The sequence below is a fragment of the Parapedobacter soli genome, from assembly GCF_025460835.1.
GTDB classification, from domain to species: domain Bacteria; phylum Bacteroidota; class Bacteroidia; order Sphingobacteriales; family Sphingobacteriaceae; genus Parapedobacter; species Parapedobacter soli.
On sequence record NZ_JAMXAY010000031.1, the window covers coordinates 1 to 57671 of the forward strand.

General features: G+C 51.1%; 41 protein-coding genes (1 of these 41 running past the window's edge). 17 read left to right on the top strand and 24 right to left on the bottom strand.

Annotated features, from left to right (window positions below; genetic code table 11):
* Positions 1-44 precede the first annotated feature (44 nt).
* Entirely contained in the window at positions 45-935 is an 891-nt protein-coding gene (locus tag NGM62_RS13640) for a hydroxypyruvate isomerase family protein (RefSeq protein WP_262248736.1), read from the bottom strand.
* 417 nt (positions 936-1352) lie between these two features.
* Between NGM62_RS13640 and NGM62_RS13645 the strand changes: the two genes are divergently transcribed.
* Entirely contained in the window at positions 1353-1646 is a 294-nt protein-coding gene (locus NGM62_RS13645) for a hypothetical protein (protein WP_262248737.1), read from the top strand.
* Here the strand turns inward: NGM62_RS13645 and NGM62_RS13650 are convergent.
* Positions 1643-1813 (bottom strand): hypothetical protein, encoded by a 171-nt coding sequence (locus NGM62_RS13650; RefSeq protein ID WP_262248739.1) that lies wholly within the window; start codon positions 1811-1813, stop codon positions 1643-1645. The two genes, NGM62_RS13645 and NGM62_RS13650, sit on opposite strands and share 4 nt — an antisense overlap.
* A gap of 124 nt (positions 1814-1937) precedes the next feature.
* Between NGM62_RS13650 and NGM62_RS13655 the strand changes: the two genes are divergently transcribed.
* The 8 genes from NGM62_RS13655 (at position 1938) to pgl (ending at position 14179) form a co-directional block, all read left to right on the top strand.
* Positions 1938-5243 (top strand): UvrD-helicase domain-containing protein, encoded by a 3306-nt coding sequence (locus NGM62_RS13655; RefSeq protein ID WP_262248740.1) that lies wholly within the window; start codon positions 1938-1940, stop codon positions 5241-5243.
* A 72-nt stretch (positions 5244-5315) separates the two neighbouring features.
* Positions 5316-6533 carry a hypothetical protein gene (locus NGM62_RS13660; protein ID WP_262248742.1) on the top strand — a complete coding sequence of 406 codons (1218 nt, stop codon included), beginning with the start codon at positions 5316-5318 and terminating at the stop codon, positions 6531-6533.
* Positions 6534-6591: 58 nt separating this feature from the next.
* Positions 6592-9486 carry a PD-(D/E)XK nuclease family protein gene (locus NGM62_RS13665; RefSeq protein ID WP_262248744.1) on the top strand — a complete coding sequence of 965 codons (2895 nt, stop codon included), beginning with the start codon at positions 6592-6594 and terminating at the stop codon, positions 9484-9486.
* An 82-nt stretch (positions 9487-9568) separates the two neighbouring features.
* The gene (locus NGM62_RS13670) at positions 9569-10561 is read left to right on the top strand and encodes a sugar kinase (protein ID WP_262248746.1); all 993 of its coding nucleotides are present in this window, start codon (positions 9569-9571) and stop codon (positions 10559-10561) included.
* Between the two features lie 36 nt (positions 10562-10597).
* Positions 10598-11239: a bifunctional 4-hydroxy-2-oxoglutarate aldolase/2-dehydro-3-deoxy-phosphogluconate aldolase gene (locus tag NGM62_RS13675; RefSeq protein WP_262248747.1), complete on the top strand. Its 642-nt coding sequence runs from the start codon at positions 10598-10600 to the stop codon at positions 11237-11239.
* Between the two features lie 152 nt (positions 11240-11391).
* Positions 11392-11874, top strand: coding sequence for an RpiB/LacA/LacB family sugar-phosphate isomerase (locus tag NGM62_RS13680; RefSeq protein ID WP_262248749.1), 483 nt, complete (start codon positions 11392-11394; stop codon positions 11872-11874).
* A 26-nt stretch (positions 11875-11900) separates the two neighbouring features.
* Positions 11901-13403 (top strand): glucose-6-phosphate dehydrogenase, encoded by a 1503-nt coding sequence (gene zwf, locus NGM62_RS13685; RefSeq protein WP_262248750.1) that lies wholly within the window; start codon positions 11901-11903, stop codon positions 13401-13403.
* Between the two features lie 59 nt (positions 13404-13462).
* Entirely contained in the window at positions 13463-14179 is a 717-nt protein-coding gene (gene pgl, locus NGM62_RS13690; RefSeq protein WP_262248752.1) for a 6-phosphogluconolactonase, read from the top strand.
* Between the two features lie 8 nt (positions 14180-14187).
* Here the strand turns inward: pgl and NGM62_RS13695 are convergent, their stop codons facing one another.
* Positions 14188-17571, bottom strand: a complete 3384-nt coding sequence (locus tag NGM62_RS13695; RefSeq protein ID WP_262248753.1) for a HEAT repeat domain-containing protein — start codon at positions 17569-17571, stop codon at positions 14188-14190.
* Between the two features lie 172 nt (positions 17572-17743).
* Between NGM62_RS13695 and NGM62_RS13700 the strand changes: the two genes are divergently transcribed.
* Entirely contained in the window at positions 17744-20176 is a 2433-nt protein-coding gene (locus NGM62_RS13700; RefSeq protein WP_262248755.1) for a phosphocholine-specific phospholipase C, read from the top strand.
* Here NGM62_RS13700 and NGM62_RS13705 read toward each other — a convergent pair.
* The gene (locus NGM62_RS13705; protein ID WP_262248756.1) at positions 20173-20520 is read right to left on the bottom strand and encodes a DUF488 domain-containing protein; all 348 of its coding nucleotides are present in this window, start codon (positions 20518-20520) and stop codon (positions 20173-20175) included. The genes NGM62_RS13700 and NGM62_RS13705 overlap by 4 nt on opposite strands.
* A 21-nt stretch (positions 20521-20541) precedes the next feature.
* Entirely contained in the window at positions 20542-20937 is a 396-nt protein-coding gene (locus tag NGM62_RS13710; protein ID WP_262248758.1) for a group III truncated hemoglobin, read from the bottom strand.
* A gap of 221 nt (positions 20938-21158) precedes the next feature.
* On the opposite strand from NGM62_RS13710, the gene hflX reads away from it, so the two are divergent.
* Positions 21159-22364 (top strand): GTPase HflX, encoded by a 1206-nt coding sequence (gene hflX / locus NGM62_RS13715; protein ID WP_262248760.1) that lies wholly within the window; start codon positions 21159-21161, stop codon positions 22362-22364.
* Positions 22365-22400: 36 nt separating this feature from the next.
* Complete coding sequence (gene lipB, locus NGM62_RS13720; RefSeq protein WP_262248761.1) at positions 22401-23099, top strand: lipoyl(octanoyl) transferase LipB; 699 nt, start codon at positions 22401-22403, stop codon at positions 23097-23099.
* Here the strand turns inward: lipB and NGM62_RS13725 are convergent.
* From NGM62_RS13725 to NGM62_RS13735, 3 genes are all read right to left on the bottom strand, one after another.
* Positions 23089-24585 (bottom strand): S41 family peptidase, encoded by a 1497-nt coding sequence (locus NGM62_RS13725; protein ID WP_262248763.1) that lies wholly within the window; start codon positions 24583-24585, stop codon positions 23089-23091. The two genes, lipB and NGM62_RS13725, sit on opposite strands and share 11 nt — an antisense overlap.
* A gap of 76 nt (positions 24586-24661) precedes the next feature.
* A complete protein-coding gene (locus NGM62_RS13730) occupies positions 24662-25501 on the bottom strand; it encodes an MBL fold metallo-hydrolase (RefSeq protein ID WP_262248765.1) in 840 nt (279 codons plus the stop codon).
* Between the two features lie 67 nt (positions 25502-25568).
* On the bottom strand, positions 25569-26996 hold the full coding sequence (locus NGM62_RS13735) for an L-serine ammonia-lyase (RefSeq protein ID WP_262248809.1): 1428 nt from the start codon (positions 26994-26996) through the stop codon (positions 25569-25571).
* A gap of 111 nt (positions 26997-27107) precedes the next feature.
* Here NGM62_RS13735 and NGM62_RS13740 point away from each other — a divergent pair, with 111 nt between their 5' ends.
* Complete coding sequence (locus NGM62_RS13740) at positions 27108-28667, top strand: glycoside hydrolase family 10 protein (protein WP_262248767.1); 1560 nt, start codon at positions 27108-27110, stop codon at positions 28665-28667.
* Between the two features lie 5 nt (positions 28668-28672).
* Here the strand turns inward: NGM62_RS13740 and NGM62_RS13745 are convergent, their stop codons facing one another.
* Positions 28673-30382 (bottom strand): glycoside hydrolase family 3 protein, encoded by a 1710-nt coding sequence (locus NGM62_RS13745; protein WP_262248768.1) that lies wholly within the window; start codon positions 30380-30382, stop codon positions 28673-28675.
* Positions 30383-30500: 118 nt separating this feature from the next.
* Positions 30501-31049, bottom strand: coding sequence for a TetR/AcrR family transcriptional regulator (locus NGM62_RS13750; RefSeq protein WP_262248769.1), 549 nt, complete (start codon positions 31047-31049; stop codon positions 30501-30503).
* A 194-nt stretch (positions 31050-31243) separates the two neighbouring features.
* On the opposite strand from NGM62_RS13750, the gene NGM62_RS13755 reads away from it, so the two are divergent.
* Positions 31244-34069, top strand: coding sequence for a TonB-dependent receptor (locus tag NGM62_RS13755; RefSeq protein WP_262248770.1), 2826 nt, complete (start codon positions 31244-31246; stop codon positions 34067-34069).
* Here the strand turns inward: NGM62_RS13755 and pncA are convergent.
* Together pncA and NGM62_RS13765 are read right to left on the bottom strand one after the other, a co-directional pair.
* Positions 34066-34662 carry a bifunctional nicotinamidase/pyrazinamidase gene (pncA, locus tag NGM62_RS13760; protein ID WP_262248772.1) on the bottom strand — a complete coding sequence of 199 codons (597 nt, stop codon included), beginning with the start codon at positions 34660-34662 and terminating at the stop codon, positions 34066-34068. The two genes, NGM62_RS13755 and pncA, sit on opposite strands and share 4 nt — an antisense overlap.
* Positions 34663-34698: 36 nt before the next feature.
* Positions 34699-35688: an aspartate-semialdehyde dehydrogenase gene (locus tag NGM62_RS13765; RefSeq protein WP_262248773.1), complete on the bottom strand. Its 990-nt coding sequence runs from the start codon at positions 35686-35688 to the stop codon at positions 34699-34701.
* 150 nt (positions 35689-35838) lie between these two features.
* Between NGM62_RS13765 and NGM62_RS13770 the strand changes: the two genes are divergently transcribed.
* The 3 genes from NGM62_RS13770 (at position 35839) to NGM62_RS13780 (ending at position 39113) form a co-directional block, all read left to right on the top strand.
* On the top strand, positions 35839-37449 hold the full coding sequence (locus NGM62_RS13770; protein WP_262248775.1) for a T9SS type B sorting domain-containing protein: 1611 nt from the start codon (positions 35839-35841) through the stop codon (positions 37447-37449).
* Between the two features lie 198 nt (positions 37450-37647).
* Complete coding sequence (locus tag NGM62_RS13775; RefSeq protein WP_262248776.1) at positions 37648-38373, top strand: YebC/PmpR family DNA-binding transcriptional regulator; 726 nt, start codon at positions 37648-37650, stop codon at positions 38371-38373.
* Complete coding sequence (locus NGM62_RS13780) at positions 38373-39113, top strand: hypothetical protein (RefSeq protein ID WP_262248778.1); 741 nt, start codon at positions 38373-38375, stop codon at positions 39111-39113. The genes NGM62_RS13775 and NGM62_RS13780 overlap by 1 nt, the downstream gene beginning before the upstream one ends.
* Here the strand turns inward: NGM62_RS13780 and NGM62_RS13785 are convergent.
* The 12 genes in view from NGM62_RS13785 to vgrG are tightly spaced (at most 29 nt apart) and all read right to left on the bottom strand, a layout consistent with a single transcriptional unit that may run on beyond the window.
* Positions 39106-40443 (bottom strand): ATP-binding protein, encoded by a 1338-nt coding sequence (locus NGM62_RS13785; protein WP_262248779.1) that lies wholly within the window; start codon positions 40441-40443, stop codon positions 39106-39108. The two genes, NGM62_RS13780 and NGM62_RS13785, sit on opposite strands and share 8 nt — an antisense overlap.
* A gap of 8 nt (positions 40444-40451) precedes the next feature.
* On the bottom strand, positions 40452-41705 hold the full coding sequence (locus NGM62_RS13790) for an eCIS core domain-containing protein (protein WP_262248781.1): 1254 nt from the start codon (positions 41703-41705) through the stop codon (positions 40452-40454).
* Complete coding sequence (locus tag NGM62_RS13795; RefSeq protein ID WP_262248782.1) at positions 41702-42337, bottom strand: hypothetical protein; 636 nt, start codon at positions 42335-42337, stop codon at positions 41702-41704. Before NGM62_RS13795 ends, NGM62_RS13790 begins: the two co-directional genes overlap by 4 nt.
* Positions 42338-42349: 12 nt before the next feature.
* Entirely contained in the window at positions 42350-43675 is a 1326-nt protein-coding gene (locus tag NGM62_RS13800; RefSeq protein WP_262248784.1) for an eCIS core domain-containing protein, read from the bottom strand.
* A 29-nt stretch (positions 43676-43704) separates the two neighbouring features.
* Positions 43705-45318, bottom strand: coding sequence for an N-acetylmuramidase domain-containing protein (locus tag NGM62_RS13805; protein WP_262248786.1), 1614 nt, complete (start codon positions 45316-45318; stop codon positions 43705-43707).
* A 19-nt stretch (positions 45319-45337) separates the two neighbouring features.
* A complete protein-coding gene (locus tag NGM62_RS13810; protein WP_262248788.1) occupies positions 45338-46741 on the bottom strand; it encodes a contractile injection system tape measure protein in 1404 nt (467 codons plus the stop codon).
* 15 nt (positions 46742-46756) lie between these two features.
* A complete protein-coding gene (locus NGM62_RS13815; RefSeq protein WP_262248790.1) occupies positions 46757-50344 on the bottom strand; it encodes a hypothetical protein in 3588 nt (1195 codons plus the stop codon).
* 2 nt (positions 50345-50346) lie between these two features.
* On the bottom strand, positions 50347-53283 hold the full coding sequence (locus tag NGM62_RS13820; protein WP_262248791.1) for a hypothetical protein: 2937 nt from the start codon (positions 53281-53283) through the stop codon (positions 50347-50349).
* Complete coding sequence (locus NGM62_RS13825; RefSeq protein WP_262248792.1) at positions 53280-56813, bottom strand: hypothetical protein; 3534 nt, start codon at positions 56811-56813, stop codon at positions 53280-53282. The genes NGM62_RS13820 and NGM62_RS13825 overlap by 4 nt, the downstream gene beginning before the upstream one ends.
* A 3-nt stretch (positions 56814-56816) precedes the next feature.
* On the bottom strand, positions 56817-57236 hold the full coding sequence (locus tag NGM62_RS13830) for a GPW/gp25 family protein (RefSeq protein WP_262248793.1): 420 nt from the start codon (positions 57234-57236) through the stop codon (positions 56817-56819).
* A gap of 6 nt (positions 57237-57242) precedes the next feature.
* Positions 57243-57527 carry a PAAR domain-containing protein gene (locus tag NGM62_RS13835; RefSeq protein ID WP_315975871.1) on the bottom strand — a complete coding sequence of 95 codons (285 nt, stop codon included), beginning with the start codon at positions 57525-57527 and terminating at the stop codon, positions 57243-57245.
* A gap of 6 nt (positions 57528-57533) precedes the next feature.
* A protein-coding gene (gene vgrG, locus NGM62_RS13840; RefSeq protein WP_262248797.1) for a type VI secretion system tip protein VgrG crosses the window boundary here: on the bottom strand, positions 57534-57671 show its final stretch. 1611 nt of this gene lie beyond the right edge of the window; the window shows 138 of its 1749 coding nt (coding positions 1612-1749); the start codon falls outside the window, past its right edge; it ends in the stop codon at positions 57534-57536.

Genomic DNA, 57671 nt, shown 5'->3' on the forward strand with positions numbered 1-57671 from the left:
CTTCAAAAAAGAAATATTGGGCTTTTTAAGGGTTGACTATTTACTTATACATCACAGATACGGATGGCTTGTTCCAGTGACTCGAGTGGCTCCGAGCGTTTCGGGATAAACTCCTGGGCTACGTATCCCTTGAATCCAGTTTCGGCAATAGCGCGCATAATGGCAGGGTAATGGAGTTCTTGGGTCTCGTCTATTTCATTGCGTCCCGGTACGCCGCCGGTATGGTAATGGGCTATGTATGGGTGGTATTTGCGGATGGTGGCGATGACGTCGCCTTCCATGATCTGCATGTGGTAGATGTCGTAGAGTAGCTTGAACCGATTGGATCCGACGGCATCGCACAGTGCGGCGCCCCATTCGGTATGGTCGCACTGGTAGTCGGGGTGGTCTACCTTGCTGTTAAGCAGTTCCATCACAAGCGTTACCCCATACTTTTCGGCAGTGCCCATGAGGCGTTTCAGTCCGTCGGCACAGTGACGGATGCCCTGCTCGTCGTCTAGCCCCCGTCGGTTGCCCGAGAAACAGATAAGCTGGTCGTAACCTGCCTCGGCCACCTGTGGGATGACGGTTTCATAACTGGCTACCAATTCGTCATGCAGTGCGGGGTCGTTGAACCCCTCCTCAATCCCCTTGCCTGCACCATGGGGCATCGCCGCGTGCAGTCCATATTGTTTCAGTATGGGCCATTCTTTGGGTCCCACGAGGTCGATACCGGTGATTCCTATTTCCTTGGCTGCTGCGCAGAGCTCCGCCAGCGGGATGCCGGGATAGCACCAGCGGCAAACGGAATGGTTAATGCGTCCTTTCAACTGCGGAAATTTTTTTTCAGCTGCGGCTGCACGTTGGAACAGATCGGTCGCTATCACGGCGGTGGTAGTGGCAGCCATGGCTTTCAAGGCACTTCTTCTGGAGAAAAGTTGCGGAGAGGGTTTCATAATGGGTAAATATCTAGGGTCGTGTCATTTACTATCGGCGTAAACCTACGGAAAATCAGGCAAACAACAAGGCGCCGGATCCCACTGTTTATGCATGCTTATAAAAAAAGTAAAAAAAGTTTGCATAGTGTGAGAAATACACTATCTTTGTGCCATCATAATTTAGGTTTATAATTGGTTAGTAAAGGTCTCCATTCTCCCCGTTTGGAGATCTTTTTTTTGGGGTCTCGTTCCGCTGCACGGATGTTTTTCGTTACATACCGCTGATCAGTTCGCCGACAAATTCACTAACCTTTCCGTATAGCGTATCGATANTTTTTGGGGTCTCGTTCCGCTGCACGGATGTTTTTCGTTACATACCGCTGATCAGTTCGCCGACAAATTCACTAACCTTTCCGTATAGCGTATCGATACGGCATGGAACAGGGGGAAGGCGGTTTCTTCCATCCATTCGTCCTCCGCTACGCTGTAATCTTCGTAACCGAAAAACAGCTTGCTTTCGTCGATCAATCGAGTTATCAGTGTTCATTTAGAGTGTTTTCCATTTCTGTCAGCAGCTTTTGGAGCCGTTGGCGTACCGTACAGCTATTCCACGCCTTCGATTTCGTAGCGGAATCCGGGCACGGGTTTGCGGCCCTGCTGCGACCAGATCCGCTACCGCAGGAAGACCTCCGTGCCTGCTACTTCTGGAAATGGGCCAAAAAGCCCTAACGGCTGTACAACTGCTCCCTAACTGCTGCCAGACTGCTGCGGGTGGCTTGGCTGCCCGCCTGCTTTTGCCGTGCTGTCCGGCTGCTGTACACAGCAGCATGGCAGCAGGAAGACCGCAGTTTGGTACGCTGCAGGTGCGTCCGTGATCCACAGCGTTCGGGGAACATTCGGGGAACAGGTGACAGCCGTGTCAACAAAAGCTGACCAAGTCGCGATTGTTTACCAACATGAACACGACAAATTCTTTTTTCAGCTTCGATTTCGTTATCTTCACCTCGGAAAATACGAGTTATGCCTGCCGTTCCACCGTTAAAAATCCTCAAAGCATCCGCCGGGTCTGGCAAGACCTTCAGCCTCACGGCACAGTACCTTACGCTTCTGTTTGCCGATGAGCATAAGTACCGCGAGATACTGGCCATCACCTTCACCAATAAAGCGACGGCCGAGATGAAAGGCCGGATATTGGGCGTGCTGGAAGCATTGGCCATGGGCGATGGCAACAAGGGCGATGCGGCCGATGGCTACCGCGAAATACTGCTGCAGGCCTACCCGCAATGGGATGCCGGTGCATTGCAGCAACGGGCGATTGCAGCTTACCGCAAGATTTTACACGACTACAGCCGCTTTGCCATCAGCACCATCGACGGGTTTACACAAAAGGTGATCCGTGGGTTTACGTTTGAGCTGGGTATCGATGCCGGATATAAACTGGAGATGAATATCCGCAAGGTGAAGGGCGACCTGGTGCTGCGGCTCAACCGGACGCTCGACGAACGGCCCGACCTGCTGCAATGGATCATGGACTATGCGCAGGCAAAAATCGATCGCGATGAAAACTGGAATTACCGATGGGCATTGAATGAACTGGCCGCTGAGATCTTTAAGGAAGACTTTCAGGATTTTGACAAGGCGGTGTCTGCTATCCCCGGGCAGGAGCTCTTCGTAAACCTTGATCGGTATTGCAAGGAAGTCATTAAGCAGTTTGAAGAGGCATTTGAGCAATTGCTGAAAACCGCAGCCGGCGCATTCGCAGCATCTGGTGTGGATGTGACGGATCTACTGGGGAAATCACGGAACTACCTGGGTAAACTCGACCGTTTTTCGGCAGAAGACCCCGCCGATGCGGTCAAAAAGCTTGAGAAATATATCCATAATCCCGCCGAGTGGCAAAAAGGGGGGGTAAATGGCAACATGGCTGCACTGTACGACGTACTGAATCCCTTACTGGAACAAATACACGTGCTGTATGCTGAGCAATCGCCCGACTATTACCTCGCCAAAGCGATGGACGAAAACCTATACTACTTACGGCTGCTCAAAGAGATGAGCGTACTGCTGGCCGAATGGCGGCACGACAATGCGGCACAACTCATCAGCGACGCGCAGATCTTATTGAGCAATATCGGTACAGACCAGGCGGGCGACCCCACGTTTATCTGGGAGAAAATAGGCAACCGGTTCCGCCATTTCCTTTTCGATGAGTTTCAGGATACCTCAAAAAGGCAATGGGATAACCTGCGGCCGCTGCTCATCAACGCCATGGGGAATGCTACGGGTAAACGGCATGAGCACCTCATCGTGGGTGATGTGAAGCAGAGCATATACCGCTGGCGCAATGGCGACTGGCGTATCCTGCTGGACCGGGCGGAGCAGCAGATCGGCAAGGCTTTCAACACGGCAGATACGTCTCCGCTCATCGAGCATGCGGCGCTGGAAATCAACTACCGCAGCCATGAACATATCGTGGCTTTCAATAACCTGGTGTTTGCACACGCGCCGCAGTGGTTGCAGCAGCGGCTGAACGACCGCGTTTTAAGGGAGCTTGGCGAGGCGGAATATGAGCACTGGTGGCAGCCGTCGGGCAGCCACGACATGCTCATCCGCGCCTATGCCGACAGCCGCCAGCAACTGCCCGCATCCGCACGGCGAGGCGGTACGGTACACGTGGAGTTTATCGATGTGGAGAATAACAACCACCGCGCCAGTGCAGTTAAAGACGAGGCGCTGGCCCGGCTGGCCGATACGCTCATCGGGTGGCTGTCGTCGGGTACATACCGCCCCAATCAGGTCGGCATACTTGTGCGTACCAACAATGAGGCGCGCGAGATCATCCAGTACCTGCTGGATAAGCAACGGGAATCGGGAACGGCATTTGACGTGGTCTCGGGCGATGCACTGGCTCTGGTAAACCACCCTGCCATCCGGCTGCTGGTCGACACGCTGCGTGCACTCGCAGGCAAGCTTCCCGATACCGCGCTGTACCTGGCCAACTGCATTTATCTGCATAACCAGCTGGCAGGCCGCGCGGCAGCGGTAGCAGCCCACGATTGGATACAGGTGGGTAAGTGCCACCCCGTCCAGCTGGGTGGCATGCTGCCCGAGCTGCTTTGCAATAACTGGGATATGTGGGCCCAACTGCCCCTCGCCGAACTCGTGGAATCGCTGATTGTGGCGTATGGGCTCCAAACCAATGAAGAAAGCTTGCCGTACCTCTTGGCCTTCCGCGATCTTGTGGCCGCCTTCACCGCCAACGGCGAACGTGGTATCCCGGCATTCCTCACGTATTGGGAGGAAGAAGGCATCGACCGCGCGTTGCCTGCCGCAGGCGAGACGGCTGCCGTTGAGGTCCTAACAATCCACAAATCAAAAGGATTGGCATTTGACGTGGTGATGATCCCGTTCTGCAGCTGGCCTATCGACGGGCGCATCAACGGTAACTTCTGGGTGAACACCGAAGACACTCCCTATGCGCTCTTGAGCAAAACCCCTGTGAAATACAAGGGCGACCTCGGCAAGTCGAGGCTTTACCAAGCGTATTTCGAAGAGATGCTGCTCAACTATATGGATGCGCTCAATACACTCTACGTGGCCACCACCCGCACGCGCAAGCACCTGTACATTACGGCACCGGGCAAGAAGGGCGATGGCGAAATCAGCGCCCTGCTGGCTAGCGACTTGCTCCTGGAAGTATTGCCCGGCATTGCGGGAGAGTTGGATGTCGAATTCAGCGACGGCATACGGCTGGGAACGGCCACGGAAACGGATACCCCGCGGGGGCAGGAGCCACCGCAGACAGGCTGGTCGTTCAGCCACTATCCGGCATCCACCCGTATGAAAGAGGAGTTGGCCCGTCCCGAAATACAAACGGAGCTTGATGTGGCACGGCTGGATGTGGCCAAACGCCAGGGCCAGCTGCTGCATAAGCTGATGGCAGAGACTGCGGCAACTGCCGAGCTGGAAGCATACGCGGATGTGCTGCAAGCCGAAGGGTGGCTCCGCAGCGAGGAGCGATCCGAGGTCCTGGCCCTTGCACAGGCTACCTGGAACCACCCGCAGCTCGCACAGTGGTTCAGCGGTGAATACGAGCACTGGAATGAGCGAGACGTCATTCTGCCCGATGGCCGCACACTGCGTCCCGATAAAATACTGGTACGCCCGGATGAGACCATTGTGCTAGACTTCAAGTTCACCCAGCATGAAAACAAGGCCCACCTTAAGCAGGTAGCAGACTATCAACGGGTTCTCCACGAAATGGGCATGCCGCATGTCAAGGGATATGTCTATTACGGCATGTTGGAGAAGTTGGTGGAAGTTTAATGACCGCCCCGGTTGATGACTTTTTACGATTGCAGCGATAGTGGGGTAGTATATCATGTAAACAGCATTTCAATGAATAAGCTACCCATACCATTGGCGATTGTACTGTTGCTATCGTCTGGCGCCTGCCAGCCATCCACCGATCGGAGTGAAAGCAAAAGCGGGCACAAAGAGGGGCAGGCGGAACAAACCTTTGAGGCGGGCCGGGATTATACGGAATTCACACGGGTAAAGGTGATGGACCGCCAGGGGTTTGCCACGCCTGTAGAGGCATTGAGCATATTGATCCCCAGAGGCTGGCAGGATGTAGGTGAGGTCATCTGGGTTGCTCCAGGACAGGCTTGTGCCGGCACTACCCTGTTTTTCAAAGCACACACCCCCGATGGAGCCTCCGGGTTCGAAATAATGCCCAACTATATCTGGTCATGGAGCGCCGACCCGCAGGTCAATGCGTTCAACCAACAGCATGGTAACGGCCAATTCTGCGGGGTGGGGCAACCGATGGACGCCGCCCAATTCGTTCAGCAGGTGTGGGCCCAGGAGCTGGGGAATCCGACTATTACGGCGATAAAAACTAATCCCGATGCCATTGCCACCATGGGCGAAAACGATGCTGAGCACCGGGCCGAGATGATGCGCTACGGCAGCGCCGGCGTGGAATTCAATCATTCGGCAGTCACCGCCATGGCCAAGTGGCCCGACGGGAAGTCGGGGATATTGTTCTGCAAGGTGACCAACGCCGCAAATTACATCCCCAATATTTATAATGGAACCACATCGGTATCTTATACAAGCTCGGCAACACGGATGGTTTACTTATTCCCCGAACCGGAAAAGGAGCATGCGGAGCAGATGATGACGGTAATCCTTACCAGCATACGCACCAACCCGGCGTGGAAAGAAGCCGCCGAGGGCTACTGGCGCGATATACGTGAGCAACGGCATGTGGAGCATGTGGGCCGGATACAGATGATGGACGAGCAAACCCGACGGATGGGTGAGCAGGCCATACAGCGGGGCAACCGGCGACTGGCAGAAATGGATAACCAGCTGCGTAGCTGGGAGGCCCGCCAGAGTGCAAACGATAAAATACACAATGACTTCATCAAGACGATACGGGAAGTGGAAAATTACCGGGATGTAGCCGGTAAAGTGGAGCTCAGCGCGGGATACGACCACGTGTGGAGCCGCAGTGACGGACAGACTTACATCATGACCAATAATCCGAATTTTAATCCGGCGGCCGTTTTCCAAGATCAAAATTGGCAGGAAATGGAGAAGGTTGATTGAAAAATTATAATCGTTTCGCTATGTTTGCTCGGAGAACGTTAAATCCCAGATTTCTTGTATGCCCCCGTTCCTCCGACAAGTTGCAGTTGATTTATTGTCCCGGTTTGGCGACGACCTGAAAGACGTGGCCGTGGTGCTGACCAACAAGCGCCCCATCGTTTTCCTGCGGAAGTACCTGGCGGATTTGGTGGGCAAACCGCTCTGGAGTCCTTCTTTTTTTACCATCCAGGAATTTTTACGGCAGTCGGCCGCTTCGCCCGAGGCCAGCCCTTTGGCCCAGTTCTTTATCTTGCACAGGGTGCACAATGCATTGCTCCGCGAAGAAGGGCGGCCGGAGGAAACGCCGGATGAATTCTACCCGTTGGCCGAAACCATCTTGAACGACTTCGAACAGCTGGACTACGACCTCGTGGCGCCCGGTGCGGTGTATGCCGAGCTGCGAGACATCGCCTTGCTCCAGCAGCGATTCCCCCACTTGTCGGCCGAGCAGCAACACTTCATGCGGCAGTTCTGGGAATCCTTTTCCGTAGGTAAGCAAACGGCAATCCAGCAGAAATTCCTCCAACTGTGGGGGCGCATGCCAACACTTTACCAACGCTTTAAGGCAGCATTGCAGGAGCAGAAGCTTACCACCACGGCCGGTAGCTACCGCAACCTGGCAGAAGGCCGTGCAGACCACCCGGATTTTATTGCGGCATATAAACGGGTAGCCTTCGTGGGGTTCAACGCCCTCAACCGCTGCGAGATAACGCTGTTTACCCAATGGCAGGAAGCCGGGAAAGCACTATTCTACTTTGACGCAGACAATTATTACCTCGACGACGACCTGCAAGAGGCCGGCCTTTTCCTCCGGAAAAATATTGGCCAGTATGGGTTGCGCAATGCGCTCGGCGAATTCCCCGATGTACTGGGTCCGAAAGCCGCTCGCATTGAGCTGGTAGCGACCTCAGGTAAGGTGGCGCAAGCCAAGCTGTTGTCGACCCTCTTGGAAAGGCGGCCGGACCACCGGGAGGCTCCCACAAGCACGGCCATCATCCTGGCCGATGAAAGCTTGTTGGTGCCAGTGTTGCACAGCCTGCCCGATGGTATCGACTTCAACGTGACAATGGGTTATCCATTAGCCCAATCCACACTATTTGGATACCTGGACGGATGGCTGGAAATCCAACAGCAGTTGGCCGCCAATGGGGAGCGTTCTGTTCACCACCTTGATGTGGAAGCCATACTGACCCATCCACTCAGCGGCATATCGGCAAAAGAGCGCGACAGGCTGCTGGGTGATATCAATGCCAATGAGTGGCTGGAGGTGCCTATCGGCGAGCTATCGTTGACATCGGGTGCTTATCCCGGATTTTTCACACCCCGCAAGGGTAACGTCGCCGTAATCCAGGGGCTGCATGCCTTGCTCGATGGCGTATTGGAACATCGGCAACATACCAAAGACCTCCGCCACATCGAGGCGGTGCTTATTCTCGCCATCAAAAAGGCACTCAACCTGTTGCAGGAAGGGCTGGACCATTATCCCGACCTGTCGATGCCTTTTCTTTGCTCACTGGTACGCAAGTCCCTCCAAGGAATATCGGCACCCATCGAGGGGGAGCCGTTGAAGGGGGTGCAGATCATGGGGCTACTGGAAAGCCGCTGCCTCGACTTTGAGGAGGTTTACCTGATCGGTGCGAATGAAGGGAAATTACCCGGCATTACCACGGCCCCCACCTTCATTCCCGATTCTATCCGGCGTGCCCATGGCCTCCCCGTACTGGAAAACCAGGATGCCCTGTCGGCCTACCTGTTTTATCGCCTGTTGCAATACCCCCGGCACGTTACCGTAGTATACAATGGTGTGGTAGACGATAGCAACAGCGGCGAAGTGAGCCGGTTTGTCCGCCAGTTGGCCTTCGAAAGCCGGTTTGAATTCCAGTATCGCCGCCAGCAGCAGCCCATCAAGACGATTGCGGCACCGCCTGCATTGAGCCTGCCCAAAACCGAAGCGGTATGGGATAAGCTGAGCAGTTACCTGGATGATACCGGACCGGATCGTCCGAAGCTGTCGGCGTCGGCGTTGACCACCTACCTGCAGTCGCCCATCTTGTTTTTCCTCAAATACGTGGCTGGTATAAAGGAGCCGCCCAGGCTGGCCGAGGAGTTTGAGATGAACCGGCTGGGTACGGTTGTACATGGTGTGATGCAGGAAGTGTATGAGCAGTTGGCGGCAGAAAACGACCCCATTACACCGCAGATCATCCGTCAGAAGATCAAGGTTCTGCCCCAGATCTGTTTGGCAGCATTGTCGAAAGAGCTGCACGGCGAAACCGGAAAGATACTGGTGCCCAACAGTATGCAGCGTATCCTTCTCCGGGTAGCCGAAGAGTATGCCGCCGTGTTCTTGCATTACGATGCCGAGCAGGTTGCCCCGCTACGCATTGTGGAACTGGAAAATGCACGTGACTATTCCACGGCATTCCCGATTACGGTACAGGGCGAGCCGCGGACGGTGGTGCTTTACGGCATTATCGACCGGGTGGACGAAGTAAACGGCAAAACCCGTATCGTGGACTATAAGACGGGGCGCGATGAGGTGAAATTCCATGGGCTCGACACCCTGTTTGCACCGGCATCGGCCAAAAGCAATAAGGCGATGATACAAACCCTGTTTTATACCTACGTGTATGAGCAGGTAACGGGCAAGCGCGGCGTAGAACCCAACCTGTATATCGCACGGAAGCTCCGCAACGAGGGACCGCTATTTTATATGGGTGGCCGTAGCGGGTATGTGGCCACCGGGGCCGAACTGGAAGACATCAAGATGAGGTTTATCGATTTCCTGCGGCAGACATTGGAAGAGCTGTTCGATCCGGATGTGCCCTTCAGGGATAATCCCGATGCCGTACGGTATCCAGGAGACCCCTACGCGGAGTTTATCGGCCAATACCAGGCCGACGACGGAACGTAACGAAAACGTGTGCGTAGATTGTGTGCCGTATTTATTGTGCGGCGTTTCATGTTTCCTACTTTAAATGCTATTTTAGCACCCCATGAGTAAACACCGTATACTTTCTTTTGGCGAGCTGATGTTGCGGCTGAGCTCGACCGGACCATCCTTTCTGGACAGGGACAGTACAGTAGCCGTTTTTCCGGCCGGGTCGGAGGCCAACGTTGTTGCGTCGCTTGCGCAATGGGGTGTGCCCTGCAGCTACCTGAGCCGGATGCCCGACAACGACCTGGCGGAGCAGGCACTATCTGTATTGAAAGGGCTCGGCGTGGATGTATCGCCGGTGCTGCTGGAAGGGGATAGGCTGGGCCTATACTTCCTGCTGTCGGCAAACGGGCTTACTAAAGGCGAAGTGGTGTATGACCGGAAATACTCGGCATTCAGCCAGATACAGCCGGGTACCATCGATTGGGGTCGGGTGCTTGAAGGCTATACGTGGTTCCATTGGAGTGCCCTCACACCGGCACTCAACGAATCGCTCGCAACGGTATGCGAAGAAGCCCTGGAAGCGGCACGTCGTAAAGGGCTGGTCGTGTCGGTTGACCTCAACTACCGCAATAAATTATGGAACTACGGTAAGCAGCCGATAGACGTGATGCCCGGGCTGCTACCCTATTGCGATGTGGTGATGGGCAACATCTGGGCAGCAAACAAGATGCTGGGAACGGCGGTGGATGAAACGCTGGACCGTGATACGCCCGCCGATACATACTTCGAGCAGGCCAAAGCATCGGCGCGCGACGTCTTCGAGCGGTTGCCGCAGTGCAAGCACCTGGCTTACACGTTCCGCTTCATGGACTCGCCTACCCACAACCTGCTGTATGGCACATACCATACGCGGAATGGTGACTTTATTTCCGAAATCCGGGAAACCAACGCAGTGGTAGACCGCATCGGAAGTGGTGATGCGTTCATGGCCGGGCTGATTTACGCCTTGGCAGCAGAAAAAGATGGACAAGGCATTGTGGATACAGCAACGGCAGCCGGATTCAAAAAGCTGTTTGTAAAAGGGGACTTCGGCAACGGGGATTTATAGGAATAGACAATAGATAATAGACAATAGCTATCAAAAATGAAAAATACACTTGACCATATATTGAAATACCCGGTATTGCCGGTCTATTATAACGATGATATCCAGACCTGCATCGAAGTGGTAAATGCCTGCTATGCGGGGGGCATCCGCGTGTTCGAATTTGTAAACCGCGGGGAACGTGCTTTGGGAAATTTTTCCCAGCTGCTGGCTTACCAACGTGAAAATTGGCCCGACCTGCTGCTGGGCATCGGTACAGTCAAAACCGCGGCGGTGGCAGCAGCTTACATCGAGACGGGCGCTGAGTTTATCGTTAGCCCTGTGGTGAAGCCGGAGATTGCTGAATTGACCCTTAAGCGTGGTATCCTTTGGGTACCGGGCTGCATGACACCTACGGAAATAAGCATCGCCGAAGATCTGGGGGCGCCGTTGGTGAAACTCTTCCCGGGCGACACGCTGGGTGCGGGGTTCCTCAAATCCATCAGGCCACTGTTCCCGGGCATGCGGTTTATGCCCACAGGTGGAGTAAACCCTACGGAAGAAAGCATCGCCGGTTGGTTTGATGCGGGCGTAAGTGCGGTAGGGCTCGGATCAAAACTGTTCGCGAAGCCCGACGGGGTTACGGGGTTCGATTGGCTCGCCGAACGCAGTAAATTGCTGATGGGCTGGGTGAACAGCTGATTATAACGAAATCCCTGTCAAAGGACGATACCTTACAATCATTTTCAAAATAAAACCCCATATTTGTTATCGAAAATTGATTTTTTAGCTATCTTCATCGCCTGTTTTGCAAGAAGCAGGGTGCCGATAGCAGGTTGACATTTTACCCATTAATGATGACAGTAGGTATTGCAGCAGATCATGCCGGTTTCGAACAGAAGGAACAGCTGATGGCTAAGTTGGCGGAAGCTGGCTATGATGTACGCGATTACGGTGCAAAAACGTATGACCCCGCAGATGATTATCCCGACATCATTGTGCCCCTGGCGCAGGCCGTGGCACGCAGGGAGGTAGCCCGTGGCATCGCCGTATGCGGCAGCGGTGTGGGCGTATCGGTAGCAGCCAATAAGATATTGGGGGTGCGTGCGGCCTTGATTACGGAGACTTATTCAGCCCGCCAGGGCGTGGAGCACGATGATATGAACCTGCTTTGCCTCGGCGGACGTGTAATCGGACCGATGTTGATCTGGGAGCTGGCAACCGCATTTTTGCAAGCGGAATACGATGGCGGTGAGCGCTTCGAACGCCGGCTGCAAAAGGTTATCGCTTTAGAAAAACAGCTCACGAAGCCGCACACCAGCCAAACGGATAACTAGTGAAAACAACGCGAATTTAAATCAGCATGAAGTCAAATAAAAAATTGTCCCCCACGATTATTGTCATCTTCGGTGGCACGGGAGACCTTACCAAAAGAAAATTAATACCCGCATTTTATAACCTGTATATCGATGGGTGGATGCCCGAGAAGTTTGCTATCATCGGTCTTGGGCGGACCAAGCTCGACGACAACAACTACCGGGAGCACCTGCATGACGGATTGGTGCAATTTTCGAGGAAAGGCAAACCGGATGAAAAGCTATGGGAGCAATTCAAAGCCACCGTCTCATACTTCGAGTCGAATATCAATGATCCGGCGGCCTATGAAGGGCTCGCTGCTAAGCTCGATGCACTTGATAAGAAATGGGGAACACGGGCCAACCGGTTGTTTTACCTCTCCATAGCACCGCAGTTCATCGAGTCGGCCACGAAGAATATCAACAAATATAAGCTTGCCAATGTGCCCGAGTCTGACCGGATTGTGGTTGAAAAGCCATTCGGTTACAATAAGGAAACGGCGGTGGCGCTCAATGAACTGCTGGGACGGACATTCCAAGAGGAGCAGATTTACCGCATTGACCATTACCTCGGTAAGGAAACCGTGCAGAATATCCTCGCGTTCCGCTTTGCCAATGCATTGTTTGAGCCACTGTGGAACCGCAATTACATTGATTACATCCAGATTACGGTGGCTGAACAGGTGGGAGTGGAAGACCGCGGCAGTTATTTCGAGAACTCCGGGGCCCTGCGCGATATGATACAGAACCACCTCCTGCAGGTGCTGTGCATGGTGGCCATGGAGCCACCCATCTCATTCCAAGCGGAAGAGATACGGAACCGCAAGGTTGATGTAATGCGGGCCATCCGGCGGCTGAAGCCGGAAGAGGTACATAAGTATGCGGTGCGGGGACAATACGGACCCGGATGGATAGCCGGTAAGAAAGTGCCGGGCTACCGCGAGGAGAATGGCGTAGACCCTAATTCGAATGTCGAAACTTATGCGGCCGTGCAATTGTTTATAGACAACTGGCGGTGGCAGGGCGTACCGTTTTACCTACGCACAGGCAAGCGTATGCAAGAGAAAACGTCGTCCATCACCATCCAATTCCGTCCGGTGCCGCACTCCACATTTTCGTCGTCGCAAGCGGGTAACCTGATGCCCAACCGGCTGACCATCAATATCCAGCCCACGATGGATATCAGGCTACGGTTTACGGCCAAGAAACAAGGCTTGGAGATGAGCCTTAACCCCGCAGAGATGGTCTTCGATTACGACAGCTGCTCTACCCAGACGCCCGAGGCGTACGAGACGCTCTTGCTCGATGCCATGCGCGGGGATACGACATTGTATATGCGGTCTGACCAAGTGGAAGAGGCGTGGGACGTGATTACGCCGATACTGGAAACGTGGGAAAGCCGTGACTCGCTCGATTTCCCCAATTATTCGGCGGGTAGCTGGGGGCCGGAAAGTGCCGAAGCGCTGATTGCACGGCAGGGGCACATCTGGGCAATGAGTTTGCATAAATAATAGGTAGAAGTAGAATATAAAGTAGCGAGAAAACAACGATATAAAAAAGGAAGAGAGCAATGTTAAAGAAATTCAACGCCTTGGCACAGCTCAACGAAGAAGCTGCACAGCTGTTTGTCCAAACCGCACAAGAAGCAATTGAGAAAAACGGACGCTTTACCGTGGCACTTACCGGTGGCTCATCGCCCGTGGAACTGTATAAGTTGCTGACGAAGGCACCTTATCGCGATGCGGTGGATTGGGCGAAGGTATTCGTGTTCTGGGGCGACGAACGGTGGGTGCCGCTTACCGATGACCTGAGCAATGCGCGGATGGCATTTGAGACATTGCTGGACCACGTGCCGGTTCCGAAAGAACAGATCTTCCCGATGTGGGCTGATAATACCTCGCCCGCAGACTTTGCACGTACTTACGAACAGCTATTGCATGAGTACGTCCCTAGTGGCCATTTTGATTTGGTGCTCTTGGGTATGGGGGCCGATGGACATACCGCATCGTGGTTTCCAAAAACAGGCGTACTACACGAGTACGATAGGTGGGTGGCGGCATATTTCCTCGATGCCCAAGATATGTACCGCATTACGCTCACCGTACCGCTGATTAACCAGGCCGCCAAGGTGGCGGTGATTGCCTATGGGGCCAACAAAGCGGAAGCGCTGTATGAGGTACTGCGCGGTGAGCGCAACATCGAGCAATATCCGGCACAGTTGATTGATACAACGAAAGAGGGACGTGTGACGTGGTTTGTGGACGACGCTGCAGCGGCAAAGATTTAAACCACCGATTAGCTTTCCTTTAGTGTCGCCAGAAATGCGACCACATCCCGTATCTCGCGTTTGGATAAAATACCTTTCATATCCAACATGCTGGATGGTGAGAACGTCTTGTTTTTGATGCTGCCATGCGGGATGACCCGGTCGGGCTCTTGCCCTTTCCGTATTTTTACACCGCGTTCATCCTCCCCTTGGAAAATACCTGAAAGCTGCTCACCATCGTTCAGTTCGAGCATGACGATACCGTAACCCGGTGCGATGCGTTTACTGGGCTCGATAATCGATTCGAGCAATTGCTCCCGCGACAGGCGGTTGGCTACCCCGTTGAGTTGGGGGCCGGCGTTGCCACCCCGGTCGTCGAGCGCGTGGCATCGCATGCATTGTGCCTGCTGGTGCTGGAAGAAGACCCGCCTCCCCCGTCTAGCATCACCACCTTGGAGGCTGCTGGCATAAGAGGCCATGAGTTCGTCGGAAGAAAAATGCTGACTTGCGGCTTCATAACGTGCTGCCAGCGGCTCGGCATGGGTACTATCGATAGCTTCACCCAGCTCCAGATATACGTCGGGGCTGAGCCGCCCGGACTCCATATCGTCGAGCAGTTTGTTGAAGAGCGTAGCTGAATGCTCAAGGGGTATTTTGCCCAATGTGATGATAGCTGCTTGTTTTTCTTCGGTGGTTTTCGTGTCGATGACATTTGCCAGCAGGTCAACCATAACCGGTTTGGGGATGGCCATGTTTTCCAATAGATCGAGTGCGGCAACCCGTACCGATTTTTCGCGGTCGGCCAAGGAAAACTTGATCGCTTCTTCCTGCTGCGGTGCTCCAAGGGCTACCAGTGCCGACAGGCATTCCACCCGCATAGCAGGGTCCTTATCGCTTTTCAAGCAGGCCAATAGCGCCGGGGCAGCTTGTAGTATGCTGAGCTTATCGATTGCCTTGGCGGTAGTTAGCCGCACGATGGGTTCCCGGTCGGTGAGGAGCTCGATATAGGCGCTTGCTGTCTGGCTTTTGAGTAACTCCGCATCGCGCGTGATGACACCACGGTAGCGCCCATCTACGCGGTCTACTACAGACGGGCTGGCCCAGGTGCTCAAAGCAGCTAGTGCTTCGGCCCGCATGGGGCCGGGCTGGCCGTCGTCTTGGGCATATTGGAGGAGCTGCTGCAGGTTGTCTTCGCTACCCACGCGCAGGTTGGCATTGATGACGCGGCGTACGAGTGCTTCGTTCGAAAATAGCGTCTTGTTAAGGAGATCCGCCAAAGCGGGCAGTGCCCCTTCGATAGACAGGTCATCGTTGATGGCCCGGGCAGCTTCGGTGACAATAAATTCGTCGTCGTCATCGAGGAAGCGTGCGATACCGGGTTCACCCATCCGGCGCAATGCAACCACCGCCGCGATACGCAGCGCACGTGAGGGACTATCGACCAATGCGAGTACAGGCTCGGCATTGCCGATGCGGGCTAATGCCAACGTGCCGGCATGCCGTAGGTAGGCATCCTTATCGTCGTTGGCTTCCAGCATGGCGATGATGGGGGCCACGGCGTCGCCGTACTGGATGCGGCCGAGTGCCTCAGCCGCAAAAAAGCGGGGACGGCTCTGTGGGTCGTTCAACAGTGGGATAAGGGCGCTGCCCGCATCTTTGTACCGGATGTCGCCAAGCCACTTGGCTGCTTGTGCCCGTATTTCAGGGTCGGAGTCCTGGAGTAGCGGAACGAGTGTGGCGGCGTATTGCTGGTTTTGCCGCGCCAGCTGGCTGGTTCCCCAGATGGCATGTACCCGTGCCAATTGGTTGTCGGTTTGTGCAAGTGCTTCTTTGAAAATTTCAAGCCCCTTTGCGCCGCGCTTGGCCAGGGCAAATTGGGCCCTCTGCCGGATACGCATGTCTTCATGGCGGAGAAGACTACCCAATTCCGTGTCGTTTTTGCGGTGGAAATCTGCCGCCAAAAGGGCTTTGACCTCCGAGCGGATGGATTGGCTAGCACCATCGGTATCATCCATTTTCCAAATACGGCCATAGTCGTGGGTGCCCCACCCGTCAATCCAGTCGGCCACATACAAGGCCCCGTCGGGGCCGAAGTCGAGTCCTGTGGCCAAGATACCCCCGAGCACTTTTTTATGCTCACCCAGCTCGAATGTGGCGCCCTTTGGGTTTAGCTTGAAACTGTGCACACCCGAGCTCGCCGGGTTGCCGACAAATTCTGCGACGAAAAATGTCTGTTTGTACCGTGGGCCCAAGGCCGTGCCGGGATTATAGACCACGCCGGCAGGACCACTTACGAAATTGCTTATGCAGGGCGTGATGTATGCCGCTTGGCCTTCGAAACGAGGGAGGTACATCTTTTCGTCCATCCATACCTTATAGCTATTGTTATCGGGATCGCTGTATTTGCCGTATTGCCAGTTGCTTCTCCAGCCGGCATCGGAGCCATTGACAATGTATACCAGGCGCTCCTTTTCACCGGGGTGGTCGCCGTCGTTGTCTTCGCTGATGATGTTGCCGTACTCGTCGAACACAAACTGGTGGGTGTTACGGAGGCCATGGGCGAAGATTTCGAAATCGCTGCCATCGGGGTTGGAACGGGCGATGACACCTGAGTTGGGGTGCTCCCATTTGGTGCCGTCGGGCCCCTCACCATTGAAGCCGATGTCGCCGATTTGCCAGTAAAGGCGGCCATCGGGGCCCATCTTTACACCAGACATGCCATGGCCACTGAAACCGATGTGCACACCATAGCCGTGAGAAATGGACGTTTTTTTATCGGGAATCCCGTCGCCATCCGTATCTGTGAGCTTCCAAAGGTCAGGGGCTAACGCAAGGTACAGGTCGTCGCCATCAGCAAAAATACCACCTGCAACGTCGGTTATTTCCTCATGGAAGTCGTCAACGATTAGTTGGGAACGGTCGGCAACACCATCGCCGGATAGGTCTTCCACGCGGTACACTTTCTCTTTCTCGATAGTGAGGTCGCGCCAGTCGTGCGAGCCATCGCCGTTGAGGTCGGCGAGCCACGTGTTGCGTGCGCTGTTCTCGGGCGACAGCTCCTTGCGCAGGAATGCCCGTCGGTCTTCGACGGTTTGGAAACTGATAGACGGTATTTCCCAAGTGCGGTGGCCCCGGATATCAAATTCGGAATTCTTCTGCCTGTCTGTTGTGGTATAAAATAACCGCCCGTGATCATCGATATCGATAGCGATAGGCGAAATGACCAGTGAGTCGATACCCCAGAGTTTCAGCGTGAGACCGCTGTCCAGTTCTGCACTTACCTGGTTTTCGATAGTGGTAGCCAATTCGGCTGTCTTGGTGGGGTTCATTTCCTTCACCGGTAAATCGGCCTTTTTTTGCTGGCAACCCAATACGAGGGAGACAGCAGCTATCGCGATGATTGTTTTGTTCATTTATGTAGTCTTTCAGTGTGTTTGGTAACCCAGGTACTGTAATCGTAAATTCAACATTTATTGGGTTAGCCGCGCTAAATATAAGAAGTATTGTGAAGTTTTATGGTTAGAAATGGTTTTATCCATACGTTTCTATGCGAATTTTCGTTAATTCGTTTGCATATTAGCAATTATGGAATCCAGACGATCATTCTTAAAAAAAGCGGCATTATTGGCCGGAGCCTCAGCAGCAGTCAATACCCTGCCTCAGTCCATCCGGCAGGCACTTGCCATTGAGGCGCCTGCGGGAAGTACTTATCTTGATGCCGAGCACGTTGTGTTTCTCATGCAGGAGAACCGGTCGTTCGATCATTGTTTTGGCAGCTTACGGGGTGTGCGTGGCTTCAACGATCCGCGTGCAATCACCTTACCGGATGGACTGCCTGTATGGGCGCAGACCAATGCGAAGGGCGAAACGTATGCACCCTTCCGGTTGGATATAAAAAACACAAAAGCCACATGGATGGGCTCCCTGCCGCACGGCTGGAAAGATATGGTATATGCACGCAATGGCGGTAAAATGGATACCTGGCTGGAGGCAAAAAAAGCGGGTAATCCCGAATACCGGACCATGCCGCTCACTATGGGCTATTATGACCGGGAGGATATTCCTTTTTATTATGCTTTTGCAGATGCCTTTACGGTGTGTGACCAGCATTTCTGTTCATCGCTTACGGGGACGAGCCCCAATCGGTCCTATTTTTGGTCGGGCACGGTACGTGAGGAACCGCGTAACGGGGAGTCGGTGGCCCATGTGGAAAACGGACAGATGGTTTATAAAGATCTTGGCTGGAAAACATATCCAGAACGGCTGCAGGAGGCCGGTATTTCGTGGCGCGTTTACCAGAATGAGTTAAGCTTACCCGTTGGGTTTGAGGGGGAGGAAGAAGACTGGTTGGCTAACTTCACAAACAATAACCTCGAATTCCATAAGCAGTACCATGTTCGGTTCCACCCGGCACATCGGCATTACATGGAACGGCTGGCGGCGCAGCTCGAGGACGAAATAGCTGTAGGCGGGGATAGCGACGAGGTGCTGGAAAAGAAAAAAGAGCAGCTTGCGCAGTTGAAAGTGGACTTGGAAAAATATACCGCAGCGAATTTTGAAGCACTGCCGGAAGTGCTGCAGGAAATCCATCGACGCGCGTTGGCTACCAATACGGAAGATCCTGATTATCACCGTTTAGAAACAATACATTACACCGATGACGAAGGCGATAAACAGGTGCAGGTGCCAAAAGGGGATATTTTCTATCAGTTCAGGAAAGATGTGGCCAGTGGTAATCTGCCCACGGTATCGTGGCTGACAGCACCGTGTAACTTTTCGGACCATCCGGGGGCTCCTTGGTACGGGGCGTGGTATGTTTCCGAGACGTTGGATATTTTGACGAAAAATCCCGAGGTGTGGAAAAAGACCATCTTTATTTTGACGTATGATGAGAACGACGGCTATTTCGACCATGTACCGCCATTCGTGCCACCGCACCCCGATGGCCGAGACGGCAGGGTTGCGAGCGGGATAGATACGGCCGATGAATATGTGACGGTAGAACAGGAACGGGTGCGTTCGGGCAACCCCAAGTCGACGTTGGAAAGCCCTATCGGCCTCGGGTTCCGTGTCCCGATGGTGGTGGCATCGCCTTGGTCTAAAGGGGGATGGGTCAATTCGGAGGTGTTCGACCTGACGTCACCGCTACAATTTTTGGAACATTTCCTCGAGAAAAAGACAGGAAAGCGGGTCATAGAAACGAATATCAGTGAGTGGCGCCGACTGGTATGTGGCGATATAACTTCGGTATTCCGGCCCGCCGCGGGTGTGGAAGTACCAGCGGTTGGGGCCTTGGGCCGCAATGCCTATGTGGAGCGTATTTTTTCGGCAAAGTCGAAAGGACTCCCCGGCAACTATACCTTGGTGGATAAAGCCGATCCGCAGTGGCCGGAACAAGAGCCGGGTACTAAACCGGCCTGTGCGCTGCCGTATAACCCGGGGGTTGCAGGTCGGATGGATAATGATAGGAAGAACTTCGTTGTGCGGTTTGAAGCGGCGGGAGATATGTCGGCAACAAAGCCGGTGGGCATACCTTTCCGTGTACATGCGCTGGTTCCCTATTTGCCGGATAGCGCCCCGGGGCGGACGTGGAATTTTGCAGTCCGTGAGGGGGAGCCGCTCAGCTACCGCTGGCCGCTGGCTGGGTTTGCAGGAGAGGCCTACCATCTGCAGGTACACGGACCCAACGGGTTTTTCCGAGAATTCAAGGGCGGGGTGGACGACCCCGGTTTGCAGGTGGAAGTGGTGGCGGACCCCAAGACGGGTGGGGTAAACGTGGTTTGTACCACTGATAGCAACCTCAATGTGCTGATACGGGATGTTTCTTACCATGGAGGCATACACCGGCGAAGTGGAACTGCCGAACCATTACGGATCGATCTAACAAGTACCGGGGGATGGTATGATATTGCTGTTGAGGTGGAGGGATATCCGGGCTTTTACCAACGTTTTGCCGGCCATGTGGAGACAGGGAAGTCCAGTATAACTGACCCGCTGATGGGGAAGGTGCGGTCTTAAGATTCGAGAACTTGTTTCAGCACCACTGCTTGATTCATGTTTTCGTCTTTTGCGCCATATAGCAATGTAACGGTTTGTGTTTTCGCAAGACCCCGCAGTCGGTCGATATCCGTTGCTTTTGATGCGAGCTCCGTCCGGTACTTTGCTGCGAACGCTTCAAACCGCTCCGGCTGGTGGTTGAACCATTTCCGTAAAGCGGGCGAAGGAGCGATATCCTTGTCCCACTCATCGAGCTTGGCCTCATCCTTCCGCTGGCCCCTCGGCCATAACCGGTCTACCAATACCCGGTAACCGTCTTCGCCGGAAGGCAACTCGTATATACGTTTTATTTTGAACCCACCCATGGTTTACCAATTAGCTGTGTGCTATAATAATGGTTTGGCTGTATTGTTCCGGTAGTATTCTATTTTGTAAAGGAACATTTCGGCCATCCGGTCGCCTTGCCATTTCGCCCGCTCAGCTTTTTCACCGACGAAGTAATAGTCTACTGTTTCCACGAATAGTTTCATCCATCGGTCGAAATGGTCTTTTTTGACAGGCAATTCGGCATGGGGTACGAATGGGCTCCCGAAATAGGTATGATCTCCCAGCAATACGGTTTGCCAGAAGCGGTACATTTTATCCAAATGTTCCGGCCATCGATCTTGGATGACGTTGTTGAAAATATCTTTCAATAGGTCGTCCGCCCGCACTTTGTCATAAAAGCTGTCTACCAACAGTTTAACATCGTCCAGATCTGTTATGTCTTTTCTCTCTTCCATTTACAACATCTTTACTATGGCAATACTAGCCTCTGCCGTCTACATCTTTTTCAAAGATACGAAAGCTTCTTATTGAAGACAAATTTGTCTTTAATAAGGGTGGTTCCAGTTTTTCGCAAAAACCTTTACCTTTGCATTTTGTTAATTACTGAGAAGCCATGTAATAGTCCACCACACTACTGTGTTGATTTTTTATTTTTTCACTTTTATTTTTTGACTACATGGCAAAACCAGAAATTTTTGACACCGCTATACAACCCGAAACCGCCGTATTGGTAGGCATTATCCTGCCGCAGGATAGTGAGGAAAAAGAGCGGGAGTACCTGGAAGAACTGGCTTTTCTTGTCGATACCGCTGGCGGTATTGTGAAGGAGGTGTTTATCCAGAAGCTGAACCATCCGGATCGGGCAACCTTTGTGGGCTCGGGCAAACTGGATGAAATCAAGGCGTATGTAGAGGCAGAGGAAATCGATATCGTGGTGTTTGACGACGAGTTATCGCCATCACAACTGCGCAACATCGAGCGGGAGCTTAAGGTGAAGATTCTCGACCGAAGCAACCTCATTCTCGATATTTTTGCGCGCCGGGCCAAGACCGCCCAGGCAAAAACACAAGTGGAACTTGCCCAGCTGCAGTATCTGCTGCCGCGGCTGACCCGTATGTGGACGCACTTGGAGCGCCAGCGGGGCGGGATTGGGATGCGGGGGCCCGGTGAGAGCCAGATCGAGAGCGACCGCCGGATGATTCTTAACAAGATTGCCTTGTTGAAAGAGCGGTTGAAAGCTATCGACAAACAGGCCGAAACACAGCGCAAAAACCGGGGACAACTGATCCGAGTGGCATTGGTAGGGTATACGAATGTGGGTAAATCGACTATTATGAACCTCATTTCGAAATCGGATGTATTTGCAGAGAATAAGCTTTTCGCCACGCTGGATACAACGGTACGCAAGGTCGTGATTGAAAACCTGCCCTTCCTGCTGTCCGATACCGTGGGTTTCATCCGTAAACTCCCGCACCACCTGGTAGAGTGTTTCAAATCAACGCTCGACGAAGTGCGGGAAGCTGATGTGCTGCTGCATGTGGTGGATATTTCCCATCCCAGCTTTGAAGACCATATCCGTGCGGTGAATGAAACGCTCAAAGAATTGGGCGCATTGGATAAGCCGGTGATTACGGTATTCAACAAGATAGATGCCTACCGTGGTCATCAAGATGAACATGACCCGGGTACCGGGGAGGAGGGGGAAGTCCGCCCCGTAACATTGGCCGAATTCAAAAAGAGCTGGATGGCAAGGCATAATAGTCCGGCAGTGTTTATCTCTGCTACGGATAAGACCAACGTGGATGAATTCCGGAAACGTCTATATGAAACGGTGGTGGATATGCATACCAAACGATATCCGTATGATAACTTGCTATATTAGGGATAAGGATTAAAGAGGTGTGCGAGGGCCAATTGTATGAATAAAAACGTAATTTTCGAAGACTGGGGTTTGGTTGACTACCAAGAGGCCTGGGACAGGCAGGAAGCGCTGTTTGCCGGGGTGTTGGCGCAGAAGACCAGGAACAGACTCGAAGGCGCCTCGTTGCCTACCACCAACTACCTTGTTTTTACCGAGCATCCGCATGTTTATACATTGGGCAAAAGTGGTAAACCCGAGAATTTATTATTGGATGAACGTGGCCTGCAGGAGCGGCAGGCCACGTTTTATAAAATAAACCGGGGCGGTGACATCACCTACCACGGGCCGGGACAGATTGTGGGGTACCCGATATTGGACCTCGACAACTTCTTTACCGACATACACCTTTATCTTCGTACGTTGGAAGAGGCGGTAATCCGCACGTTAGCCGACTACGGTATCGGGGCGGAACGATACCCGGGCTATACGGGTGTATGGCTCGATGCCGATAACGATCGGGCGCGGAAGATATGCGCGTTGGGGGTACGGGCCAGCCGGTGGGTGACTATGCATGGCTTTGCATTCAATATAAATGCAGACTTGGATTACTTCGGCAATATCGTGCCCTGCGGTATAGACGATAAAGCTGTAACTTCCATGCAACGGGAATTGGGCCAGCCGCAGGATATCGAGGCCGTGAAAACGAAGTTAAAAGGCCACATTGCCGAATTGTTCGGGATGGTGCTTATCGGTTAATCGGTTTTTTAAACCGATTTCCGATGTCGACCGGGACAGGACGGTTAACTCGATCTTCAAAACCTTCTACCGGCACCACTTGCAAAGATCGTGCTGTACGCGACTTTATATTCATTGATTTAGAGGTAGATAGCTGTGCGCTGGGGTCGATTAAACTTATCGCCTTTGCCAAGAGGGGGTCGTCCATTGACCCAATCGGTGCCCACGGGATATAAGCCCGCTCGTCAATTTCATATTGAGGGTCGAGCCCATCGGGATAATCACCAAATCCTGCTTTATTGGCCAATTTGACCACAATCGGCTGGATGCCCCATTCGATCTGGCGTGGTTTTCGTTCGTCTACGATAGTAATCGACCCTTCATTTTTGCCCACAGTCGTTTCGCCGATATGGATTACATCGGCATCCGATAGAAATGGCCGAAGGTTGTTGATGACTAGTTCGCTGGCTGATGCCGAATAGTTCGTTGCGATAATATATACTTTAGGTAAGTTGAGATTAAGCGCCTCAATAGCATTTACAACCTGGTCGGCCGACTCGACATCTTCGGGGTCATCTGAACCACCACCGAAGAGACTGTAATAGGTATAGGTGTCCGTACCGTAGTTGCTGTTATATTTGTACTGGATGAAAGGCTCACTCTTGTTGAAGTTCGCTTGTATCAATCCCGACATAATTGCAGCAATCCAAATGCCACCGCCACCATTGTACCGCAGGTCGAGTACAAGGTCGCTCACGCCTTCTGTTTTGAATTTGTTGAATGCCTCTAACAACTCATTAGGCTGGTTATTCAGGAAACGGTTGTAGAAGAGGTAACCTACTTTTTTGCCGCCCGGTGTAGTAATCACCGTGTCCAGATGTATGGCTTGCTCTTGGAAACCTTCTACGGGGGTGAGCTCAATCACATCGTCACGTACAATCTGATTGTTTTCATTGATGTGGGCCATCTGGACGGTGAACGGTTCGATACCATAATATGCAGCCAGTACACTTTGGTAATTATTTATCGTCATCGCCTGTCCGTTGATTTCGGTGATGATGTCGCCACGTTCAATGCCTGCTTGATGGGCAGGTGACCCGCTTAGCGCATAGCGAACGGAGATGATTACGTCACCATCCTGATTTATCTCTAATAATCCAATGCCCAGTCCTACCGTTGTGGCGATACCCGAGAGCTCGTCTTCTAGGTCATCTGCGAGTTCAATCCATGAAAACCGGTCGTCTTTATTCAAGATGGTTTCGAAAAAATCTTCCGGACCAAGTTCAAAGTCGAGACTCCTATCGGAAGGGATAGACGTATTCCAATAGTAGATGTCGCGCATATTTTCGACCACCCACGTATTGATTGTTGCATTTTCCGAGGTGGTCGGCGGTTCTTGTGAATCTCCCTTGATTTCCTTTTTACAGGAGGTGGCGAGGGAAAAAAACAGGAAGAGCATTAGTACGGCGCTTACCTGCCGCTGCCATTTAGAGGAGATTGTGTGCATACCTAATCGTAAATTCAATCAAACATAGCTAAAATCTCAAAAAAAACAACGACCGCAGTAATTTTGTTTTGCAGGTTTATCCCGGAATGTAGCGATAGGTCTGTGTCACTTCGATTGTAATGCGGCTTTCTTCTACGATGCGGGCAGGCTTTCGGCCAACTTCGTATACCTCGGTTGCCGCATAACGCCCGGCGATGACAATTTCGGTATCACCACGCTGTTGGTGGAACAACCGGTACGCCATGTCAGGATCATTATTATCACGCGAGAGGTGCGATAGAAATAAGTGCCGGAGTTTGGGCGATCGACGGGTCAAGAACAGTTCCAGAGCTTCGTCATTGGATAGGTGGCCGAAACCGCCACGGATGCGGTTCTTAAGGAAAAACGGGTAACGGCCCTGCATCAGCATGTCTACATCGTAATTGGCCTCCAGGAAAACCGCATCGCAGCGACCGAAGAAATCCGCGACCCGCTCGCATACCCGGCCGATATCGGTAAAAACACCAACTGTTTGCCCATCGCCTTCGATAAGGAAGCTATGGGGGTCGGCTGCATCGTGGTATTTGCGGAAAGAGGTAACGACCAGGTTACCCACCTTAACTGTTTGCATATCGGTGAGCGGATGCAGCAGACGCTCGGGTATGGCCAGTTTGCACCCCCGCCGCGTACCGTTGGTGAGGAAAACGGGAAGCTGGTATTTGTTGGCTAGAACACTTAGGCCCTTAACGTGGTCGGTGTGCTCGTGCGAAACAAAAATAGCCTTGACATGTTGTAGGGAGAGCCCTTGTTTGGCCATCCGCTTCTCTATCTGGCGGCACGATAGGCCGGCATCTACCAATACAGCTTCAGTGCCGTTGCCTACATAGTAGCAATTGCCGTTACTGCCCGAAGCGATTGAACAAACGAAAAGTGGCATCGCACAAAGTACGGTTAAAAAAGGGGGAAGTGCAACAAGAAATATCGGTTTGGTACAGTGGAGTGGGTCAGCACTCCGGTAAGCTCAACGGGATATTCACCGCCAAGCCACCATCTGCGGTTTCCTTGTATTTCACATTCATGTCCTGGGCCGTTTCCCACATGGTTTTTATTACGGCATCGAGGCTGACCTTGGCTTTATCCGGATTTGACTGGAGTGCTAGCTGTGCTGCCGTAATGGCCTTGATGGCTCCCATGGTATTGCGCTCAATGCATGGCACCTGCACAAGGCCGCCTATCGGGTCGCAGGTGAGGCCAAGATGGTGTTCCATGGCTATTTCGGCGGCCATCAATACCTGCCTTTGCGACCCGCCGAGGCTTTCGGTGAGGGCGCCCGCAGCCATGGCCGAGGAAACGCCGATTTCGGCTTGGCACCCGCCCATCGCAGCCGAAATCGTCGCCCCCTTTTTGAATATGCTTCCTATCTCCGAAGCGGTGGCGATAAAACGGATGATCTTTTCTTCCTGAAGGCCATCATGGAACACGATATAATATTGCAATACCGCGGGTATGACCCCGGCAGCACCGTTTGTAGGGGCGGTGACCACACGACCGAAAGATGCGTTCTCCTCATTGACAGCCAAGGCAAAGCAACTTACCCAGTCCAGTGTGTATTGAAAATGGTCTCCACCCGCGCGGATTGCCGCAACCCAGCTGTGGTAGTCGGTATAGTGGCGGTCTGCTATGAGTTTCTTGTTGAGCTTGTAGGCCCTCCGGGCTACCTGCAAGCCGCCGGGGAGCATACCCATGGTGTGGCACCCACGGTACATGCAGTCGCGCATGGTGGCAAATATAGCACGGATACCGGCGATGGTTGCTTCTTCGGCACGCCAAGCTTGTTCGTTCTCCAATACCAGCTCCGATACTTTCAGCCCGGTGTTCATGCACCAAACCAGCAGGTCGTTGGCAGTTCGCACCGGGAACGGCAGGTCGCGGTGCCCGTGTCCCCCGCCATCGTCGCCCTCTTGCACCACAAAGCCTCCACCGATGGAGTAGTAAGTCTCACTGATGGCCCTACCATCGGAAAGCAACGCCTGGAACGTGACGGCATTCGGATGGTAGGGGAGGCTCTCTGTGTAGAGAAACAATAAGTCGTCTGCGTAATGGAAAGGGATATGATGTATGCCGCCCAAGGGCATGTGTTGCTGCTGCTTGATGCGGCTCACCCGCTGGGGTACCTCATCGATGGCGATGGTTACTGGATCAGCACCACTTAACCCTAGTAATACGGCGACATCGGTGCCGTGGCCGATGCCGGTTTTGGCCAGCGAGCCATAGAGTAGGATTTTAACCGATTCTGTTTTATCGAGCAGCCCGCCGGTAATGAGCCGTTCGGTAAAGCGTTGGGCCGCCCGCCAAGGGCCAAGGGTATGTGAGCTGGAGGGGCCGATACCAATCTTAAACATGTCGAAAATCGAAATCTGCTCATCGATCATCATAATTTGGATTAAAGATGCCGCAGCAAAGATACCGCTTTATTTGTGCTTTGGCAGTGGAGAGGCTGAAACATTTATTTTTATATTTGCCGCGGGCAATCACAATCTGAGATGAGTTATATCCGCGTGCTGTTCGGTTTTTCTACGTTTTTCCTCTTGTTAATGGTGGGTGCCGTAGGGTATTGCGGGCCGGGTGTGCCTAATGATGACCTCCCCAAGCGGGAATTCCGGGGGGCGTGGATTGCTACGGTGGTCAACATCGACTGGCCTTCGGCAAACAACCTGAGTACCGCAGAGCAGAAGCAAGAGCTCATCCGGCATCTCGATAACCATCAGCGTGCCGGCATCAATGCCATTCTCTTGCAGATACGGCCATCGGCCGACGCGTTCTATGCCAAAAGCTCCGAACCATGGAGCCGTTTCCTGACCGGGAAGCCGGGGCAGGCTCCCGTACCGTTTTACGATCCACTGGAATTCGCGATCAACGAGGCACATAAGCGTGGAATGGAACTACATGCTTGGATAAACCCTTACCGGGCTACGTTTGACTTGGTGACCGCCAATACCACAAGCGACCACATCACGCGGGTCAAACCCAGCTGGTTTTTTACCTATGGCGGGAAGAAGCTTTTTAATCCGGGTATTCCCGAAGTAAGGCGATACATCGTAGGCGTGGTGATGAACGTGGTGCGGAATTACGATATCGATGGTATACACTTCGACGATTATTTTTATCCGTACCCTGTGGGCGGGAAGCCTATTCCAGACACTGAAACATTCAAGCAATACCCAAATGGGTTTAAGAATATCGCCGATTGGCGGCGGAACAATGTGGACCTGCTCATCCAGATGATCTCGGATAGCGTGCACCATGAAAAAAAATACATGAAATTCGGGGTGAGCCCTTTTGGTATCTGGGACAACAAGAAGGACCACCCCGACGGTTCGGCCTCATCCGGCCTTAGTGGCTACCGGCAGCTTTATGCCGATGCTTTGAAATGGCTGAAAGAAGGGTGGGTTGATTATATCAACCCACAGATATATTTCCCGTTTGGCCACCCGGCAGCGCCGTACGAGGTATTGGCTGATTGGTGGGCCAAGCATACCTATGGGCGCCATTTATACATTGGACACGCTGCCTACCGGGCCACAGAAAACGGTGCCGGGTGGCGCGACCGGAGCCAGATCCCCAAACAGGTGCGTTATGCAAGGAAACACGCCGGTGCACGGGGGAGTATTTACTACAGTGCCAAGCACATCACCGATAATCTTGTGGGGCTCCGCGATTCACTTCAATATGACCTTTACAGGTATAAATCGCTCCCGCCAACGATGCCCTGGCTAGACAGTATTGCGCCCGAACCGCCGTTCGGCCTTTTGGCACAGGTTGCAGAAAATGGGACTTCCGTAATCCTGCAGTGGCAGCCGGGCCTGCCATCTGCCGACGGGGAAGAGCCTTATGGTTATGTGGTGTACCGATTTAACGAAGGCGAGCCGCTGGATGTGGAGAATCCTCAGAATATCTTGTATATCACGTACGACTCCACACAGATGCAGTATACTGATAACATGACGCGGAAAAACGGGCACTACCGCTATGTGGTTACGGCGATAGACCGCCTAAAAAATGAAAGTTTGCCTTCCAATGCGAGGGAGCTGTATATTGAGTAGCGGTGTTACCTACCGTCTCCATACCTGAAAAACGCGTTGACCGTGACGGGTAGCCTTCCCGTTGGGATTAGCCTTTTCAGGATGACCTTCGCCGCAGCACGCTGCATGATGTCTTCATTTTGATAACAAACCAGGATGGACTTAGCCCGTTCGATTCCGGGAAGCCCGGCCAGGCCATACGGATTGGCGAAGACGCAGAAAATCGCATTATGGTACGCAAGCTCATTGATGAACAGCCGCACCGTGCCGTTATAATTGTAGGTGCTGCGGGGGCGGGCACGGTTGTCGTGGAGGGCAACGATGATCTGGCTGTAACGGCGTAGCTCCGTTGCCATCGCTGCTACATCATCGGCCGTGGCATTTGCCGATAGCACATAATGCATGTGGTTGTCAAAACGCCACTCCAGCATATGCTGGAATTCCGACAGCTCAGATGTCCCTATACTGATAATGGCGGTGCGGCGGTTGTAGTCGATGGCCCTGATCAGGCTGTCGCTTTGGAGCAGGGTAACCGACGCATCGGCCAACCGTTGATTAAGTGTTTCGGTCTGCCGGCGATTGAGATCATGGTATAGATTGGTGAGTTGTACGGGTTGGAGATCGTTTAATCCGAGCCAGTACTTTGCCGCCAATACTTTCTTCACGCGTGAATCGATGTCGTCTTGCGATAGCCGCCCCTGCTTGATGGCCTGTAGCACCATATCGATTGCGCGGCCACTGTTTTGGGAGAGTTCAAGCAGGTCGTTGCCAGCGATGATAGCCCGCACATCGGCTTCGCCGTTGCGGAAGTGCTTCACCACCCCGTTCATGTCCATGGCATCAGTAAACGTAAGCCCTTTGAAACCCAACCTTTCTTTGAGGATGTCGGTAACGATGTGTTTAGAAAGTGAAGAGGGGAGGTTGGGGGTATTGTCGAGGTTGGGAATATTCATGTGCGCAACCATCACGCCCGAGGCGCCCGCATTGATTAGCTCGCGGAAAGGGTACATTTCCAGCGAATCCAAATGGCCGGCCGTGAAGTTGAGCTGGGGGAGGTCGTAATGCGAGTCGACATCGGTATCGCCGTGTCCTGGAAAATGTTTCAGCGACGTCACGATGCCGCCATCCATCATGCCCCTCATATAGGCCAAGCCCTTGCTGGTCACGTTGTATTTGTTTTCACCAAACGACCGGTAATTGATAACCGGATTGCGGGGGTTGTTATTGATGTCTACGACGGGAGCGAAGTTTACATTCATACCCAAGCGCCTGAAATCACGGGCTACCTCAAGGCCCATCTGGTAAATCAGTGCCTCGTTTTGTACGGCACCCAATGCCATCTGGTAAGGGAATGATACCGTTGAATCCGCTAGCCGCATACCCAGCCCCCATTCGCCATCGAATGCCACGAGTAAAGGCACTTTGGCGAGTTGCTGATAGCGGTTGATGACGTGGGCGTGGCGAACCGGACCACCCTGGAAGAGTACGATACCGCCAAGTTGCTCGCGCTGTATGACACCGGCAACGGAGTCGATATAGCGTTGGCCCAGGTTGCTATGGGCACGGACCATGAAAAGCTGGGCCACCTTGTCGCGGTCTGACAACGTGTTGAAGACGGAGTCAACCCAGCGGTGCTCGCTGTTGATAAACGGGATAAACGCATCGCGTTGTTGAGCCAACACTCCGGCACAAAACGAAATGATCCAAAAGAATACGGAAACAGTCTTTTTCAGCATAATAGCTTAGCTTACAATAACAGTACCAGTGGCACAGTATCCGAATTGCGTCCAATATTAAGCATATTTTTTGCATGTTTATGCATGTTGGCGGCTATATTTGCGTTTTCTTGCGCCATTAGGGTTGAAGGCCGTATTTTCCTTCCAGAATTCTCCCTAATTCTGCCGAATCATTTAACTCGCCATTGGCTTCTTTTTTCCATAGTATTTCAATGATCAGCAATAGGAGTTGGGTTTCCGATTCCGGGTCTTCGTACCCCAATTCGGTAAACGCGCGCCTGATGGCTGGGTACACCGGCTTGATGAACAGCTCATGCTGTTGTTTTGAAAAACCATGGTGGGATAGCCGCTCCTGCATCTTCCAGAATACCGGGTCTTCATTGACCAACTCCTTGGGGAGGTTGATCATACTCCGGAGGAAGCTTTTGGCATCCCGGTATATCATCATGCCGCGGTGGTGTTGCAATACCCGTCTATACCCGGATTTTATGAGGTGTGACAGCAGGTTGTCTTTATTTCCGAAATGCTTAAAGATGAGTGCTTCGGACACACCGGCCCGCTGGGCGATGATTTTGGTCGATGTATCGATGTAGCCATTTTCAGCAAACAGCAAGAGAGCCTCCCGCATTATTCTTTCCTTTCTACTCTCCGCCTTCTGTCTCATCATAGTCTATAAAAATAATATGCAAACTTAGGCAAATTCCGGCGTAAATATAAGCAATAGCGGCTTTTTGGTTAGCGCCGCCCACGCTTCGCAACAAGATGTGCAGTGGTCCGTAATGTAATAATGTCTTTACACTTAAACGACTGCGCTTTTATTCTATCATACCTGAATTGAGACACTAACTCAGTTACTAAAACATGCGACATATTTATAAGCCGTTCCTACTATCGGTTTGCTTTTTGATTACTGTATCCATTTTTGCTCAGGAGCCCATAAAGGGTAGAGTAATAGACAGCATAGCCAATACAGGGCTGCAGGGTGCGAACATACGGCTACTTACTATCAAGGACTCATTGGTAGACCAACGCAGCACGTCGGACAGCGGGAAGTTCCAGCTGAAACAGGTGCCTGCCGGCCAGTACCGGCTTCAGGTCAACTACCTGGGATACCACACCGCAGTAATCCGTATCGATTTATCGGCAGCATCAGACCCGGGGCAGTTTACGATAAGACTACTCCCCGAATACCGTACCCTAGACGAAGTGGCTGTCATTGCAGCATCGCCCGTGGCCGTGTTGAAGGGCGATACCACGGAGTTTGATGCAGCAGCATTCAGCACCGAGCCGTATGCGGATGCCGACGCATTGGTGATGCAGATCCCGGGCGTGGAAATAGACGAAGAGGGGAATGTGAAAGCACAGGGTGAGGATGTGCAACGTATCATCGTGGATGGGAAGGAGTTTTTCAGTACAGACCCGCGCATCGCATTGAAAACGCTCCCTGCCGATATCATTGATAAAATACAGCTTATTGATGAACAGAGTGAACAGGCTCAGTTCTCAGGGTTTGACGATGGGCAGCGTCGGAAAGTAATTAATATCGTGACCCGCCCAGACCGTCGTAAGGGTTACTTTGGAAGGGTAGCGACGGGCTATGGCGCTGCTAATCGCTATAATGCGGGCGGTAACCTGAATAGTTTCGATGGTAATCGGCGTATTACGGTTTTTGCTGTGTCTAACAACGTCAACCAGTCTGATTTTTCAATGGCAGGTATCGCGGGAGGCGAGGAGCAAGGGCGTAATAACCGTGGGCAGCGGAGCCGCGGAAACTCTGTGGGGAATCGGGGCCTCAGCAATACCCATAGCGTGTCTACCAATTTCAATGATGAGTGGCTGGATGAACGCTTAGCTATCAATGCGAACTATGCGTTCAATTCCACAGGCAATGAAACCAATAGCCTCACGAACCGCGAATACCTTATCGGGGCGAATGCCAATCAATTCAACACCCAGCTCCAGGAGTCCGGGAGTGTAAACTATAGCCACCGGGCAAATGTCCGGATGCAGTTCGACATCGATTCAAACCAGCGTATCGACTTCAGGCCCAACTTTTCTTTTCAGCAGCACAACCGGAACACATTCTCCAACAACCATACTACGCTGGGGAACGATGATCCCGTAAATGCTTCGGTGCGGAACAATGACAACGAAAACTCTAATTTCAATTTCAATGGAAGCTTAGACTACCGCCTCCGGTTGGGGAAAAGAGGACGTACCGTTTCCCTTAGTGCCAATGGGTCTGCCAATAGTAATAACGGGTTAGCCCTTACCCATTCACTCAATGAGTTTTTCGAAGACCAGCTGGTGAACCGGGTCGATACGGTAAGCAACCGCAGTTACACCGATGGTTATGGTAACGGTATTACGGGTAGGTTGGCCTATACTGAGCCCCTGTGGCAACATAGCCGCGTGCAAGCCAATTACAGTGTGCGTAATACCGCAAGCTATTCCAATAGGGAAACATTCGATTTCCTTGCAGAAACGGGCCAGCTGGGCGAGCTCAATCGCCGGCTGTCTAATGAGTTCCGGAACGATTATACCTACCAAAGCGGCGGTCTCTCTTTCCAAGTAGCGAAGCGCGACTCCTTCCGGGTCGAGGTGGGAATGGATTTCCAGGATGCACGTATCCGCAACAACCGCACCTTTCCCGACGCGGTGAAAACAGGAAGCCATTTTACCAGTTACCTGCCCAATGCCACGTTATCCTACAATTTCTCACGTGATAAGAAAATCGATATCAACTATCGGGCAGCGACAAATGCGCCGTCCATCAACCAACTGCAGGATGTGATTAACAACCAGAACCCATTGAATATACGCACCGGAAACACCGATTTGAAGCAGGAGTATGGCCACCGGTTCGGGTTGCGGTATAATAGTGTGCAGCGTGAGTCGGGGCGTAATTTCTCTGCCAGCGTGAATGCCGATTTTACAAACAACCGGATTGTTAATTCCACGTTCATCGCTGCGGCCGACACATTGATTGCGCCGGATATACTGCTTGGCGCGGGCGGGCAATTCACCCGGCCCGAGAACATCAGTGGCTACTATAGTGTCCGTGGTGATGCGACATACGGGGCACCGATAAAGCCGTTGAAGGTCAATATTAACCTGCGTACTGCTGTTTACCATAACCATGATATCGGCCTGACCAACCAAAAGGAGACCTTCTCCAATTCGTATGGTATTAGTCAGCGGGTGGGGGTGAACAGCCGCTTCGGGCCCCACTTGGTGGTGGGACTGAGTTACGCGGGGAACTATAGTGTGGTGCGCAATAATACCAATGGCGAGTTAAGTTATAATGCATATAATCAGATCATACGTAATGACCTAGCGTATACTTTTTGGAAAGGTATCCGTGTCGCATCGTCGCTATATTACAATTATAACCAAGGGCTCGCCGATGGATATAATCAACAGTTTATCCTATGGAATGCATCGATTGGTAAAAAACTCATGCAACGGCAGGAAGCCGAAATCGCTCTGTCTGCTTTCGATTTGCTCAACCGCAATACGAATGTAAGTCGTAGTATAAGTGAGCGGTATATCCAAGATTCCCAGAATAACGCGCTCCAACGCTATTTCCTGCTGAGTTTTACCTACAACCTGCGTAACTTCGGCGGCCGTGGCGCCGGGAGTGGTGCGGGTGGCCCTAGAGACGGTGGCCGGCGATTCGGCAATTAAGCGGTGACCAATTGACCGCCTTGACGAGCGAATACGGCTCGCTTCTCATTATATGACGGTACATCGATTGCCCGAACGGCGTCTTCTAGAATGTGGGTTTCGAACCCCAGTTGCAGGGCGTCCATAGCGGTGAAGTAAACGCAGTAATCGGCGGCGAGGCCGCATACAGAGACGGCGGTTACACCGCGGTCTTGCAGATAGCCGGCCAAGCCTGTCTTTTTACGCTTCCCGTTATCAAAGAAACCGCTGTAGCTGTCTATGGCAGGGTCGGTGCCCTTGCGGAAAATGGCTTCGATACGGCGAGTTTCCAATCGGTCGCTCAGTCGCGCACCGCCGCTAGCCTGTATACAATGATCTGGCCATAAAACCTGTTCGAGCCCATGAAGGTCAATGGTTTGGAACGGCTTATGCCCCGGATGGGCAGACGCGAAGCTCTGGTGACCAGCCGGGTGCCAGTCCTGGGTGGCTACTACCAAGTCGTAATCAGTCTGAATACGGTTTATGACGGGGATCACGGCATCGCCATCGGCTACCGCCAACGCACCGCCCGGCAGGAAATCATATTGGATATCAACAATGATCAGCGCATGCATGATTTATTCCTCATGATGAGGCAACAGACTTATCCCTTATAATAGCCCCTTCTCCAATAACTTCTCTGCAATCTGTACCGTGTTTGTTGCCGCACCTTTGCGCAGGTTGTCTGCCACCACCCAAAGGTTGAGGGTTTTGGGCTGGCTCTCGTCCCGCCGGATGCGGCCAACGAATACTTCGTCTTTGCCGTGTGCGTCTTTGGGCATCGGGTATTCTTGATTGGCCGGGTTATCTACTACTACAACACCCGGCTGTTTAGCCAACAACGCGCGTACCTCATCCAAATCGAATTCATTGGCGAACTCAATATTGATAGATTCCGAATGGCCACCCATAACCGGAATACGCACGGTAGTCGCGGTAATCCGGATTGTGTCGTCGCCGATGATCTTATTGGTCTCCTTGATCATCTTCATCTCTTCTTTCGTATATCCATTGTCTTGGAATACATCGATCTGGGGGATGACATTCAAATCGATTTGATAGGGGTATGCTTTCTCTCCAGTTATGCCGGCGCGCTCGTCATTAAGCTGCTGCACGGCTTTCACTCCCGTCCCTGTTACTGATTGGTAGGTCGAAACGACTACCCGTTTGATGCCGTACCGTTCATGCAAAGGATTCAGTACTACCACCATCTGTATCGTTGAACAGTTGGGATTCGCAATGATCTTATCCTCCGCGGTCAGCACCGCCCCATTTACTTCGGGTACGACAAGTTTTTTGGTCGGGTCCATCCGCCATGCCGACGAGTTGTCGATTACGGTGATACCGGCCTCGGCGAATCTCGGGGCATAGGTCAATGAAGTGCCGCCGCCGGCCGAAAAGAGTGCCACATCGGGCTTGAGGGCAATGGCTTCGTCGGGCGTGACCACCTTATACTGCTTTCCCTTGAATTGGATTTCCTTGCCTTTGCTACGTTCAGATGCAACGGGGATCAATTCTGTTACGGGAAAATTGCGCGCTGCTAACACGGTTAACATTTCCGAACCAACGAGTCCGGTTGCGCCGACTACTGCCACTTTCATTTTTTTGTGTTGTTGATTTTGTAAATTAATTTTTGCTGTTTAACTTTAAACGTTCTTGAAGATGCCAAACATACGAAATTTGGTGTAATTTGAATGTAAGGAATTTCAAAAACCTGATGTCCGAAACAGCTGTTTATCAGCTTGGAGCCTATGAAATGTTATTTATTCCTCTTGGCGCTTATCACGACGCTCTTCCCTGCCTATGTATGGAGCAGCGGTACGGCCAGCCTCCCGCATGTTACTAGTCCGTGGGACGGAGAGGGATTGGTGCCCGATGATACAGCAGGGGTGATATTTTATGATGATTTCGGGGATGGTTCGTTGACCCGGTGGCAGGGGGGTACGGTATCGTTTAAAGTAGCCGACGGTTTGGTAGGTCTGGCGGAGGGTGCGCAATCTCCGGCATCGATTGCTGTTCCATCCGCCCATGTGCGCAATACCCTGTGGGAAATAGCGGTGATGGCACCAGGCTCGTTTTCTGCGTCCAATTACATACGGCTATACCTCGCTGCGACCACCGCTTCGCTCCACGAGCAGCAATGGGGGTACCACCTGCAAATCGATGGAGACGAAACAAACCATGTCTATAGACTGTGGCGGCAAAACGGCCTCACGCGCGTGGTCATTTTTGAAAGCAACCAGATACCTAATCCAGACGGTTTATTCCGTGTGCGTATTCGGGTTACGTGTAACCACAGAGGCGAATGGCAGGTGTATGTGGACGATGTTGGCGATGGGGAATTCGGGTTGCTAGCGGGACAATCAAACAAGACGATGATAAAAGACGATACTTACGGTACCAGCCGTTATAGCGGTTATCTCGTTAGCTTTTCGCAACAGCGGCGTTCCGACTTCAAGATCGACTATTTCCTTATCAAACAGCTCGACCGCTCGGTCCCGCCCGATACGCTCGGTATGCCTAGGGCCGGCGACATACTCATCAACGAGCTGCTGTCTAACCCTAAGCCCGATGGGGTAGACTTTTTAGAAATTTTCAATTACTCAAGCAAAACTATCGACCTTTCGGAAGTGAGTGTTGCGCGGGTGAATACCAATGGTACCGTAGGTTCGCCACAGCCAATTGCCCATGCGCCGACGTTTATTTATCCGAATGAATACAAAGTACTCACCCGTCAGCCCGCCGTTATAAAACAACATTATCCTAACGCGATATCGGCGGCATTTATCGAGATGGTTGCCCTGCCGGACTTCAACAACGAAACGGGAGGTGTGGTAATTCACGGCCCACAAGGTGCAATTGACAGCCTTTTTTATACTCCAGCGATGCAGTCACCGTTTTTAATCAGCAACCGGGGGGTATCGTTGGAGCGGCAGCATGTCTCCTTGCCGACCAACGAACCGGGGAATTTCCGCTCGGCAGCGGTAGCGGCAGGCGGTGCCACACCAGGGTATCGAAATTCACAATCAGTAGATGGCCCGGCCGAAGAGCAAATCTTTTTGACTTCCAAAACCTTTTCGCCGGATGGCGATGGATTTGAAGACCGGCTGGAAATTAATTACCGGTTACCAGAAAGTGGATTTATGGCCAATATAGATATCTACAATGATCAAGGCGTGCTTGTTAAACGATTGGTGCGTAATGAAAGTGTCGCTACCCAGGGAACCATTTATTGGGATGGCGTATCTGATGCGAATATCCGTCTTCCCGTAGGCGTGTATATAGCGGTAATCGAAGTTTACAGCGCTCAGGGTGTACGAAAAATATATCGTAGAAGCGTCGTATTGGCGGCTAGGCTGTGATGGCGATTGAAATTTTGCTAAGTTTGCATTCGATGGACGAACGGGTAATTATCACCGGTGCCAATGGCCAAATCGATACGGAGTTAGCCGTCCCATTGGGGGTATCTTACCACCCCCAATGGACTATTCGATTCGACCTACCTGCTATCAACGAGAAGATGGTTGCAACTCTTAAAAATAAACACATATAAATAAACGATGGGAAGAGCTTTTGAATTCCGGAAAGAAAGAAAATTTAAACGCTGGGCCAAGATGGCTGTGCAGTTTACCCGACTGGGTAAGGAAATAGCCATAGCCGTTAAGGAAGGAGGCCCGAACCCCGATGGAAACTCCCGTTTGCGTACCGCAATCCAGAATGCAAAGGCCGTAAATATGCCGAAAGACCGTATCGATGCGGCCATCAAAAGGGCATCAGACAAAGACGCTAAAGGATACGAGGAGCATGTGTATGAAGGGTATGGTCCACATGGCGTACCCATTCTCATTGAGACGGCTACTGATAACACAAACCGTACGGTCGCCAATATCCGCAGTTATTTCAGTAAGGCAGGGGGAACCTTGGGAAAAACAGGATCGCTAGATTTCATCTTCCAGCGCAAATCTATCTTCCGATTTACCGTAGCAGACGATGTAGACCTTGAGGAACTTGAGCTGGAGCTTATCGACGGCGGGCTCGAAGAGCTTTACGTAGAGGCGGACGAAGAGGGGAATGATGTTGTGGTGGCACAGACCTCATTTGAGGATTTCGGTAACATGCAGCGCCTACTGGAAGAACAGGGCGTGGAGGTAAAAAGCGCCAAGCTGGAGCGGATTGCGCTGTCGCATACGGAAGTGTCTGAAGATGACGCGGCAGACGTATTGAAGCTCGTTGACAAAATCGAGGAAGACGACGACGTCCAAGCAGTATATCATAACATGAACTAATGACATTCGAAGAATTTTTCACGAAGAAGAGGATTGACCTGGTATTGCTGCAGCGTGCCAACCCCATTCTTTATGAAGAGTTTCGCCTCCATTACGCCCAAATGGGTGAAAAAAGTTTTGACCATACGAAGAAGTACTGGTTCAACCGGCTCCGCAAGGATTTCAGGCTCGAAGTGGCAGACATCCCAAAAGCTAAGCCGGTGGCTACCGGCTCAGCGGCTGCCCCGGAGCCCGCGGCTTCCGTGGCAACAGCCAGGCCTGCGGGATTCAGGCCCCGTTTCAAACCTGCCGCTGCAAAAGCTGCTGAAAGTACGCCGGACAGTACACCTGAGGCACTACCCCCACAAGAGGAAACCGTAGCGATTAAACCGCCGGCACCAAACGCGAAGCCCACTGGTTTCAAACCGCGTTTTAAGCCGGGGGTTACAGCGGGTACGAAGCCAAGTACGGACCCGTCGCCCGACGTACCAGAAGCAGTCGGTAAACAGGAAACGGAGGTAGCGCCTTCAGACAAATCGGCTACACCAGCAGCAAAACCGGTTGGGTTTAAACCCCGATTTAAGGCGGAGGGTACGCCGGTAGGGGAGCCGGGCAAGGCGCCTAGCAGCGATGGGGGGTCCGAAGCGGAGCAGCCCGAGTCAACGAGCGGCCAGCCCGCCGCACCGGTATTTAAACCGGTGGGCTTCAAACCCCGTTTCAAGGCAGGCAAGACGACCAACAGAAAGGATGATGCTACTTAAAAACGCGGTCTTCCTTTTCAAATTCGCGTTGAATCCCGGCCAGTAATTCTTTTTTCCCGATAGCTTGGTTTTCTTTGGAGAAGGCTTTAAGCGAGGCATAATGAATTACCTGTACGATAGCGGAGCCACTTAACTCATATTTCTCGGCAATTTCTCTGAGCTGTATGTCATCCTCCACTTGGTCATTATTGGCGAGGGTATTTTGCCACAGTTGGTATCGTTCAGCCACACCGGGTGTCGGAAAGTGAACAACGGCATTGAACCGCCTCATGAAAGCTTTATCGATGTTGTTTTTGAAGTTCGAGGCGAGGATGACCAACCCCGGAAAATCCTCCACACGTTGCAACAAATAGGCTACTTCTTGGTTGGCGTAACGATCGTGCGAACTTTGTATCGCAGACCGCTTACCGAATAACGCATCCGCCTCATCAAAAAACAAAATCCAATCGCGGTGTTCCGCACGGTTAAAGATTTTTTCGAGGTTCTTTTCGGTTTCACCGATGTACTTTGAAACGACCTGGGAGAGGTCGATCCGAAAAATATCACGTTCGAATTCCTTGGCCAGCAGGGTGGCGGTAAGTGTTTTCCCAGTGCCGGGCGGACCATAAAAAAGCACGCGGTAACCAGGTTTTATTATCCGCTTCATGTTCCATTTATTAACCAGTGAGGCGTTGTGCTGGAGCCATGCTTTGATATCGCCCAGTTGCTCGCGTGTTTTGTCTGCAATCACCAAGTCGTTCCACTCCAGCAGTGTGCCGACGGGTTTTGCAGGGAAGTCGGCACCGAATACGGGCAATTGCTCTTTGCCGAGCAGTAATTTGGATTGCCACTCGGCAGTAACGATGAGTTGCCCGCTCATGGGTGGCTCCCCGTCCTTGACCGGTGCGAGGGATATTATGCCCTCCTTGACCAATTGGCTATCGCCCATGAGCAATCGCTGTATTTCAAGGCGTGCCCCCACATCGCTCCCGGCGATGATGAATAAGGCGGTTTCACCCGTCGGTATGAATCCGCGGTGGTTGCCTACATTTTTTACACCTCCCATTTCGATAATATCACCGCCATTGGGCAGAAACTCTTGGATAATACGGTCGTAAAAGGCCGGCTGGAGATAAGGAGCCAAGCATAACAGGAGTATTTTTTTCTCGGTTTCGGTGGCCTGAGCCAGACTCTGGGGCCATTGTAACTCACTGGACATTGGCCAGTGCGGTCGTTCGTTAGGCTCCGGGTCGCTGGGGGCAAAGTACTCGCGGAGCCTATGTGAAACAAACTGCTCAGCCTGCGTAAGCAAGATAGCCAGTGGGTATAGTTGGGATGTTCCTCCGTTCATGATAATTGCTAAGCCAAGTGAGAAGCCGTGTCAGGTGCGGGGTAATCACCAATGGGGTATACCATCGTATGTGAAGCACGCCAGTTGCAACCGGTGAAATAGTACATTGCTGTGGTAAAGGGTGTATAGTCACGTGCTGAAACAATCCACCCAGCACCCATGACATCGCCCCGCTCGCCGACCGTGTCGCCATATTGGTCGCCCGCCGGGCAGACACCGGTAGTGGGATCGCACTCGATATGTGGTATCCCCAACATATGGCCAAATTCGTGCTCCGATGCCCGCTGTTCGAAATGTTGCCCTAAATCGGTACGTGTGCGCACATCATTATCGAAGGCATCCAGGCTTGCCGTCCTGGCCCGTGAGTTGGCGCTGCTTGTCCCCGGGCTAGCACCTACTTCTACAGTATAATGCTGTCCGCTCGTAACGGCTTCGACATTCACGCGTGCGAAGAAAGTATCGTGGGCATTCAGGCAAATACCCTCGGGAACCAAATAAAATCGGTAACTCCACCGATTCTGTACATGACTTATAAAATTGGTAATCCAGTCTTGTTGGTCTTGGGCGGAGGCCCACGCACCTGTAAAATCAAACTTAATACGCATCTGCAGCGTTAGGGTATTGATGGCTCGATTCAATTCGGCATCGTATAAGCCAAACCGGTTGCGCATACCTAGTCCAAACCTTCGCTCGATCTGGGGGTTGGCGACCTGCCGTTGCACAGTATCGCTAGCACCTCCTTGCTGCACTACGTGTGTCAGTTCATGTGCTATTAACCGTCTGCCGCTTTCGGAGGCCGGCTGGTACTGTCCTCGATTAAACACGATATCCCTGCCGGTTGTGTACGCCAGCGCATTGATGTGCTGGGCCGATTGATTGGCATAAGTATCCGTGTGGATACGCACATCCGAAAAATCTCGATTGAAACGGGGTTCAAAAAAATTGCGTTCATCTGCCGATAGTGGCTTGCCCTTTCCTCTTAAACTCGTAACATAACGCTCAAAGTCAGCGCTTGTCTGTGACGCAACTGTGTTATTCGCTTTGCGTTGTATCCGTTTTTCTTCTTCCTCGCAGTGCTTGCATTTACGTTGCAATGTTGCCCGCATCACATGGTCCGCCATAGTGTCGGCTTCGTGCTCATACCGGTCGTCCGCAGGGTTGATTGCAAGTTTTGGTTGGAAAAACACTCCTTTGCTGGTCTGGGAGCTTATGATAGTTTTTTGATCGACCTTGTTGGCCGTCATGCGTGTCTCGATATTCATTGTTTATCGTTTTTGTTGATTAATGAATCAGACTTCTTTACATAGTGGTGTAGGCGCACGTTATTTGCGGCCTTATTAAGCAACTGGTCTTTGGATATACGCAGGATTTCCAAATTGTCGGCTGTGGGGGCCTGTTCCGCCTGTTGCAATTTGCGCTCGATGTCTTGGGTTATGAAAATAGTGGCTTTTAGTTTATCGGCCCCTAAAATTACCTTTTCTGATTCCGGGATTTTATCAATAGTCTGCAGGGCGTGCTGGTCCTTACCTAATAGATAGTTTGCCCTTGCAAGGTTCATCAAGGTTTTGGGGTCCTTTACGCCTTTCGTCTCCAATTCGGTTACATTGGCTTGCAGTAACTCCCGGGTCGCTGTATCTTTCGGGTTGGTCTCATACTCGCGTAAGGTCTTTTCTAATGCCAGGCCAGCCTCGTTGAATTGTATCTTGGCAATGGATGACCAGCCAATCATAACTACAGGTATTATGAAAAACGGCAGCAAAATATTAAGTTTTTGCCTTCTTTGGGCATAAAGCACGAGTAAGATGAGTAAGACCAGAAACAATAGGCTCCCCAATACGAAGAGTAATATTTCATGCAGTTGCAGGCCGTCTGTGAGTTGATTCCAAGTAGTCATTATCGTGTGTATTTAAATAGCCAATGCCCTCAGACGCCAAGCAATTCGTATCATCTGAGCAAAAATTGGTATCGTCACCAAATCGTCGGCGATCCCAGCGCCCGCCGTAAGGATATCTTCCCCTATTGTTGCGATCAGACCCGCTATACCCGCCGCCAGTATGAGGTTGATGAGGTCGCGATTCGCACGAAGGAAAGTATCGATAGCCTGTCCGATATCCTGTCCGCTTTCAATAAGTTCTTCAACGAACCCTTTAATTCGTTCCCAAAGGTTTCTCTCCGCTACAGGGACCGGTTGTGGTTCCGGTACCCGCTCCGGCACGCGTTCTCGCCTCCCTCGCCGACAGTCGCAGCTTCTGATAAGCACCGAATAGTCCGGCTCACAGAAATAGGTATATATCCCTTGGACGGGCGGGTCCACAAAGAGCTGTTGGTGGCTTAAACACCCCGGTGGTGCTAATGTGGGGAAGAGCAGGGAAGCCATTGGAGGTGGCAGGCGCATACGATGCACGTTGAACCCTAAACCTGCGAGCTGCGTTTCGTACCATATCAAATCGATATCTCCTTGTAACAGTCCCTGTGCGTTGGCCGGTTTGATCTCGCCGATAGTGACTTCGTTGTCTCCATGGAAATATGCCAGATCTAAAAAGCCATTTTCGTCACCTGTGCTGGGAAGCAACTGTTGCTCAGCAATCAGAAATGGGTAGCGTAGTAACATTGCGGCTTGGATGATGTTATGTGCGGCTTGGCCCACTGCACGTGTATTGCCATAGCAGAGACCACACCCTCCGGCAGGAGAACCCGGTGAGCGCTGAATCTGGTTTACCCCCTCACCTTGTTGCACCACATGTGTCAACTCGTGTGCCAGCAACCGTTTGCCTTGTTCGGTATGGGGCTGGTACTGCCCGTCGTTAAATACGATGTTGCGACCAGCGGTGTAGGCCCTTGCATTGATTTGTTTTGCGGATTCCGCGGCACGCGAGTCGGTATGGATACGAACTTCCGAAAAGTCACGATTGAAACGTGGCTCAAAAAAGTCTCTTTCGCTTGCCGAAAGTGCCCTACCGTGGCCTCCGAGTTTGGACACGTAATTTTCAAAATCACCATATCGGTTGGGAACAGAAGTATCCACTTCTTGCCGGTGGATCTGCTGTTCTTCCTCATCGCATTGCTTGCATTTGCGTTGCACAGTCATCCGCATTACCCGATCGGCCATGGTATCCGCCTCTACCTCATACTTATCACCAGGTTGGTTTACTTTCAGCTTGGGTTGAAAGAAGGTGGTACCGCTATGATCCTTTCGGGCTGTATATACAGAAATGCTTTTTGACGAGAACATGGTTTTCGATTTGAATTACCAATTAGTCACTAACTTACACGGGCAAAGCCAAGTAGTTTATCCATCCTTGTTTTCACATACGAGAATCCAGCCACGTTGGCTGCCTTATTACCTTCAATGGTATAAAGGAACCCGTCTTTACAGTGGTGTACAAGTCCGATGTGCCCATTGCCTGAGGCAAGCGATGTACGCCACCAGCACACGATGTCTCCCGGTGTGGGCTGTTTGCTGGATTCGCCCGTGTAGCTCCAGCCTTTATTTTTTAGCTGATTGAAAATGTCGCGGGCACCTGCCGAGTAATGGAAAGGCATTTCCCGCCGATCGCCGCCCACGGCTTGCAGAAAACACCAGCTGATGAAAGCCGCGCACCAAGGGTTGCCCTCCGGCAAACCGGCAGGTTCCAAGTACTTACGTACCCAAGGACCCTTGTTATTACCGCCAACTTCGCCTGCCCCTGCTTTAAGCTCACCGATAGCTACCCGGAGGGCTGCGCGCCCGAGCTGGCTTTCGCCATATTCAACGGGAGGTAAAATGTGGTATTCGATGACGCCATCCGTTACCCGGGGCCGTGGGTTTTCCAAGGCCCACCAGGTCAGCTGGCCCACCACGCCATCAACCGATAGCGGCTGCTGGTGCTTATCTAAATGCGATGCCTGGAACGCTTTAACCGCCCGATCCGTCGCCGTGTCAAAAACCCCCGTTTGGGGTATTGCATAATCCAACTCATTCAATATGGCTTGCAATTCGCCGACCAGAACTCCTGTGCTGCCTTTCTTTATCAATGTCCGTGTTGTTTTTGGAGCTAGCTGGTTCTCGACTGCCACATGCCGTTGATAGGCTTCTTTGAGTTTGCGGTCGTAATGGTTTGTTGCGTATCCGGGGCCGTTGTAGTGCCTGGCGAATTCCGCCCATTGTTTGTTTTTGAGGTAATCTATGAGCTGGTTGCTTTTTAAGAACTTACCAAATGCTTGCAGTTGCTTCCCTTCGTTCAATTGCATATCGCCCACGAACTCAATCACTGAATCGTATCCCAGTGCCTTGTAATGATAGCCCATAATTTGGAATAACCCCCACGATGCCGAAGCATACGCCGCTTCGGCTACCTTGCTGTTATTTGGAATTAGGTTGATGGCTCTCGTTAGCCGGTCGTATTCTGCGATGCCGCCTTTATAATGCGCTTTAGTCCACTTTTTGTAAAGGATGTCTGCGTGGTTAGCCGCATAGGCGGCTGGGTTTATACCGCGGTTTTCGAGCTCCTTCCAGAACACGTGGCCCTCGAATAGGATCTTGGGGTTGCCGTCGGCGTCGAATCCCCTACCACGGCTCTCTACCTCGTTTACGGCCTTGATAGTTGCGGCATCAACACCGATTGAATTGGCCAAATCCCGTATATCCGATTCTTTCAGGTACTTTTCTTCCATCTTGCTCATGTCAATGGGCACACCATTGATTAGCTTGGTCCATGTTTTGGTATAGACAATACCATCACTCACCAGATCATGTTGCGTTTGGAACGAGCGCACCGCTTGCTCGGTTGCATTATCAAACACCCCATTGATTACTAATCTGTAACCATACTCATTGAGCAATTCCTGAAGTAGTTCAACCGCATCACCATGACTATTGATTTTTAGTAGTTTCATCTGTTGGTTTTTTTAGTTGTTATGCCCATTCCACATGCAATATGTTTTCCATCCAGGGTAGTTTGATAATACCGAGGGGCCACGGTAGGCTCGACAAAAGTACGTCGACCCCATGGGAGTCAACTTGTAATAGCCAACCTGTCGTTCGTGTCGTAAGTTTTCCGTCCCGTACCAGAAAGGTATTACGAAGTCCTGCCACGCTTGTGTTTCGCAAAGTGGTCCAATGTTCGATAACTGCATGCAGCACATCTTCACATTGATGTTGTACCAATGTAGAGTATTCGAACACTGCGGGGTCTACAAATGATATTGGTTGCAAGCCTACCAGGATTTTATTCAACAATAGCTCACCCTCATCGGTGACGGGTGACTCGTTTATCAGGTGCTGGAGCAAGACTGCGGCTTTGCCTTTGTCTGCTGGCAGAAGCCGATTGGTATCGTCCAGTAAGCCGTTTCGCTGCAATAAAGGTACGATGAACGGATAGGTAAGCACAAGGCCGGCATTGCTTATATAATACGAGGTTTCGGGCTGGTTGACAATATCAGCTACCGTATCTGTTTCCTTTTCCGTGGCATGGACGTCCCGTACTTGGGGCGATTCAGTCGCCGGCCTTGATTCCGCCATGGTTTGTTCCCCGGTAATCGCCGCCCCTTTCCCGCCCGTATATTGCTTGATTTGTTCTTTGATTTTTGCTTGTTGTGACTTGTTTGTCGTCGGCCATATCCTTTCGGTTAAGCCCGTGATAAATTGCTCAGCCGAACGGTCGGATGTGGTGGATTGACAATAGACGGCATGGTAAGTGCCGATGATAGCGGTAGACCACGTGTCCTCTGCTACACCGGCTTGTTCTAAAAAAGTCAAGTAAGCCTTTACTTCTGGGGGAACGCGGTTTGCTACAAGCAATCTTGCTAAACGGACGATAAAACCAGTGGTACAATAATGCAATAAACGTGTTAGGACGTCAGTGGACGTCTGCAGTGCGATGGTAAGCGTGTCTAAGAGAAGTGTATCCAGCACCAGCATGCCTTCATAATCAGCGGGATGTTTTTTCTGACTGTCCCATTGGGGTCTCCCCGTACGTAAAAAATGGAAAAACTCCTCATTCCAATCGTACTGCTTCGATTTGTCGCCTTGTACAGCCCCGTAGCGGCGTAGTTCATCCCGTATTTTGTCGCATAGGCTTATTACAAGCTCTTCTTCCCAATTGGCATTATGCAATATGCCGCAGTCGACCGATAATGCTGGAACCATTATCCCGTCGGGCAACTTGTCTTCAAATTCATCGAATACCTCATTCAGTGCGGGCTCTATCCGTTGATGGAATGTTTCGGCCAATCGCTCTTGCATGCCAAACGTTTCGCCGGGCTTTTCAAACACGACTTCGACCAACTGTCGATGGATAATATGGGGCGTCTGGTGCATGGCCTCTTATTCAACTTATTCCACAGTGATTTTTCCCTTCCCCGCATCCAGCTGTCTCTTCAGTGCATCGATGGGCTGCTTGAATGTCTTTGTGATAGCCCGCGCATTATCGCCAAATGTGATTTTGTGGGTGATCACTAGTTCATTAAGTCGCTCAAATTCCTTTATAGGAATAGTGGCGGTTGGCTCGGTGGTTTTGCCATTGATAGTCCATGTTGAGATACCCCCATCAGATAGGGCCTTTAGTGTGATGCTGACAGCTGTCGTGGCCGGAATGCGTCTTGTCAGTACAGGATTGATGGCTGGAATGCCAATCGCTACTTCAAAGGCTGCTGTTCCCAGGGTGAAAGTGAGTACCGCCAATGTAATCTGCTGGCCTTCGGGGTAGTAAAATACGATGATACCGCTTTTTATGCCTTCTTTCAGCAGCTGTGCGGGGGGGATAAGCAATTCCTTCGTATTGACCTTTACGCCTTTTGGCGCCGTTATTAAATTAATGGGGCCCGAAGCATTTATTGGGATACTGAACGATTCTATTTCGGCAGGTATTGTTCGGGTCTGTTCATCCCGGATGAAAGTTAGGGTGTATTCTGCGGTCCCACATGCGCCACTGTCTACCGTATGAGAAATGGCTGCTTTGGGATTGTTAGGTGTTAATACCGGGGTTATCTCCACTTCATTCTCAGCGATTGGTTTGCTATCCAAGTGCCATTGGGATTTTGATGTGGTAGCGCTTGGCGCGGTGGCCCTCAGGGTTAATTGCCAATTTTGCTCACGCGCCGAATAGTCTGCTTTTGCCAGCTCGAAAGCTGCATCTGCTTTCGCTTGTATGGAGAACTGTGTCTCTGCAGCATCCCCCGACGGCAACTCATATTTTACTGTAAACACACCTTCTCCAAGCGTTGCGGGGGTCACTGTTGGAGCACTTTCTTTATTGTTTATCGTTAATTTCCCTCCTTCGGGACTGGTCTTTATAGGGTATTTGTTGTCGTCTTCTGCACAAAATATGGTCGGCTCGATAGTCACGGTGGGTTCGTTTTCGTCGGGCTTATCCGGATCCGGAACCTCGCTTTGCGGAACGGGGAATACGTAGGCGATAGGGGGGCAGTTGCTTTTACACAGATAAGGAACATAGAAATCGGCAATTACCACACCGCCGGGTAGCTGGCTATTTTGTTTCTCCTCTTCTCCCCGTCGTCTCAACGCATCTAATACTTTCGTGGCCTCTGCGCCTAGTTTTAGCTGCTCGATGAGGTTAACCGCGTCAGCATATACCTTTTGGTTGACTGCGAGTAACTTGGTGGATGTTGCTAGGGGTTTAGCTGTTGCGGTAGCCAGGCTGGTTCCCGCAGGTTGGGCGATTAACTGGAGGCCCTTTTCGGGTATGATGGGTGAATAGCGGGCAGGCGATGGCTGGTATACAAGTACAAATGTTCCGCCTTTGGGTACGCCGGCCTTGTGTTCGAGCCCTTTGTGCTTCTCAAAATATTTGGCAAACGTCACCACCTCTTGGTATCGCACCAAGCGTTTGTTGTATTCTTCCTTGATGGCATATAGCTCTTCATTGGTGCAGTTAAATAATACGTTGTTATTCTTTGGGTCAAAAAAGTCTTTCAAGTCCTCATTTTCCGACTTTGCGGATGCCTCGATGATCGTGTCGACCGTCGATTGGTATTTATCCCATAATGCGTTATATGCATCTACTTCGAATTCCTGAAGGTTGTTTTCAAAAAGATAGGCGAAAATTGAATTGAGTTGCTGTAGAAATACGAGAAGCATATCAGGCTTCGGCAAAATGTATTCAAAGCGCTTTCTATCGGTAATGAGAAACGTATTGATATCTTTAGCTACAAAATCCATAAGCCTGGTTTCGCTATTGTCCGAGTCTCGGTTGATAATTTTATCGATATAGTTCACTTTTTCCGTTGTCTGCGTGGCCACCTGCTTTTGTGCCAATACTTCTTTTCTGATGGTGGCTACCCGTTTTGAAAATGTAGATAGGGAAGTGGCCTTATCAACCTTAATGGTATCGGCAATTACTATGTCGCCGATGACATTATCCCGTTTTGGCCGTAGATTACCTACGTAAGCCAGAATCTGTTCGACGCGGCATAGCAGCCCGGCAATCAGTACATTGTAGCTCGACTCTAAATCGAGTATGTTACAGGTTACCTCATTGCCATTGGTAATCCGTTCCAATTCGACAGCGCTCAGTGCAACCACATCGAAAGGAAGGTTATATGTATCCCGTTTGGTTATAATTTCCGATAATGCTGTTGAATAATGTTTGCCAACATGGCCCTCGATTCGAAATGCGTTGAATGGCTCGATATCATACAGCAGGGCATTTTCATCCTCATGCGGATGGTACTGGTTCCGTTGATGTTCTGGGCTCCACCACATGCCTAGACTCTCATGCCTGTAATAAAATGGAATGCAGCGGTCGGAGAGCGGCTGGTTTCCGATGTAGTTGGGCATGATCCGTAGCTGCCGGCTTACGGACATCAGTGAGCCATCAAACTCCCCCACCATGTATCTTAGTCGTTGCAATAATAGCTTGACTTCCTCCTTGATGTTCTGCTGCCCGTAAAGGTAATGTACTGGAACAAAATATTGTCGGTAGTCATCCCAATGACCGAAAAGCGTACTTTCGGATGCCAAACCAAGAGCGATGTGCAGTGGAAAAGCGTGCTCTGTACTGCTACAGGTGCCCGAAAAAATACGTGCTTTATCAGCGAACTCGCGGTACGCTTTAATCAGGTCATCGATGAAGTCGTAGAAGTACTGGATATAGTGTGCATTGCCATGTTGGTGACTGAATGTATCTCGGATGGTTCTCAGGTCGAGTTTCTCGAATGGGTTAGGGGCCGAAAGCCCGAGCATACCGGCATATCGGTTCCAACACCAACGCAAGTTCTCTCCCAGTTTATTAAGCGTATCGTTGTCCACGATGTCGTAAAATGCCTGTAGTATTTGCTCACCATTTTCTAATGATTTGCCTGTAGGCACACCGTACCGCTTCAACAGCAGGGTGTTAAATGGCGACTCATCGTTGCCGTCCAGTAGGCTGGTATGGACCAGCAGGGGTTTAATTTCGAAGTCGAGCCGTCCCCCTTTGTTATTACAATCATTTGTGTCGCAATTTTTAAGGTGCACCTGCTTGGCTTCCAGCATTAACACCACGGCGTATTCGTTTGTTTTTAACGAGGAGAGGTCCTTTTTGTTGGTGTTTGCCGAGTTGGGGGGAAGCAATTCGAAGATACCCTCTACCCCATAATAAGGAAGCGCTTTCAACTCATCATGGCACCCGGTAATCAAGTTCAAGCTATTTGGGATTTCCGGAGATAGGTAATCGGTATAGCTTGTATATAGCTGGTGGCAATGCTCAATGAGATAACCTTGGGAGGTGATTCCGTAGCCGTCGCCGATTGTGATGCCATCGTCGGTAACGGTGATTTCCAGTCCGCAAACGATGCCGTTGCCTATCAGTCGTACCCTGGATAACCGGCTTTGCCGTTCCAAGTAATTCACCGTATCGTTTAGGTGGTTGTTGGTCAATACTTGATCGGCCTCAAAAATGGGATATGACTCAATCTTATTCATGGTCATTGATTTAAATAAGTTCCTAATATTGTTCTACCCAGCATGACGGGGTTGTTTTCGATATTACTTTCGGCACAGTTGTGCAGGGTCGCCTGCGGATACACGTTCTTTAATTGCGGTAGTAGAGCCAGAAGGCCATCGTTGGAAGCTTGTAATTCCGATGGATCATCGCCTTTGTTTTGAACGTAGCTGGCAAGTGCTGTTATCCAAACCCGGTAATTGGTTTCAAATTGCCGGAGTTGTTCATTGTTGATCCAGCAAACTTTGATTTGGACATGTGCGGGGGCTTCCTCTTGAAACTTGTTTTCTACGTAGCTTCTGAAAGAGAGGTGGTCGAAATGGTCAGGCCAATACGGAAGTATCACCGACACACGGAATGAATAAGGATCGAGTTCACATTGACAATCTGTGTCGATTTCGCACAGGTCCATCAATTTGAACGCAGGTGTCCGAGGACGTAGTAAGATATGCTCGATAAGGTGGAGCCCTTCGGGGTCACCGCAACCCTCGGCAAATTCGGCAGCCAGTGCTTCAATGGTTCCTGTAGCTTCTTCGGTATTTTCAAACATTTTTGGCGTCTCCGCCACGCTTTCACCATCAGCCCGTAATACAATTTTACCATCCTCGAAATGGTAATTATCAGTTATCTCAGCTGAGCTGATTACCTTAGCAAGTGCTGTCTCCGCATCTTCCTTGGTGGCAAATTTCGACGATGTCAATACTACCCCATCGCGTGATCTCAATTCAAAACGATGCATACACCGAACTCCCCCATCTAGGGGCTCTTCTTCGCATAGGATGTCCACTTGCTTGATGCAGTATAGAAACCTGCGGGTTAGGTTTTGTATACCCGCGAGAGCCCCAACCTTTTTTTCCAATCCCGAGATATTATCTGCACCCCAAAGCTGGTCCGCAGCTAACGTAAATTCTTCGGTTTGCGGGCAGTAGTTAAATGCTTTCGAGCGGTTTGCGCTAAGTTCAGGGTATTGTTTTAGCACCTGTGTTTTTGCAGCAATAAGCTCATCGGAGGCAATGTGCTCTACTGTTTGTTCATCATAGTTGATTTGGTAGCGGAGTAATGCGAAATCATTGAAAGACTCGGCGAATCGGGCTAACAGATGGTCTAAGAAGCGGTTTCTCCGCTCATTGCATTGTGTTTGGTTTTCATATAGCGCTTGCCATTTGGGGCTCATGGGCCCCAGATCAATTGCATCTTTCAAGTCGGCCGATAGTAAACCTTCGGTATCTTTAATGCTGTCGAGGTACTGTGCAAAGTAAGTCTGCTCGAGTTCCTCTATAGAAAATAGACGTTTTGCATTGGTTAGCTGAGCAAGGAAGTCTGCTAGCAGCTGCTCAAAGAAAAGCAGATACCCCCTCAATTGCTGCTGCTGGGCTTTGCGTGTGGCGTCAGCGTGAGGTGGCAAGCCCGACTCACCTACACCATATACGGCGGGCAAGTCGTATTGTACAGGCCAAAAGCTGAGCGTATCGCGTGATGTACCGGCATCGACATTGATTTCTATGTCGTAACCCTTGCGTCTCCCCATGGAATACTGGGCCCTCGTTATCGCCAGGATGTCGCTCACTTCTTTTATACGCGCACGGAACGGGTAACCATTTTTAAAAAGTAGGATTTTGGATTGTGAGCTACTTAATATGGGTTTATGGTTTGGGCTAATGGCCATACACCAATCTCGGCCGACAAAACCATCAACCGGCTTTCCGTCCGCTCCGTATTTTGTCATTAACAGATTTCTAATTGCAGCAACACCGTCTATATCCATCAGCAAGTTGATGATATCCGATGCATACAGCTGGGTTTGTAATTGGGTGCGTTCTAATTCTTCAGGATCGATGAACCCATTGTTCAGTGCTGTGCCATTGTAGATATCGGGTATTTCCCAACCTCTGTCGAGCAATTCTTTTAGTGAATAGAAATTGACCGAAGGATTTAGATACCTCTCAATTGCAAAGAACATTTCGGCTTGTACGCGCTCAATATCTGTATCAGGGAGCACATCGACATCCATGCAAAAAGCGATTTCTTCGTATGCTACCTGTTTTATCGAAAAGAAGTCTTCGCATAAGTTCCGGTGTGCGTGAAGCTGTTTGACCACTCGCTTAAAAATGCCATCGATGACATGTAGTTTCTGTAAAAATGTGTCTGCGATCTGCTGTACATATGCCGCATCTTCCAACAGCAGACCAAGCTGTGCCGGCATTATTTTTCCAGTTGGGGGCTGTAAGGTGACGGTCATCCCAAAGGGGACGGTAACGGTATTTCCGTCCTCCTTGGTGAAAACGAGTTCATATTGTTCAGGATCAGGGGCCTGGCGTATAGAAACGGATGTGAACGTGTCGGTTATGATATGGGGCGGTACTTGGCCATATGATGGTAATTCGAATTTTACCACAAAATCGCCTCCTGGGCTGGTTAATTCCACATCGCCGGTGTTCAGGTCGCCGTACGTATCATCATTTTCAAAGTCTAAAATCACGTCGTATAGGCCATTGAGCGTGATTTCCTTGTCGGATGGCTCCACCTGAAGCACTTTATTCTGCAGATCAAAGAACAGAGGAACTTCTTGCTGTTTGGTAGGGGAGAGCCAAGCGTTATGTATGCCCTCGATATCTAACAATAGCTTACGGTAATCTGAAATCGTGAAGGGGTGGTTGGTCAATATCTGCCTTGCCGGATACAGCACTTGGTCGGTGGAACCATGCAGCAGATGCTTCATTTCAAAGGAGGACCTGTAGCCAAGTTCCGTAATCGCATAACATAATGCTTCCAATATGGTGATTCCCGGATCGTGCGCATTGTAATCGGTCCAAAGACTGCTGGCTAATTGTTCGATATGCTTCAACCCCTCGCCACGCAAGAACTCATAATTGAGTGCGGGGGGCAACTGCTGCCTTTCTGGTATGGTATAATTTTTCATACACACTCACATTTTGATGTTACACGGATCAAATGCCGGGATCTCTCATCGGCATACGAAACCAATATGGACCGGGATGAGGTGGCTGTTACTTCGTCGATATCGTAATTGGCTGCCTTAATAGCGGTGTGTTCGTCGCGGATAATATGATGCATTTTGAATGCGCTGAGCACATCCACATAGGGGCGTTCTTCAATAAAATTGATGAGGGTACTTTTGTGTACTTTGCCACCAAATGATACCGATGCGGACGTATCGAATGCCCAAGGGCAAAGGAAACGCTCGATATCGTCATTTAGTAGGGTAAGGTGATATGCCTCATCCTTTCCTGGCATGAAAGCCACATTGAATTCGAGTTGGATTTCCTCGAATTGTGGATTTCGAACGTGCAACGTGGTAAATGGGTTTTTAAGATTTTCTAAGTATTCGGCAATAGCTACCAAGGTCCCGATCGGTGTATAGGGGCGTAAGGGATTTGCGTGGGAGGACTTACTCAAATCCGGAATAGTGACTATAGTTATATGGCCGGGATAATTTTCGCAGAATACGGTTGATCCACGGTCTTCGATGAAGCCTGCCCGGTTTATACACTTTACTTTGTAGATCGAGGGAAACTGCGCTAGCACTAAATGTTCATAATCCCACATGGTGATAGCTCTTTGTTTATGACGAAGCAGCTCACTGGTGCGGGAATAGAACTGATCGGCCGACTCAAGGGGCCGCCCACCAAATGAATCTGATGGCTGCTCGATTTGCTTTATCGCCCCGTCACTCACTACCAGTTTCGAAATCGTTCCTTTGGGCCTTACATCTTTGAAATAATTGCCTTTTTCTCCTTCCTGTACCAACTCGACATGCGCGGCCTGCGCCCGTATAGCGGTCAATTGACATATAGCATCAATCTCGCCTTGGACAGCCGTTTTTATCCAAATTATTCCAGCGGGCATTAGCGTACCGTTGAGGGTTGCATCTGCCGGTATTGATAGGGTGACGATTCCAGTGCGAGAGAGGTGCTTTGTGCCATCAACCAACATCCCTTTCTCGAAAAGTACCCAATTGTTGTCGCTATCGAGATAATACCAGTATACCGTTTCGACCGGTTTGAGCGGGTTTGAACTGCCTTCTACAACATCGACGAGTAACGACACCGTGTTGGGCGACTGGATGCCGGCAAGCCCGATGAAAAACTCACCATTGTTTGAAATAGTAGGTAGGACGTGGATGCCCTTGTTGTCATCGATTTGTTTATAACCAAACGGATGGAGGTGGAAGAATGCATGGTGGTCTGGCTGTCCGAAAGTTACCGTTTCGGCGGCTGAATAATTTATCTCGAACTTGTCGACAACCAGCTCCGGTGGTGTCGGCGTCGAGCTTCTCACCATTTTGAATCCCTCGAATTGAGTGGCGGAGATAACTGACTCGAGCATTTCTGAGCGTGTATCGGCCACTTCGAGTTTTTTGGCGGAGATCTCTTTTACTTCGGCCTCATCAGCGTCAGACTTAAGTAGACTTCTAACGATGGTTGTCGCCTGCGGGAGAATTTTCATTAGTTTGGTCTCGTTAAAACTCTGCGTTAGACTGTCCATGAACGACGACAGCGAGTAACGGTTACTGTTTAGCGATAATCTGATGTACCCATCTCGATTGCCTGCTCCGTAGCCGTGCCCTGTACCTCCCGTGGTTGCCGCTTCTTGGATGGGATGCCCCGGTATGTCCATTGTATAGTGGGTGTCGCCGGCAACAACGGGTAGTCGGTGCCAACGTCCGCGGAAGAGGTAGTCGGCAGAAAACAAAGCAGGCAGGTCGGTTGCCAAGGCCAATGATGTCAATGGCTTTTGGAATAGCTCGTCGCTGCCGATATAAAACCCTGCGCCTCGGTTGGGGAGGTCTCCAAACGGCTTAAACGGTTTGCTGCCATCAAGTAAACCGATGTCATTACTGAGCGTCGCATATTTATAGCCTTGTACGTCTACGCTCAATTGTATTTCATCGATGGTCAATGCTGCTAACGAGTCATAGCTCATGCCAGAGGCTTCTTGGTCGAAATAGACCATTAATAGCGGTAGGGTAGTGTGGATACTGCGCTGGTGGATTTTTTCATCGTAGTGTTGGATCACCCCTTTCCCTCCGTCTAAGGCAATAGAAAACCTAAGTATGTCATCTTTTGGGCGATAAGTTGCATTCACGCGATTTTCTAACCATCCTTTTTCGCCGGTCAGTTCGGTTTTGAGTGCGATGTTGCTCGAACCTGTTTTCGTGTTTCTAGACAAGGCTTTGTTAAGCCGGATAGAGACGGTAATGGTCCGTTCTCCCCCTTTTAGGAACAGAAGTTTTGATGCGATTGCAAATCCAGTCGACGGAGTCGGAACAGTGGCGTCCCCAAAGAGAAATACCGGCTCCTGATTGCTGTCTTCGGTTGCATACAGCCGCCCCTTATCTTTGTATAGCGAATGGACCTTTACCACCGACGCTTGATTGAGTAATACATCTTTCGAAAGGCGATAAGTAAGCGGTTTGCCATCGCTGTCTTTCCCACCCTTGAATAGGGTTCCGGTTTTCAGCAGGTGGTTGCCCAGTTGTTTATGCAAACCGATGATAAGGTGGGCACTATCCGGCTCGGGCCGCCGTTGTTTTAGTTGCAGCACATCATGGTAATAATATTCGAGATGTTTTTTGCCGTATTGGTTCAATTCGTATTGTGCATGGCCGAATAACTTTAGAAAAGTTTGCAATAGGGCTATATGGGGTTGGTGTTTATCGTAGTTTTCTAGGGAACTTGCAAATAATATTCCTGCTTTCCGTATAGCCAATGCGGTGGCCGTAAGTACTGCGCTTACCTGTTGTTGGAAGAGGTTGTGATGGGTTATGAAATTAATTTTCATAAGCTCATCTGCATCGGGAACGCTCAGGTTGAGCAGGGTTTCTTCTGGCACATCACTGATATAGCCGAATTTATACGTTGCTAAAGAAGAATTCAGCGTAGCCAGTGGTGCTAGCGGATCCGTGACAATCGACGTAGGCAGGAGGCTCGGATTTGCCGCACGGAAAGTTAACAACGCCCTTACCGGCTTGTCTATTCTCGAAGCGATGATGTCCTGGATTTCCCGTTGATAATCCAGGTCGCTATCCATCAGCCCACATTGCGTATCCACGGTCTTGGCCAAGGTATATACCAGGTCGAATAGGAATTTGAAGCATCGTTTAGCCTCGTCTTTTGCTGATGCCCTGACAGCAACACGGAGACGCTTTACAAGTGATTTGTAATAGGTGGTGAATACAACGGGATCCAGGGATGCCAGGGTAGCCAAAATAACACTGAGGTCTCGCTGAATAAGGGGCTCCCAGGTTCCAAGAGCCTTGTTTTCTTTGTCGATGTAAGTTAAGTGGGCCGCATAATTCCGAATGAACATCAGGAGCTGTGCCAAATTCCGCTCATCCACTTGGGCAAAGGTGGGAGATAGTGCTTCTAGCGGCCTTTCGTGCTGTGCCGTTCCCTCACGCCTCAAACTATTTTTATCTGAACAAGCCATGGCTTATCGTTTTACATTGGTGTTCTCTTGGAGATAAAACGGGAAAACATAGTTGAACCGTGAGTTGGTGGCACGTATGGTATAATCTACCGTGACAAGGATTTGTCCTTCCAGCTCTCCGGTATCGACCAATTCGATTTTATTTACGTCGATACGGGGCTCATGATATAATATAGCTGTCTGTATGAGGTCTTTTATGTAGGTTTTCATTGTTGTTGTCAATGGCTCGAATAACAATTCATCCAACTGGCACCCATAGCTGGGGAGCATCACACGCTCTCCGGGGCGTGTAGAAAGTAAGATTTCCAGACTGCTTCGAATATCCTCGATACCGCTTATCATGTTTACTGTGCCGGTTTGGTTTTCAAACTGCGGTGGGAAACTCCAGCCGGTCCCTAAGAAAGATTTATGTAGTTTATCCATGGTTCATCATCCTATAATTACCGTTGCACAACCGGAGGTTATAACCCCTCCATGTGCGGTCGGATCTCCCAGCCGGGCAGCTGGGAGTCCGCCGATTAATACCGTTGCAGACCCTTTCACGATTGCATTTGGTGGCCCAGGGCAAGCACATAGGTCGCCCATGCGGGCCGCGGGTAGCCCTGCTATTAATACGGTCGGGCAACCCAGGGGCAATATTATACCTCCGACATGTGGATTTGGGCTGCTCATCGGGCAGGTATGCATATCACTTATTCTCGCGGCCAAACTCATAGTGGGTTAATTAATTTTTACCATTGAACCTTTCACCTCGGTAATCCCCGAGCTTTCGATGCTGAGCGAACCGGTGCCCGAAAGCTTGGCGGTGGCATCTGCTTTAATCTCCAGTTGTGGAGCTGTTATCGATAATGATGTTGT

Coding starts and splice junctions, on each gene's coding strand:
- NGM62_RS13755 (WP_262248770.1), top strand. CDS start 31,244: ATGCGACATATTTATAAGCCGTTCCTACTATCGGTTTGCTTTTTGATT.
- NGM62_RS13790 (WP_262248781.1), bottom strand. CDS start 41,705: ATGAATATCGAGACACGCATGACGGCCAACAAGGTCGATCAAAAAACT.
- NGM62_RS13650 (WP_262248739.1), bottom strand. CDS start 1,813: ATGTTCCCCGAACGCTGTGGATCACGGACGCACCTGCAGCGTACCAAA.
- NGM62_RS13745 (WP_262248768.1), bottom strand. CDS start 30,382: ATGCTGAAAAAGACTGTTTCCGTATTCTTTTGGATCATTTCGTTTTGT.
- NGM62_RS13740 (WP_262248767.1), top strand. CDS start 27,108: ATGAGTTATATCCGCGTGCTGTTCGGTTTTTCTACGTTTTTCCTCTTG.
- NGM62_RS13645 (WP_262248737.1), top strand. CDS start 1,353: ATGGAACAGGGGGAAGGCGGTTTCTTCCATCCATTCGTCCTCCGCTAC.
- NGM62_RS13750 (WP_262248769.1), bottom strand. CDS start 31,049: ATGATGAGACAGAAGGCGGAGAGTAGAAAGGAAAGAATAATGCGGGAG.
- lipB (WP_262248761.1), top strand. CDS start 22,401: ATGAATAAAAACGTAATTTTCGAAGACTGGGGTTTGGTTGACTACCAA.
- NGM62_RS13640 (WP_262248736.1), bottom strand. CDS start 935: ATGAAACCCTCTCCGCAACTTTTCTCCAGAAGAAGTGCCTTGAAAGCC.
- hflX (WP_262248760.1), top strand. CDS start 21,159: ATGGCAAAACCAGAAATTTTTGACACCGCTATACAACCCGAAACCGCC.
- NGM62_RS13675 (WP_262248747.1), top strand. CDS start 10,598: ATGAAAAATACACTTGACCATATATTGAAATACCCGGTATTGCCGGTC.
- NGM62_RS13775 (WP_262248776.1), top strand. CDS start 37,648: ATGGGAAGAGCTTTTGAATTCCGGAAAGAAAGAAAATTTAAACGCTGG.
- pgl (WP_262248752.1), top strand. CDS start 13,463: ATGTTAAAGAAATTCAACGCCTTGGCACAGCTCAACGAAGAAGCTGCA.
- NGM62_RS13710 (WP_262248758.1), bottom strand. CDS start 20,937: ATGGAAGAGAGAAAAGACATAACAGATCTGGACGATGTTAAACTGTTG.
- NGM62_RS13785 (WP_262248779.1), bottom strand. CDS start 40,443: ATGAACGGAGGAACATCCCAACTATACCCACTGGCTATCTTGCTTACG.
- pncA (WP_262248772.1), bottom strand. CDS start 34,662: ATGCATGCGCTGATCATTGTTGATATCCAATATGATTTCCTGCCGGGC.
- NGM62_RS13705 (WP_262248756.1), bottom strand. CDS start 20,520: ATGGGTGGGTTCAAAATAAAACGTATATACGAGTTGCCTTCCGGCGAA.
- NGM62_RS13820 (WP_262248791.1), bottom strand. CDS start 53,283: ATGAAAAATTATACCATACCAGAAAGGCAGCAGTTGCCCCCCGCACTC.
- NGM62_RS13765 (WP_262248773.1), bottom strand. CDS start 35,688: ATGAAAGTGGCAGTAGTCGGCGCAACCGGACTCGTTGGTTCGGAAATG.
- NGM62_RS13825 (WP_262248792.1), bottom strand. CDS start 56,813: ATGGCTTGTTCAGATAAAAATAGTTTGAGGCGTGAGGGAACGGCACAG.
- NGM62_RS13670 (WP_262248746.1), top strand. CDS start 9,569: ATGAGTAAACACCGTATACTTTCTTTTGGCGAGCTGATGTTGCGGCTG.
- NGM62_RS13805 (WP_262248786.1), bottom strand. CDS start 45,318: ATGAAACTACTAAAAATCAATAGTCATGGTGATGCGGTTGAACTACTT.
- NGM62_RS13665 (WP_262248744.1), top strand. CDS start 6,592: ATGCCCCCGTTCCTCCGACAAGTTGCAGTTGATTTATTGTCCCGGTTT.
- NGM62_RS13835 (WP_315975871.1), bottom strand. CDS start 57,527: ATGAGTTTGGCCGCGAGAATAAGTGATATGCATACCTGCCCGATGAGC.
- NGM62_RS13660 (WP_262248742.1), top strand. CDS start 5,316: ATGAATAAGCTACCCATACCATTGGCGATTGTACTGTTGCTATCGTCT.
- NGM62_RS13725 (WP_262248763.1), bottom strand. CDS start 24,585: ATGCACACAATCTCCTCTAAATGGCAGCGGCAGGTAAGCGCCGTACTA.
- NGM62_RS13800 (WP_262248784.1), bottom strand. CDS start 43,675: ATGTTCTCGTCAAAAAGCATTTCTGTATATACAGCCCGAAAGGATCAT.
- NGM62_RS13735 (WP_262248809.1), bottom strand. CDS start 26,996: ATGATCGATGAGCAGATTTCGATTTTCGACATGTTTAAGATTGGTATC.
- NGM62_RS13680 (WP_262248749.1), top strand. CDS start 11,392: ATGATGACAGTAGGTATTGCAGCAGATCATGCCGGTTTCGAACAGAAG.
- NGM62_RS13780 (WP_262248778.1), top strand. CDS start 38,373: ATGACATTCGAAGAATTTTTCACGAAGAAGAGGATTGACCTGGTATTG.
- NGM62_RS13730 (WP_262248765.1), bottom strand. CDS start 25,501: ATGCCACTTTTCGTTTGTTCAATCGCTTCGGGCAGTAACGGCAATTGC.
- NGM62_RS13770 (WP_262248775.1), top strand. CDS start 35,839: ATGAAATGTTATTTATTCCTCTTGGCGCTTATCACGACGCTCTTCCCT.
- NGM62_RS13655 (WP_262248740.1), top strand. CDS start 1,938: ATGCCTGCCGTTCCACCGTTAAAAATCCTCAAAGCATCCGCCGGGTCT.
- NGM62_RS13700 (WP_262248755.1), top strand. CDS start 17,744: ATGGAATCCAGACGATCATTCTTAAAAAAAGCGGCATTATTGGCCGGA.
- NGM62_RS13795 (WP_262248782.1), bottom strand. CDS start 42,337: ATGACTACTTGGAATCAACTCACAGACGGCCTGCAACTGCATGAAATA.
- zwf (WP_262248750.1), top strand. CDS start 11,901: ATGAAGTCAAATAAAAAATTGTCCCCCACGATTATTGTCATCTTCGGT.
- NGM62_RS13695 (WP_262248753.1), bottom strand. CDS start 17,571: ATGAACAAAACAATCATCGCGATAGCTGCTGTCTCCCTCGTATTGGGT.
- NGM62_RS13810 (WP_262248788.1), bottom strand. CDS start 46,741: ATGCACCAGACGCCCCATATTATCCATCGACAGTTGGTCGAAGTCGTG.
- NGM62_RS13815 (WP_262248790.1), bottom strand. CDS start 50,344: ATGAATAAGATTGAGTCATATCCCATTTTTGAGGCCGATCAAGTATTG.
- NGM62_RS13830 (WP_262248793.1), bottom strand. CDS start 57,236: ATGGATAAACTACATAAATCTTTCTTAGGGACCGGCTGGAGTTTCCCA.